Annotated in this window: 44 protein-coding genes, 3 tRNA genes and 3 pseudogenes (1 of these 50 cut by a window edge); 24 read left to right on the top strand and 26 right to left on the bottom strand. The window is 71.2% G+C overall.

The annotated features are described in order from the left end of the window. Positions 1–628: 628 nt before the first annotated feature. From ABD287_RS14645 to ABD287_RS18585, 4 genes are read left to right on the top strand one after another with little or no spacing between them, the layout of a single operon-like run. Positions 629–832: a hypothetical protein gene (locus tag ABD287_RS14645; RefSeq protein WP_344173354.1), complete on the top strand. Its 204-nt coding sequence runs from the start codon at positions 629–631 to the stop codon at positions 830–832. Continuing rightward, entirely contained in the window at positions 829–1359 is a 531-nt protein-coding gene (locus tag ABD287_RS14640) for a DUF6879 family protein (RefSeq protein ID WP_344173352.1), read from the top strand. Before ABD287_RS14645 ends, ABD287_RS14640 begins: the two co-directional genes overlap by 4 nt. Then, positions 1271–1708, top strand: coding sequence for a helix-turn-helix domain-containing protein (locus tag ABD287_RS14635; RefSeq protein ID WP_344173350.1), 438 nt, complete (start codon positions 1271–1273; stop codon positions 1706–1708). The genes ABD287_RS14640 and ABD287_RS14635 overlap by 89 nt, the downstream gene beginning before the upstream one ends. Then, positions 1602–1913 carry a Scr1 family TA system antitoxin-like transcriptional regulator gene (locus tag ABD287_RS18585; RefSeq protein ID WP_425565630.1) on the top strand — a complete coding sequence of 104 codons (312 nt, stop codon included), beginning with the start codon at positions 1602–1604 and terminating at the stop codon, positions 1911–1913. Before ABD287_RS14635 ends, ABD287_RS18585 begins: the two co-directional genes overlap by 107 nt. A 122-nt stretch (positions 1914–2035) precedes the next feature. Here the strand turns inward: ABD287_RS18585 and msrB are convergent, their stop codons facing one another. Continuing rightward, positions 2036–2476 (bottom strand): peptide-methionine (R)-S-oxide reductase MsrB, encoded by a 441-nt coding sequence (gene msrB / locus ABD287_RS14625; protein ID WP_344173346.1) that lies wholly within the window; start codon positions 2474–2476, stop codon positions 2036–2038. A 227-nt stretch (positions 2477–2703) separates the two neighbouring features. On the opposite strand from msrB, the gene ABD287_RS14620 reads away from it, so the two are divergent. From ABD287_RS14620 to ABD287_RS18580, 7 genes and pseudogenes are all read left to right on the top strand, one after another. Further along, positions 2704–3105 (top strand): hypothetical protein, encoded by a 402-nt coding sequence (locus ABD287_RS14620; protein ID WP_344173344.1) that lies wholly within the window; start codon positions 2704–2706, stop codon positions 3103–3105. A gap of 48 nt (positions 3106–3153) precedes the next feature. After that, a complete protein-coding gene (ligD, locus tag ABD287_RS14615; RefSeq protein ID WP_344173342.1) occupies positions 3154–4188 on the top strand; it encodes a non-homologous end-joining DNA ligase in 1035 nt (344 codons plus the stop codon). Between the two features lie 67 nt (positions 4189–4255). After that, a complete protein-coding gene (locus tag ABD287_RS14610; RefSeq protein ID WP_344173340.1) occupies positions 4256–4987 on the top strand; it encodes a hypothetical protein in 732 nt (243 codons plus the stop codon). Positions 4988–5327: 340 nt separating this feature from the next. Further along, positions 5328–5534 (top strand): hypothetical protein, encoded by a 207-nt coding sequence (locus tag ABD287_RS14605; protein WP_344173337.1) that lies wholly within the window; start codon positions 5328–5330, stop codon positions 5532–5534. After that, positions 5513–6934 (top strand): methyl-accepting chemotaxis protein, encoded by a 1422-nt coding sequence (locus tag ABD287_RS14600; protein WP_344173335.1) that lies wholly within the window; start codon positions 5513–5515, stop codon positions 6932–6934. Before ABD287_RS14605 ends, ABD287_RS14600 begins: the two co-directional genes overlap by 22 nt. Before the next feature lie 35 nt (positions 6935–6969). Next, the gene (locus ABD287_RS14595) at positions 6970–7737 is read left to right on the top strand and encodes a TIGR03089 family protein (RefSeq protein ID WP_344173333.1); all 768 of its coding nucleotides are present in this window, start codon (positions 6970–6972) and stop codon (positions 7735–7737) included. A gap of 250 nt (positions 7738–7987) precedes the next feature. Then, positions 7988–8081: pseudogene (locus ABD287_RS18580) on the top strand (ion channel); the annotation flags it as partial. Between the two features lie 126 nt (positions 8082–8207). On the opposite strand, the gene ABD287_RS14585 reads toward ABD287_RS18580, so the two are convergent. The 6 genes from ABD287_RS14585 to ABD287_RS14560 are packed head-to-tail and all read right to left on the bottom strand — an operon-like array spanning position 8208 to position 16653. Beyond that, positions 8208–9320, bottom strand: a complete 1113-nt coding sequence (locus tag ABD287_RS14585) for an ATP-dependent DNA ligase (protein WP_344173331.1) — start codon at positions 9318–9320, stop codon at positions 8208–8210. 26 nt (positions 9321–9346) lie between these two features. Continuing rightward, positions 9347–10249, bottom strand: coding sequence for a DNA-3-methyladenine glycosylase family protein (locus ABD287_RS14580; protein ID WP_344173329.1), 903 nt, complete (start codon positions 10247–10249; stop codon positions 9347–9349). A gap of 11 nt (positions 10250–10260) precedes the next feature. After that, a complete protein-coding gene (locus tag ABD287_RS14575; protein WP_344173327.1) occupies positions 10261–11211 on the bottom strand; it encodes a hypothetical protein in 951 nt (316 codons plus the stop codon). Next, entirely contained in the window at positions 11208–13703 is a 2496-nt protein-coding gene (locus ABD287_RS14570) for an AAA family ATPase (protein WP_344173325.1), read from the bottom strand. The genes ABD287_RS14575 and ABD287_RS14570 overlap by 4 nt, the downstream gene beginning before the upstream one ends. Positions 13704–13728: 25 nt before the next feature. After that, positions 13729–14880 carry an exonuclease SbcCD subunit D gene (locus ABD287_RS14565; protein ID WP_344173323.1) on the bottom strand — a complete coding sequence of 384 codons (1152 nt, stop codon included), beginning with the start codon at positions 14878–14880 and terminating at the stop codon, positions 13729–13731. 9 nt (positions 14881–14889) lie between these two features. Continuing rightward, on the bottom strand, positions 14890–16653 hold the full coding sequence (locus ABD287_RS14560) for an ATP-binding protein (protein WP_344173362.1): 1764 nt from the start codon (positions 16651–16653) through the stop codon (positions 14890–14892). A 212-nt stretch (positions 16654–16865) separates the two neighbouring features. On the opposite strand from ABD287_RS14560, the gene ABD287_RS14555 reads away from it, so the two are divergent. After that, positions 16866–17000 (top strand): hypothetical protein, encoded by a 135-nt coding sequence (locus ABD287_RS14555; RefSeq protein ID WP_344173321.1) that lies wholly within the window; start codon positions 16866–16868, stop codon positions 16998–17000. Here the strand turns inward: ABD287_RS14555 and ABD287_RS14550 are convergent. Next, positions 16977–17738, bottom strand: coding sequence for a pyrimidine reductase family protein (locus ABD287_RS14550; protein WP_425565629.1), 762 nt, complete (start codon positions 17736–17738; stop codon positions 16977–16979). The two genes, ABD287_RS14555 and ABD287_RS14550, sit on opposite strands and share 24 nt — an antisense overlap. Before the next feature lie 348 nt (positions 17739–18086). Between ABD287_RS14550 and ABD287_RS14545 the strand changes: the two genes are divergently transcribed. From ABD287_RS14545 to ABD287_RS14535, 3 genes are all read left to right on the top strand, one after another. Next, entirely contained in the window at positions 18087–18629 is a 543-nt protein-coding gene (locus ABD287_RS14545; RefSeq protein WP_344173319.1) for a plasmid pRiA4b ORF-3 family protein, read from the top strand. Between the two features lie 42 nt (positions 18630–18671). Continuing rightward, on the top strand, positions 18672–20072 hold the full coding sequence (locus tag ABD287_RS14540) for a D-glucuronyl C5-epimerase family protein (RefSeq protein WP_344173317.1): 1401 nt from the start codon (positions 18672–18674) through the stop codon (positions 20070–20072). Positions 20073–20231: 159 nt separating this feature from the next. Beyond that, positions 20232–21605: a D-glucuronyl C5-epimerase family protein gene (locus tag ABD287_RS14535; RefSeq protein ID WP_344173315.1), complete on the top strand. Its 1374-nt coding sequence runs from the start codon at positions 20232–20234 to the stop codon at positions 21603–21605. A 21-nt stretch (positions 21606–21626) separates the two neighbouring features. Here the strand turns inward: ABD287_RS14535 and ABD287_RS14530 are convergent, their stop codons facing one another. Both ABD287_RS14530 and ABD287_RS14525 read right to left on the bottom strand, forming a co-directional pair. Further along, entirely contained in the window at positions 21627–22619 is a 993-nt protein-coding gene (locus tag ABD287_RS14530) for a hypothetical protein (protein WP_344173313.1), read from the bottom strand. Beyond that, a complete protein-coding gene (locus ABD287_RS14525; RefSeq protein WP_344173311.1) occupies positions 22616–23113 on the bottom strand; it encodes a SigE family RNA polymerase sigma factor in 498 nt (165 codons plus the stop codon). Before ABD287_RS14525 ends, ABD287_RS14530 begins: the two co-directional genes overlap by 4 nt. A 183-nt stretch (positions 23114–23296) precedes the next feature. On the opposite strand from ABD287_RS14525, the gene ABD287_RS18575 reads away from it, so the two are divergent. After that, positions 23297–23833: a LacI family DNA-binding transcriptional regulator gene (locus tag ABD287_RS18575; protein ID WP_425565628.1), complete on the top strand. Its 537-nt coding sequence runs from the start codon at positions 23297–23299 to the stop codon at positions 23831–23833. 172 nt (positions 23834–24005) lie between these two features. On the opposite strand, the gene bsaP is transcribed toward ABD287_RS18575, so the two are convergent. Then, positions 24006–24191 carry a biotin synthase auxiliary protein BsaP gene (bsaP, locus tag ABD287_RS14515; protein ID WP_344173309.1) on the bottom strand — a complete coding sequence of 62 codons (186 nt, stop codon included), beginning with the start codon at positions 24189–24191 and terminating at the stop codon, positions 24006–24008. 8 nt (positions 24192–24199) lie between these two features. Beyond that, positions 24200–25195: a biotin synthase BioB gene (bioB, locus tag ABD287_RS14510; RefSeq protein WP_344173307.1), complete on the bottom strand. Its 996-nt coding sequence runs from the start codon at positions 25193–25195 to the stop codon at positions 24200–24202. Positions 25196–25257: 62 nt separating this feature from the next. Between bioB and ABD287_RS14505 the strand changes: the two genes are divergently transcribed. Together ABD287_RS14505 and bioD are read left to right on the top strand one after the other, a co-directional pair. Further along, on the top strand, positions 25258–26409 hold the full coding sequence (locus ABD287_RS14505; RefSeq protein WP_344173305.1) for an 8-amino-7-oxononanoate synthase: 1152 nt from the start codon (positions 25258–25260) through the stop codon (positions 26407–26409). Then, positions 26406–27143 (top strand): dethiobiotin synthase, encoded by a 738-nt coding sequence (gene bioD / locus ABD287_RS14500; protein WP_344173303.1) that lies wholly within the window; start codon positions 26406–26408, stop codon positions 27141–27143. Before ABD287_RS14505 ends, bioD begins: the two co-directional genes overlap by 4 nt. Before the next feature lie 33 nt (positions 27144–27176). On the opposite strand, the gene ABD287_RS14495 is transcribed toward bioD, so the two are convergent. Further along, on the bottom strand, positions 27177–28352 hold the full coding sequence (locus tag ABD287_RS14495) for a cytochrome P450 (protein ID WP_344173301.1): 1176 nt from the start codon (positions 28350–28352) through the stop codon (positions 27177–27179). 312 nt (positions 28353–28664) lie between these two features. Between ABD287_RS14495 and ABD287_RS14490 the strand changes: the two genes are divergently transcribed. The 3 genes from ABD287_RS14490 to ABD287_RS14480 all read left to right on the top strand — a co-directional run bounded on the left by ABD287_RS14490 (position 28665) and on the right by ABD287_RS14480 (position 28933). Then, a tRNA-Gly gene (locus ABD287_RS14490) sits at positions 28665–28737 on the top strand. Positions 28738–28770: 33 nt separating this feature from the next. After that, positions 28771–28841: transfer RNA gene (locus ABD287_RS14485), tRNA-Cys, on the top strand. 17 nt (positions 28842–28858) lie between these two features. Then, positions 28859–28933 (top strand) — tRNA-Val (locus tag ABD287_RS14480). A 73-nt stretch (positions 28934–29006) separates the two neighbouring features. On the opposite strand, the pseudogene ABD287_RS14475 reads toward ABD287_RS14480, so the two are convergent. From ABD287_RS14475 to ABD287_RS14460, 4 genes and pseudogenes are all read right to left on the bottom strand, one after another. After that, positions 29007–29196 (bottom strand): annotated as a pseudogene (locus ABD287_RS14475) (site-specific integrase); the annotation flags it as partial. Positions 29197–29369: 173 nt separating this feature from the next. Beyond that, on the bottom strand, positions 29370–30581 hold the full coding sequence (locus tag ABD287_RS14470; RefSeq protein WP_344173299.1) for a S8 family peptidase: 1212 nt from the start codon (positions 30579–30581) through the stop codon (positions 29370–29372). Positions 30582–30762: 181 nt separating this feature from the next. Further along, complete coding sequence (locus ABD287_RS14465; RefSeq protein ID WP_344173297.1) at positions 30763–31770, bottom strand: peptidoglycan-binding domain-containing protein; 1008 nt, start codon at positions 31768–31770, stop codon at positions 30763–30765. Then, positions 31767–31985, bottom strand: coding sequence for a hypothetical protein (locus ABD287_RS14460; RefSeq protein WP_344173295.1), 219 nt, complete (start codon positions 31983–31985; stop codon positions 31767–31769). The genes ABD287_RS14465 and ABD287_RS14460 overlap by 4 nt, the downstream gene beginning before the upstream one ends. A 393-nt stretch (positions 31986–32378) precedes the next feature. On the opposite strand from ABD287_RS14460, the gene ABD287_RS14455 reads away from it, so the two are divergent. After that, positions 32379–33974 (top strand): alpha/beta hydrolase, encoded by a 1596-nt coding sequence (locus tag ABD287_RS14455; RefSeq protein ID WP_344173293.1) that lies wholly within the window; start codon positions 32379–32381, stop codon positions 33972–33974. Between the two features lie 94 nt (positions 33975–34068). Here the strand turns inward: ABD287_RS14455 and ABD287_RS14450 are convergent, their stop codons facing one another. Next, the gene (locus tag ABD287_RS14450) at positions 34069–35697 is read right to left on the bottom strand and encodes a histidine kinase N-terminal 7TM domain-containing diguanylate cyclase (RefSeq protein WP_344173290.1); all 1629 of its coding nucleotides are present in this window, start codon (positions 35695–35697) and stop codon (positions 34069–34071) included. Positions 35698–35855: 158 nt separating this feature from the next. On the opposite strand from ABD287_RS14450, the gene ABD287_RS14445 reads away from it, so the two are divergent. After that, the gene (locus ABD287_RS14445) at positions 35856–36824 is read left to right on the top strand and encodes an NAD-dependent epimerase/dehydratase family protein (protein ID WP_344173288.1); all 969 of its coding nucleotides are present in this window, start codon (positions 35856–35858) and stop codon (positions 36822–36824) included. Positions 36825–36837: 13 nt separating this feature from the next. Here ABD287_RS14445 and ABD287_RS14440 read toward each other — a convergent pair whose 3' ends face one another. Next, on the bottom strand, positions 36838–38448 hold the full coding sequence (locus tag ABD287_RS14440; protein ID WP_344173285.1) for a GMC oxidoreductase: 1611 nt from the start codon (positions 38446–38448) through the stop codon (positions 36838–36840). Positions 38449–38520: 72 nt separating this feature from the next. After that, entirely contained in the window at positions 38521–40842 is a 2322-nt protein-coding gene (locus ABD287_RS14435) for a putative bifunctional diguanylate cyclase/phosphodiesterase (RefSeq protein WP_344173283.1), read from the bottom strand. Positions 40843–40986: 144 nt separating this feature from the next. Between ABD287_RS14435 and ABD287_RS14430 the strand changes: the two genes are divergently transcribed. Continuing rightward, on the top strand, positions 40987–41628 hold the full coding sequence (locus ABD287_RS14430; protein WP_344173281.1) for a phosphoribosyltransferase: 642 nt from the start codon (positions 40987–40989) through the stop codon (positions 41626–41628). Positions 41629–41643: 15 nt separating this feature from the next. On the opposite strand, the gene ABD287_RS14425 is transcribed toward ABD287_RS14430, so the two are convergent. The 6 genes and pseudogenes from ABD287_RS14425 to ABD287_RS14400 form a co-directional block, all read right to left on the bottom strand. After that, positions 41644–42654, bottom strand: a complete 1011-nt coding sequence (locus ABD287_RS14425; RefSeq protein WP_344173279.1) for an Acg family FMN-binding oxidoreductase — start codon at positions 42652–42654, stop codon at positions 41644–41646. 27 nt (positions 42655–42681) lie between these two features. Beyond that, the gene (locus ABD287_RS14420; protein WP_344173277.1) at positions 42682–43560 is read right to left on the bottom strand and encodes a universal stress protein; all 879 of its coding nucleotides are present in this window, start codon (positions 43558–43560) and stop codon (positions 42682–42684) included. Positions 43561–43650: 90 nt separating this feature from the next. Further along, positions 43651–44079, bottom strand: a pseudogene (locus ABD287_RS14415) (cation transporting ATPase C-terminal domain-containing protein); the annotation flags it as partial. Between the two features lie 27 nt (positions 44080–44106). Further along, entirely contained in the window at positions 44107–46485 is a 2379-nt protein-coding gene (locus ABD287_RS14410) for a phosphoketolase family protein (protein WP_344173274.1), read from the bottom strand. A 28-nt stretch (positions 46486–46513) separates the two neighbouring features. Further along, positions 46514–47596 carry an acetate/propionate family kinase gene (locus ABD287_RS14405; RefSeq protein ID WP_344173272.1) on the bottom strand — a complete coding sequence of 361 codons (1083 nt, stop codon included), beginning with the start codon at positions 47594–47596 and terminating at the stop codon, positions 46514–46516. After that, a protein-coding gene (locus ABD287_RS14400) for an Acg family FMN-binding oxidoreductase (protein WP_344173270.1) crosses the window boundary here: on the bottom strand, positions 47596–47871 show its final stretch. It continues 696 nt past the right edge of the window; only the last 276 of its 972 coding nucleotides appear in the window; the start codon falls outside the window, past its right edge — the gene reads right to left on this strand; the stop codon is at positions 47596–47598. The genes ABD287_RS14405 and ABD287_RS14400 overlap by 1 nt, the downstream gene beginning before the upstream one ends.

Genomic DNA, 47871 nt, shown 5'->3' with positions numbered 1-47871 from the left:
GGCTACAACCAGCGCTGCGAACCGTTCCGCTGGACCAAAACCGCCGCCGACATCCTCACCAAAGCCAACCGTCAAAAGACCTCAGACACGCGATACTAGGTCCGCTCCGAGTCCATTTTGATGCTAGCGGCCCGCGCCTTGAGGAATCAGAGTCTCAAAGGACCTTGCCGAGTCCTGGCCCGTGTAGTACGAGTTCCGGTACGGGCGAGTTTCCTGTCTTGTTTCAGCTGATCCGTAGAAGTCCCGGCTGGCGTCGGCACTCATCTTGATCGGAAGCAAGTATCTCCGTTCCGGCAAGTGCGGCGGTGGGAGGTCCTCCGGTAGAGACGGCAGCCGTGTCCAAGGAGGTGCGGAGCACGAATGCTCCTCCTGATGAGATGTCATGAGATTGGGTGGGCCTCCATGAAGGCCAATTGAAGACCCACCCGTTGCCACGCCTCACCTCAGCCGGCAGCGATTAGCGCAGTAACGGCCTCCGGCATTTCTTGGCGTGACAGGAAGAACGTTGGCGTGGTCCTGACCTGCGGGTCGAGGTTGTTGCACAGAGTTGCCGTTGACTCTCGACGGTGGTGCGTTCACGATGGTGTCGCGGCAATGTCGTCCAACATCCGGGGCATGGAGGAACATCGTGGAGTTAGAGTTTCTGGGCAAGGACCCTGCCTCGACAGGAGGCAACTGTCCGAGCTTGTACCGCACCGACCGTGACAGCTACGTCGTCCAGGGCTGGGCGGTGACAGACCCTGCGGCGCTCGTCGCGCTAGACATTCCGGAGGGGGAGACTGCGGTGGAGATCCCAGCTCGGATGCTGGCGTTGTTCCAGGGTCGCCGATGAGAAAGCTGTCCTACCAGGAGTTCGTCAGTGCCTACAAGTCGATCACATCTTCGTGGGCGCACATGGAGTTACGGGACGGCTACGGGGCACCAGGCGAGAATCCCGCTCTTGACCGCTGGCTGGATACGGGCCACGACGACGGCGAGTGGCTGGCTGACTGGTACCGCACTGTTGAGGATCTGGGCGCCGCGGGCAAGGCGATGCGCCGGCTGAAGGTGGTCTCCGAGCCGCTCAGCGGCTACCACCGGTGGGTGCGCGACAGCGGAAACGCTGACCGCATCGTGGCCTGTGGTGAGTTGACCCGTTGGGTCAGCCGGGAGGTTGTGGCAGAGGCCAACGTTCTGTTGCCCGCTGCTGACTTTTACGTCTTGGACGACCGTCGGGTAATGTTTCTGTACTTCGCTGGCAGTGGTGAGCCAACCTCATACTCAATCACTGATGATCCCATCATTGTCGCCGCGTGCTCAACAGCTTTCGAGCAGGCTTGGAAGCTGTCTATCAACCACGATGTCTACCGATCCCTATAGGCCCGTCGCCCAAGCTCGTCGCGACTTTGGCGCTCGCCTGCGCGCTATTCGTAAAGGAGCGGGCTTGACCGCAAGGTATTTGGCGGATCAGTCGGGGATGCACTACACGCGGGTGTCTAAGCTGGAAAACGGCGTTCTGAACCCTACTGAGCAGAACATCCGTGAGTGGTGTCGCATCTGTGGCGCCGAGGATCAGGCGCAGGATCTGCTGTCTATCCTGCGAGCTGTCGACTCGGCGTACGTTGAGTGGCGAACTCGCGCGATGGAGGGGATGCGCCGTAGCCAAGGGCCAAGTTCTCTGCCTCTGTACGAGCGCACCTCGACCTTCCGAATCCACGAGCCGCTGTAGTGCCTGGCATTCTCCAAACCGCGGCTTACATGTCTGGATCTTCGACTCAGGCTCGGTCTACTTGGAAACCCCGACGGCTGAGCTGAAGGTCACGCGCCTTCAGGAGGTGCAGCAGTACGAGCGTCTGTTTTCACTCCTCCAGGCCCAGGCCGTCTACGGAAGGGACGCCCGCCGGCTGATCACCAAGGCGATGGACGGCCTGTAGCAGCGTGCCCGTCCAGGAATAGCGTCCAGCCACTTCCGAGAGTTGGTCATGCAGGCGTGCGACGTAGGCCAGCATTCTGCGCTTCCCCAACGACTTCGTGTGGCTGGGTCTGAAAGCGGAGCTCAGGTGTCCGTTCCATCGCCATGAGGCTGAAATCTCAGACAAATCGAGTTGATGCAGTACCGGGCATTCTCAGGCGTGTATCCCTCGCCGTAGAACACGTGCCCTAGGTGGCTGTCGCAGGTCGTACACCGGACCTCTGTGCGGACCATCCCCTGGGAAGAATCCTCCAGTAGGCGCACGGCGTCTGGTTGAGAGAACGAGAAGCTCGGCCAGCCGCATCCGGAATGGAACTTGGTGTCGCTGTGGAACAGCGCAGCGCCGCAGGCCCGGCAGCTGTACGTCCCAGCGGCGGAGGTGTCGACGTAGGCGCCGGTGAACGGGGCTTCGGTCCCGCCCTGGCGGAGGACCCGGAACTCCTCGGGGGAGAGGCGCACCTGCCAGTCGGCTTCGGTGGATGGCAACTCGGGGTCGCTCGGTGGCGTTGCGGCGGGACTGCTCATAGGTCCTACGGTACGACGGCTTGTCGGCGTGGCCATGGACGGCTATTCCTCTGACATTTATAAAATGGGCAAAAGGGACATTAAACTCATTAAGGAATAAATAGCGAATCGGCTACACGTATGAGCGAATAGACGCAATTCATACTAAATGGAGATAGCTCCTCTCTAGTGTCGAGCCAGCGGAACTGGCCATATTTCGGCCGCCCATTCGACACAGGAAGTGAGCTATGACGAGAACTCAGCGGGCCGTGCTCGGCTCCGCCATCGTCGCCGGCGTAGCTGGCGTAGGATTCGGCCTGACCGCGTCCGCGGGCACGGCTGTCGGCCGAGCGCAGGTCCAGCCCACGCCGACGCTCGCGCCCGACGACCAAGCCGCGCCGCTGCCGACCTCCGGCGGTCGTGGGAAGCCCGCCGGCTACGGCTACGGCCCCACTCCGACCCCGAGCACACCGCCGGCCACGACGCCGCCGGCGGTGCTCGGCACCCAGGCGCCGTACCCGACCGAGGAGTTGCCAGCGGCCCAGCTACCCGTCACCGGTCTGCCGGCGGCGCTGACCGCGTTAGCCGGCGGACTTCTCACCCTCGGTGGAATCTCGTTGCGGGTCGCGTTCCGCCGCCGGAACGACTGACATCGAACGTGGCCCTCGGCGTCGGTCCGGCGCCGTAGGGTCGCGGGCATGGGGTCGACGGCGTCGTCAGCGGCCGCCGTCGGCGCCACTGTCGAGATCGAGGTGGCGGGACGCGCGGTCCGGTTGAGTAGCCCGAACAAGATCGTGTTCCCGGAGCGCGGCTTCACCAAGCGTGACGTCTTCGACTACTACCTCGCCGCGGGCGACGGCATTCTCCGTGCGCTGTCCCGGCGCCCGACGATGCTGCAACGCTTTCCCGACGGCCTCGGCGGCGAGACGTTCTTCCAGAAGCGGGTGCCCACCAAGGGCGTGCCCGCCTGGATCGAGACGGCCCGCATCGCGTTCCCCAGCGGCCGCACCGCTGACGAACTGTGCCCGGCCGATCTAGCCCACGTCGCCTGGGCCGCGCAGATGGGCACGATCGTTTTCCATCCCTGGCCGGTGCGCGGCGACGACGTCGACCACCCCGACGAGCTGCGGATCGACCTCGACCCCCAGCCGGGCACCGACTTCGCCGACGCTGTCGTCGTTGCCGGGGAGGCCCACGCTCTGCTCGACGAGTTGGGACTCGTCGGCTACCCCAAGACTTCCGGCGGTCGCGGCGTGCACATCTACGTGCGGATCGCGCCACGGTGGACGTTCGTCGAGGTCCGCCGGGCGGCGATCGCCTTCGCCCGCGCTCTGGAGCGCCGCCGGCCCGACCTGGTCACCACCAAGTGGTGGAAGGAGGAGCGGGGCGCGAAGGTTTTCGTGGACTACAACCAGATGGCCCGCGACCGGACCATTGCCTGCGCGTACTCCCTGCGGGCCACCGCTCGGGCGACAGTCTCCACCCCGGTCAGCTGGGCTGAGCTGACCGACATCGAGCCCGACGACTTTGACCTGCGGACCGTTCCCGCCCGGGTCGCCGCCGGCGGCGACCCGCACTCCGCCATCGACGACATCGCCCACGACCTGACGCCGCTGCTGGAGTGGGCCGAGCGGGACGAGCGCGGCGGCGACACCGACCTGCCGTACCCGCCGGACTACCCGAAGATGCCTGGTGAGCCGAAGCGGGTCCAGCCCAGTCGCGCGAAGTCTTAGGTCCGCTGAGGACAGCGGGACGGCCGGTCCCGCTGTTAGCCTTCCTTCACCCTTGGGAGGCGGAGATATGGCGCGGGGCAACAGCCGTGACGGCGGCGAGATCAACCTGGTGTTGCACCGTGCGGTTGGTACCAGAGCGCGGCGATGGCTGCTGGCGGTCACCGTAGGACTGGGCGTGCTGGCGGCAGCGGCCGTGCCGATGGACCCCGCCATGCGAAGTTTCGCCGGCATCGCCGGACCACTCCAGCAGCTCATGTCGGTGACCCTGCCGTTCGTCGGCGTCCTGCTTGTTCACGACCTACGCCGCGCTCCTGCTTCCCTGCGCTCCACCCTCGGGGCGGCTGGTGTGTATGCGACCGGGATCGCCCTGCTGGGCGCGCTGCTCAGCGCGGCGGCGCTCGCGTTGGCGCCGCCCGGCGCCTCGGTTCACCCCTGGCAGGACGCCGTGGTGATCGGGGCGGGCGGCGTGCTCGTCCAAGTGGTGGCGCAGTTGACCGGGACCGCCTGCGGGCTGCTACTGCGTTCGCCAGCAGTCGCGTGCGTTGCGACTCTGCTGCCGATGGCGGTGTGGGGGCTGCTCGGGCTTGCCGAGCCGCTGCACTTCGTGCGCGACTACCTGACGCCGTTCGGCATGGTGGTCCAGCTACTAGGCGGAACGATGACAGCGCTGAGCTGGGCGATGTGGCCGCTGATGTTTCTGATCTGGGGGGTTGGGCTCAATTTTCTCGGCGTGCGCGCCCTGCGCCGGGAGGTTGTCGGCCAGTCGTCGACCCGCACGGAAGTGGCGAACTCGCGTTAAGAGGTGGGTGTATGTATGCGGGGTAATCGCCGGACTACCCGAAGCAGGCCGGGGAGCCGCCGCGGGTCCAGCCGTCCCGGATGAATAGGGCCAACTGGCCGGACGAGGCGCCGCCGGCCTGAGCCGGTCTGACCGCTCCAACAAACAGGTTCGCCACCGTCCACTGCTACGACGCCCTCTGGTGTTTGATCCCGGAGGTGTCTGGCCCAGGTCCGGGTCGACCGCTGGACCTGGTCCGCGTCGTCTTCGGCCTGCTGATGGTTGATCGCAGATGCTCAGTTTGGGCAGCTTGCAGGCGAAGGTGTTGGCTACCGTTACGCCTGTCGCTAAGGACGCCCCCGTGTCGAAGAATGCCATGCAGACCTCCACCAGCCCGGCCAGGCGCTGGCTCGACAACCGCGGCATCCAGCTCAAGGTCGCTCTCGTGGCGGGTGCGGCGCTGGCCGGTACCGCGCTCATCGGTGGCACGAGCCTGCTCGGCATGAGCGAACTGGTCAGACGCGGGCGCACGAGGTCGGTTCGGCCGTGCCGTACATCGTCGGTCTGAACAGCGCCGCGCTGGAGGTCAAGGCCGCCGCGAACGACGAGCGTGGGTACCTCATCGAAGGCAAGATCTCCTTCCGTGATGATGCGATGGGACGCAAGACCAAGGTCGACGCGGCGCTGAACGGCGCCCTCAGCGTTGCGAGCGGCCCTGACGAGCGGGCCGCTGTCGCAGCGATCAACACGGCGACCGACGCGTGGTTCGCCGCCCTCGACCAGGAGTTCACCCAGTACCGCACCGACCGCGCCGGCGCCCTCGCCGCCTCGATGGGCGCCAACCGGGACCTGCGCAAGTCCTACGAGACGTTGCTCAGCGCCGAGATCGACCGGGCGAACCAGGAGTTGACCGCCGGCAAGACCTTCGACCAGACGCTGAGCGCGATCCGTACCGCTGTGTTGGTGATGCTGGTGCTGGTGCTGGCCGGAGCGGGCCTGCTCACCTTCGTGATCGGCAGGGCAGTCGTGCGGCCGATCCGGCGGGTGGCCGCCGTGCTGGAGTCGATCGGCGACGGTGACCTGACCGCCGAATCGGGTATCGACCAGCGCGACGAGGTCGGGCAGATGGCCGCGGCGGCTCGCCGCGCCGCCGGCGCCCTGCGCGAGGCGATCGGGGCCCTGGGCGGTCACGCCAGCGAGCTGGCCACCGCTTCCCAGCAGCTCACCGTGACCAGCGAGCGGAGCACTGTCAGCGCCGAGACCGGCGCTCGCCAGGCTGGAACGGTCGCCAGCACCGCCGCCGAGATGTCGGCCAACGTGCACACCATCTCGGTCGGCGCGGAGGAGATGGGCGCCTCCATTCGTGAGATCGCCCGGAACGCCAGCCAGGCCGCCGGGGTTGCCTCGCACGCGGTGACCATGACCGATGCCACCACCGAGGTGATGTCGCGGTTGGGCGACTCGTCGGCGGAAATCGGCAACGTGATCAAGTTGATCACCAGCATCGCCGAGCAGACCAACCTGCTCGCGCTCAACGCGACGATCGAGGCCGCTCGGGCCGGCGAGACCGGCAAGGGCTTCGCGGTGGTGGCCGGCGAGGTCAAGGAGCTGGCGCAGGAGACGGCGCGGGCGACCGAGGACATCAGTCGTCGGGTGGCCGCGATCCAGAAGGACACCGGCGGCGCCTCGCAGGCGATCGGCGAGGTGAGCGCGATCATCGGGAAGATCAACGAGCTACAGGCGGCGATCGCGTCGGCGGTGGAGGAGCAGACCGTCACCACCAACGAGATGAGCCGGTCGGTGGCCGAGGCCGCCGGCACCGGCGCGCGGGTGTCGGAGACGGTCGACGAGGTGGCCTCCTCGGTGCAGCAAACCACGGTCGGCGTGAACGAGGCGCACCGGGCGGCCAGCGAGCTGGCGACGATGTCGGCACAGCTACGCGCGATCGTCGGCAAGTTCACCCTCTAGCTGCGGTCGCCGTTTCGGTCCCTACGATGGCCGGCATGGAGGGGTCGAAACACGGCGGAACCGCCGATGTCGCCGGCGTGTTTGGCGGCGTCCTCCCACAGGCGCCCGCCACGCCTCTGCTGACCTACCTAGACGACGCCCGGGGCGAGCGGTTCGAGCTGGTGGCCCTCGACCTGGCGGACCGGGCGGCCCGCACCGCTGCGTTACTACATGACGACTGCCGGGTCGGCCCGGGCAGCCGATGCGCGGTGCTGCTGCCCCCGCACTGGCGCAGCGCTGTCATCCTGCTCGGCTGCTGGGCGACGGGCGCCGCCGTCGAGCACCGGCCATGGGCGACCGCCGGTCTGGCGGAGGCGGACCACGTCGACGCGGTGTTCGTCTCCGCGGAGCGGTTGGGTAGCTGGCTGGAGCAGGTGCCGCCAGCGTGGCACCGGTTCGTCGTCGGTCTCGACTGCCCGGTCGGCGACGTGCCCGCCGGCTACCGCGATCTCGCCGTGGCGATGCGGGGCCGGCAGGCGTCACAGGCCCCCCGTCCCGTCTTCGCCGCTGGCTCCGCCGCCACCCCGGACGGGTCGACGCATCAGCAGTGGGGCTCCCTGGCGCGGGCCATCGCCGACCACGCCGGGCTGAGGCCGGGCGACCGGGTGCTCATCGACGCGGACGAGGCGGCGAACGACCACCCGCTACGGTGGCTGCTGGCGCCGCTGTCGGTCGGGGCGACGATCGTGCTCTGCGCGCGTAGCGACCGTGACAAACTGACCCGACACGCCGCCGAGGAACAGGCCACGCACGTCTGGTCGTAGCCGCTGTTTCGCCCCAACGGGCCGTGGCGGCGTGGGGTAATTGACCGCAGCGGGTCCGACCGGCCGGGTCCGTCGAAGGAGGAGCGGCGGCGTGAACAGGCTCGGCGAGATCGTCTGGTACCCGTTCCGGACGGCCTACTACGCGCTGGCCTGGGTGGCCAACCGGCCGCGCGCCCTCATCGGCAGCTACTTCGTGCTCCTGACCATCGGTGGCCTGCTCTACAGCGTCTTCGAGGGCAAGGGTCTCGGCGACTCGGTGTGGTGGGCGGTCGTCACCGCCAGCACCGTCGGCTACGGCGACACGTACCCGGTCACCACGGCTGGCAGGTTCGTCGCCGGCACGCTCATCTCGGTGATGGTGTTGCTGGTCATTCCGTTGATCACCGCCCACTTCGCGAGCAAGCTCATCGTCGACCACGACGCGTTCCAGCACGATGAGCAGGAGGAGATCAAGCAGAACCTGCGCCGGATCAGGGAGCTTCTGGAGAGCCAGCAGAACCCGCCAGCATCGTCGTGACGTCATACCGCAGCGGACGCTCCAGCTGGGCGTAGCCGCACGAGCGCGGGTCGCGGTCCGGCCGCCAGCGGACGAACTGGGCGGTGTGCCGGAATCTGTCGCCCTCCATCGCGTCGTAGCCGACCTCGACCACCAGCTCAGGGCGCAACGGCACGAACTCCATGCTCTTCTTCGCCCCCGACCAGCGGCTCGGGGCGCCCGGTCTCCGGGTCTGCCCGTCGGCGCCGGCATCCGCCCAGGGATGGTCGGTCACCTCCTCGCGCAGCGTGGCCAGCTCGTCGACCAGCTCGGCCCGCCGCCTGGCAGTGAACGAGGCGCAGACGCCAACGTGATGCAGCCGGCCCTCATCGTCGTACAGGCCAAGCAGCAGCGACCCGACGACCGGGCCCGAGGTGTGCCACCGGAACCCGGCAAGCACGCAGTCGGCGGTGCGGGCGTGTTTGACCTTCAGCATCAGCCGCTTGCCCGGCGCGTACGGGATATCGGCGGGCTTCGCGATGAGCCCGTCGAGGCCGGCGCCCTCCAGCTCGGTGAACCACCGCCGGGCCACCGCCGGGTCGTCGGTGCTGGCGGTCAGGTGCACCGGCGACCCGACACCGCGCAGCGCCTCGGCGAGCCGGGCGCGCCGCTGGGCGTACGGGAACGCCATGAGATCGTCGTCGCCGACGGCCAGCAGGTCGAAGGCGACGAAATCCGCGGGCGTGGCCTCGGCCAGCATCCGCACCCGGGACGCCGCCGGGTGGATCCGCTGCCCGAGCAGATCGAAGTCCAACCGTGGCGGGTCGGTGTCCCGCCGGATCACCACCAACTCGCCGTCAACCACGATCCGCGGGGGGAGCCGTTCGCGTAGCCTCTCCACCATCTCCGGGAAGTAGCGGGTCAGCGACTTGCCGCCCCGGCTGGCCAGCTCCACCGCGTCGCCGTCGCGGAACACGATGCAGCGGTAGCCGTCCCATTTGGGCTCGTAGCTCATGCCCGGCGCCTCCGGCAGGCGCACGTCGGCGTCTCCGGTGGCGAAGACCTTCGCGAGCATCGGCTCGATCGGCGGACTGATCGGCAGCGACATGAGCGACAGTGTGCCCGACCAGCGGGTCAGTACGTGTGGAACGAGCGGATCGTCGCCCGTGGGCCGTACCGGGGGGCGTGCAGGCCGGCGGCCTCCAGCAGCAGGCACACCCGGCCCCGATGCCCGGCGAACGGCGCCAGCAGCTCAAGCATCCGCTCGTCAGTGCCGCGCGGCTCGCCCGCCAGCGCCCACGACACGGTGTTCTTGACGTGGTAGTCGCCGACGCTCACGGCGTCCGCGTCGCCATGGACGACCCGGACCACCTCGGCGGCGGTCCACCGACCGATGCCGTCGACAGCCGTCAGGCGGGCGGTGGTCTCCGAGCTGTCGCCGCAGCGCTCCAGCCGGGCCGCCGCTGCCGCCGCCCGGGCGAGCGTGTCAGCCCGGCGCTGCTCCACCCCGAACCGGTGGAACACCCAGTACCCGGCGGATGCCACCGCGTCCGGGTCCGGCGGCAGCAGCAGCGGGACGGGCCCGGGGGCCGGCTCGCCGAAGTGCCGCACCGTCGCCGCGTAGGCACGGTACGCCTCCGTGCCGGTGACCTTCTGCTCCAACACCGACCGCAACAGCCGCTGGAACACCAGCCCGGTCGCCGGCAGCCGGGGCGTCCCGACCGCGCCAGCCAGCCGGGCCAGGGTCGGACGGCTGGCGGCCAGCGCGGCGAACCCGTCGAGCCGGTCCCGCAGCCCCGCGACGGCGTCGGCCCGTTCCACCAGCCAGCTTCCGCCCGGACCGTGCCCGCTCGCCAGCAGCTGCCCCGGCGCGGGGCGCAGCCAGAGCGTGCCGGGGCCCTCAGGGGTCCGGGCGGCCCACCACAGCGACCCGTCGAGGAATCGGGCGCACGGGTCGTGCGCGCTGAACGTCAGCAACCGCGCCAACCACCCCAGCCGGTAACCCGGCGGCGTCCCCATCACCCGATCCACACCCATCGCCGGCACGGTCAGCTCCGTGCGCCGGCCCTGGTCGCGAGCAGGATCGAACGGCGCAGCAGGCGGGAGTCGCCCAGCAACGCCCGTAGCCGCCGCTCCAACCCGGCCACCGGCGCCAGGTTCTGCGGGGCGCGCGGGTCCTTGTAGCTGACCGACGCCAACCCCGGCAGCGTCACCTGCGACAGGTCCGCCAACGCGATCGCCGCGCCCGTCGACCGCTCGCCCGGACACTCGACCCGGATGACGCCCGCCCACGGGCCGCCCCCGCCGCCGGGCAGCCGCAGGTACCACGAGTACGGCTGCCCCGGACCCAGCTGGAACACCGGGGTCCGTTGACCGGCCGCCAGACCGGTGGTCACGGTCCGCTGCTCCGGCGGAAGGTAGTCGCGTTCGTGGGTCTTGGCGAAACCGACCGTGCGGACGTGGTCGCGGCGGCGCAGCGGCCCGTCGAGCACGAGCAGGTCCCCGTCGACCCGCTGCTGATCCGACACCTCGATCTCCAGCCCGGTCAGCGGGGACTGCACCGCCGCCGGGAGCTTGTCGATGGTCACCGCGCCCCTGGCATGGACCACCGGATAGCTGACGTGCCCGGTGACCAACGGCTGCGCGGTGGGGCTGGCGGTGAACAGACCACGCCGGACCGTCGCCCCGACCAGCTCCGCCCGCCCCGCGCCCAGGTCGCAACGCACCACGCCGGCGGCGTAGGAGACCGCGAGCGCCGGGAACGTCGCCCCGTCTGGCTCCTGGCTCCACAGTGTCGCGTCGATCCGGCGTACCCCGTCGACGAGCAGCACCACGTCGGGGCGACGCACGTCCGGGGCGGCGTCGCGGCCGGCCCACGCCCCGGCGGCGATCTCGCAGTCCAAAGCGACTTTCGTCTCGGCTGGGGCGCTGGGTCCCTGGGGCGCGGCGAAACTCGCGCCGTAGCTGGGCTGCCAGCCGTCCACCTGCCACATTGTCACAGCCCGGTCCGTTCCACCCGGGCCGACCGGGCGTCCCGGGTCACCTCGAAGCGAACCGGCGCCCGTTCGGCGAGCGCCGGCACATGGGTGACGACGCCCACCATCCGGTCCCCCCGTGAGGCCAGCGTCTCCAACGTCGCCGCGACGGTGTCCAGGGTGGCCGCGTCGAGGGTGCCGAAACCCTCATCCAGGATGATCGATTCCAGGCTGGCCGAGGTGCTGGACATGCCGGCGAGCTGCTCCGAGAGCGCCAACGCCAACGCCAGCGACGCCTGGAACGTCTCGCCGCCGGACAGTGTCCGTACCGCCCGGCGCAGGCCTGCGTCGTGGTGGTCGAGGACGAAGAACTCGCCCTTGTCGTGGACCAGCTCGTACTGGCCGCCGGACAGCTCCCGCAGGATCCCCGACGCCCCCTCGACCAGCAGGTCCAGGGCCTCGGCGAGCAGCCAACGCTCGAAGTTGTTGGCCCGCAGGTGGGTGGCCAGCGCCTTGGCCACGTGGGCCTGCCGTTCGTGTTCGCCGCGTTGCTCACGCAGCGCCGCCCCCTGCTCACGGCGGTCGACGAGCCGGCGCCAGCGCGCCTGCGTCCGCTCCACGGCCACGGCCGCCGCCCGACCCGGGTCCTGGCCGGGCGCTCCGTCGACGATCTCCTCGTCCAGCCCGGCGCCGGCGAACAACCCGGCGATCTCGGCGTCGACGGCCGCCACCTGCGCGCGCGCCGACTCGACCTGATGGGCGTGCTCCTGCCAGCTCCGGGTCTGCGTCCGTATTGTCTCGACGGACCACGCCGTCAACGCCTGCCAGGCCGTGGCCAGATCCTCCCGCGCCACTGTGGGTGGGCTGAGGTCCGCCAGGGTGTCCCGGCGCAGGTCATAGGCCTGCCATGCAGCGCCGACCCGAGCCTGGGCGGCCTCGATCCGCGCTCGGGCTGCCCGGTCCGCTTCCCGGGCGGCGCGCAGGGCGCCCGTCGCGTCGTCGAGCCGGGCCCGCAGCGCTTCCAGCTCGGCGAGCTGCGCCCGCAGCGTCTGTTGCCCGGGGGAGTCGGCGAGCTTGGCCAGGAGCCGGGCCTGTTGTGCACGCCACTGATCCCGTTCGGCGCTGGCCCGTTCCCATCGGCCGCGCGCGGCCTGGGCTGCGGCGTCGGCCTTTGCCACGGCCTTCTCGGCGGCGTCCGCGGTGGTCCGGGCCGCGTGGCCGGCGGCCTCGGCGGCGGCCACGGTCCCGCCGTCGCCTGGGGCCGGGAGGGCGGCGACCGGCTGGGCGCATACCGGACAGTCCGCCCCGACGACCAGGTGCGCACGCAGGGCCGCCGCCCGGTCGGCGGCCTGCGCCGCCGCGTACGTGGCGCGGGCCCGCTCCAGCTCGCTGCTCGCCTGCGCGGCGCGCTCCCGTCGCTGGGTCAACGCCTGCTCGGCGGCGGTCAGCGCTTCCGCGGCGGTGGCCACGGTGGTCTCGGCCGCGGCGATCCGGGCGGTCAGCTCGTCCTGCTCAGCGTGGGCGTCCAGGGCCAGGCGCAGCGTGCTCGGGTCCTGGCCGGCGGCCAGCTCGCCGCGCAGCTTCTCCTCCCGCTCCTCGGCCGCCTCGACGGCCGCGCCCGCCTCGGCGGCCGCCCGGCGGGCGTCGGCCACCGCGGCGGCCAACTCGGCGACATCGCCCGGGGTCTCGACGGCGCCGAGCCGGGCCAACCGGCCGTCGACGGTGCTCAACTGGCCCTCGGCCTGGGTCACCTGTTCGCGGGCGGCGTGCAGCCGGGGCGTCGCCGCCTCCACCGCCGCCGCCAGGCCCGTCGCGGCCTGGATCTGGCGTTCGGCTGCCGCCAGGTCGTCGTCGGGGACCTCGCCGAGCCCGACGAGAACCTGGTCGACGGCGGCCAGTTGGGCTTCCGCCTGGGCGGCGCGGACCGTCGCCCGTTCCCGTACCCGCTCGTATACGTGCAGGCCCAGCAGATTCACCAGGATCTGCTGCCGGGCGGCCGGCTTGGCGTGCAGGAACTCGGCGAACTCACCCTGCGGCAGCACCACGCACGTGGTGAACTGCTCGTATGGCAGGCCGACGGCGGCCAGCACCGCCGCCTCCATCTGCGCCGGGGTGCCGGCCAGCACCTCGCCAAGGTCGTCCGGGGTCAGCCCGTCGTCGAGTCTGCGAAGGTCGAAGCCGTCCGGTAGCTGTTCCAGGCCGGCGTGCGCGGTGCTGACCCGACCCTTGCCGTCGCGGCGCGCCACCCGGGTGGCCACATACCGGCCGCCGGCCGACTCGAACACCAGCCGCACCCGGGCCTCGGTCGACGAGGGGGCCAGGGCGTTGCCGACGCCGCGCCGGTCGTTCCAGCGTGGGGCGGTGCCGTAGAGGGCGAAGCAGATCCCGTCCAAAATAGTGGACTTGCCGGCCCCGGTGGGGCCGACGAGGGCGAAGAAGTCCGCGTCGGTGAAGTCGATCGTGGTCTCGTCGCGGAAGACGGTGAAGCCGGCCAGGTCCAGCCGCAGCGGCCTCACCGCCGGCGCCCGTGTGGTCGTCCGGTCACTGCGCCGCCTCCTCGTGGAGATGGTCGAACAGTTCGCGGACGCCGTCGTCGTCGGCGTTGCCGCGCACGGTCAGGTAGTCCGCGAACAGCTCGCCGGGGGAGCGTCCGGCCCGCGCCGCCGCCCGGACGGCGGTGTCCGACGTGGGCAGGAAGTCCGGGTCGATGCGGATCTCCACGGCGGCCGGCAGCAGCTCCTGGGCCTGCTCCCGCAGCCCGGCCCGGGGCGCCTCGCGCAGGAACACCCGCAGCCATGCCTCGCCCGCGTCGACGGCGGCCAACTCCCGCAACGTCCCGCGGACGGTCCGCAGCGCCCGCGCCGCCGTGATCGGGATCAGCCGGGTGCGTGCCGCCGTCGCGTTGGTGACCTCGACGATCGTCACCGACGGCGTGTTCTCCTCCTCGCCGAAGTCGATCGCGAGCGGGCTGCCGCTGTACCGGATCGGGCATGGGCCGATGACCTGCTGCGGCCGGTGCAGGTGCCCCAGCGCCACGTAGCGGGCGGAGCTGGGGAAGACGGTGGCCGGGACCGCGTAGCCCAGGACGGTGTGCGCGTCGCGCTCGCCGCCGCCGCTTTTCCCGCCGACGACGGTCAGGTGCGCGGCGACCAGGTCGACGGCGTCGTCGCTGCCGAAGTCTGCGGTGAGCGCCGCGATGACCCGGCGCAGGTGGTCGGCGTACGTCTGGGTGGCCTCGGCGGCGGTCAGCTCGTACATCTCGATGGCCCGGACCGCGTACCGCTGGGACAGGAACGGCAACGCCGCCACCCGCCACCGTTCGCCGCCGGCGGTCGCGCCGGTGACGACGTGCTCGGCGGCGCTATCGCGCACCGCCCCGCGCAGCGTGATGCCGGCGGCGTCCGCCCAGGGGCGCAGCGCGTCCAGGGCCGGCCCGTTGTCGTGGTTGCCGCCGATGGCGACCACGTCGGCGCCAGTGGCGCGCAGGGCGGTCAACGCCCGGGTGACCACCCGCACCGCGTCCGGGACGGGCGCGGCGGTGTCGTACAGGTCGCCGGCGACGATGACCAGGTCGGGGCGCTCCTCCCGGGCCACGGCCACGACCTCGGCGAGCACCGCGATGTGCTCGGCCAGCCTCGGCTTGCCCTTGAGCACCTTGCCGACGTGCCAGTCGGAGGTGTGCAGGATCTTCATCTCACCCTCCTAGAACGGGATGTCGTCGGTCGACGCGGCGCCCACCACGGCGAACGGGTCGGCCGACTGGGTGATCGAGCGCAGCGTCGCCGACGGCGGCGGGCCGGCCTCCGAGTGCCTCGTCGCCCACGCCGGGAACGGGAACTCCAGACACAACGGCACCGGGATGTCCGGCTGGTTGACGAACATGGTGCCGGGCCGGGCCAGCAGCACCCGTTGCCGCTGCGCCGGCGGTAGGAACCCGTACTCGGGCCGGGACGCCTCGGCCGGGTCGAGCCGGCCGACGACCCGCACCGCCGAGTTCGTGACGATCCGCCGCTCCACCTCGGACGCCGTCTGCTGCGCCCCGACCAGGATGACGCCCATCGAACGGCCCCGCTCGGCGATGTCGAGCAGCACCTCCTTGATCGGCGACGTGCCCTCGCGCGGGGCGTACTTGTTCAGCTCGTCGAGGACCACGAACAGCAGCGGCTTGGCGGTGCCGGCCCTCTCCTTGCGTTCGAACTCGGTCTTGAGGGTCACGCCGACGACGAACCGTTGCGCCCGGTCGGGCAGGTTGTGCAGGTCGACGACGGTCACCTGCGCGCTCTCGCTGGTGTTGATCTCGTGGGGCCGCCGTCCGGCGAGGTCGCCGCGGATCAGCCGGGACAGGTCCCGTTTGCTGTTGATGAGCCGCCGGGCGAACGCGTTGACGGTGCCCAGGCTCACGGCGCTGCCGGACCAGATCCCGCGGGTCTCCTCGTCCGAGAGCTGGTCGACCAGGTGGTCCACCAGGGTCCCGTAGTCGCCGATCCGGACACCGTCGAGGCTGATCCCGCCGTCGGCGGGCGTGGCCAACCTGGCCAGCTGCGCGGTGACGGCGTGCACGACCATCGTGTACTGCTGGCGTTCGTCGTCGGAGTCGGCGAACACGTAGGGCAGGAGGCGTTTGGCGCAGAACTCGGCGAGCGTCCAGTAGAAGCTGTCGACGCCGGTGGTCCGGCTGGACACGTCGGGCGTGCCGGTGGAGTCGCCGGCGCGAGGCGGGGCGTGGACCCGCACATCCGGGAACGGCCCGGCAGGCAGGCCGAGCCGGGCGTAGGCGGCGGTGGTGGCGGCGTCGAGCCGGTTGTTGGGATGGTCGAGGAAGAGCAGGTCCTCGCCCTTCACATTGAAGATCAACGCCTTGGCGTTGACGCCGTCGACCCCCAGGACGCCCGACTGGAACACCGAGTACAGCAGGAACGTCGCGAAGCTGGTCTTGGTCGCCACCCCCGAGATGCCGGAGATGGAGACGTGGGCGCCGCGGGTCCCGTCGAGGAAATCGGCGTTGACGTAGGTGGGCTGGCCGTCCCGGCCGGTCCCGATCGGCACCGGCCGGCTCATCCGGTCGAAGTGCAGCGCCGCGTCCCGTAGCGATCCGGTGGCCCGCAGCACCGGCGCCCCCGGCGTCGGCGGCACATACACCTCCGGGTCGACCCGGGTGACGGTGATCTCAGCCGCCTCCTGCACCTGCGCCGGCAGCATCCCGTCGGCGATGGCGAAAACATCCGAGTCGAACTGGGCGCCCTCGTGCCGGGCGCGGACCGCCGTGACCACCCCGGCGATTGTCACCGGCTCCCGTCCCGGCAGCTCACGGCGGGTGACGACGACATCGTCGAGCTGTAGGTAACTACCGGGGGAGACGGCCGTCCAGAACTGCAACGGGGTGGCGTCGGCGGTGCCCAGCACCCGGCCGACCGGCTGGCCGCCGCTCTGGCTGACGTGTTCGCTGTCCGCAGGCACGCCCGCCATCGTGCCGTACCGGTCCGACACCGGTGACGGCGCCGCGCCCGGCACCAGGGCCGCCCCTCGCATAACAGCCGTGTCCGAACAGGTCAGGCGCTGTTCCACCCCACGTCGGCCGCGCACCGTCCGGCGGACACTGATCTGACGTCCTGCGCCTGGCGAGTCCCAGCGGTGACCGGATCGGTCCGGCGTCGGACCGGATCGCGTCTGTCGGGTCGGTGCGCCAGGCGCTGCGATCGGAACGGGCTGAGGCGCTGATCGGCGCGGGGGAGTCGGTCGAGCGCGCCTCCCACGTGGTCGGCTTCGGCGACGCCCGGATGCTGCGGCGGCTACGGGCCCGCGGCGCCGGCTGAGCGTCCGTACCGGGTCAGCAGCAGGTCGCCGGCCGCGAGCAGTTGCCGCAGCGCCAACGTCTGTGGGGCCACCGGCTCGCCGGCGGTGATCCGGCCGGCGCCTGGACCAGCCAGCAGCGGCGCGACGGTCAGGCACAGCTCGTCGACGAGATCCGCCCCCGTCAACGCCCCGAACAGCTGCGGACCGCCTTCGCTGAGCAGCTCGGCGAGGCCCCGCTCACGCAGCTGCTGCACGCCGGCGCCCAGGTCCACGTCCTGTTCGCCGACGGCGATGACGTCGGCGACCCGGGCCAGCGCGGTCCGTCGGTCGGCTGGGGCGTTCGCGCAGGTCAGCACGACCGGCCGGACCGGGGCTTCGGCGAACGGCGCCGAGGTCGGATCCAACGCCAGGGACCGGGAGACCACGACCAGCACCGGGAACGGCGCCCGGCCCTGGGCGGTTCGCCAGGCCCGGCGACGGGCGTCCAGGCGCACTGCCCGGTAGCCCTCGTCGCGCACGGTTCCGGCGCCGACCAGGAGCGCGTCGCAGCGCATCCGCAGCACCCCGAACACCCGTTTGTCGGCCGGACCCGACAGGCCCGCGGACAGCCCGTCGATCGCGACCGCCCCGTCGAGGCTGGTGACGAAGTTGACCCGTAGCTCCGCGGGTTGGTGGGGCGCGTACGCCTCAATGAGCGCCTCGTCGCCCAACGGTGTCGGGTCCGGCCCCGGCCAGAGCCTGACGATCGGCTCATTCACCGGGCGCTCCGGTCGCCGGCGGCGTCGGGGTCGGCGGCCGGTGCTGGCAGTCGCACCAGGACCCGCCGCGGCACTTGTCATGCTGTCGCTTCCGACACGCTCGACAGATCATGCGCGATTTCCTCCTGAACGCGGCCGGCCCCGGCGCGCCGGCCGTAGCCGGTCCCGCTGCGCCGCGACGAGCCGGGCTGACGACACCGCCAGCGTAGGCGCTGCGGCGCGCCGGCGGGGCGGCCACCCCGCCGCGCTGTCCGGGCCAGCCTCCCTGCCGGCGGGCCAGCCCCGGGCGAAAGATCATGCGCGAAAGGCTAGGCGCGGCTGGCGTCGATGGGTGAAGGTTGAGTCACCATGACTCGACACATCTACGCCCTGCGCATCGAACTGTCCGACGTGACCCCGCCAGTGTGGCGCCGGGTCCTCGTCCCCGCCGGCTACACCCTCGACCGGGTGCACCGGGTGATCCAATACGCCGTCGGGTGGCAGGACTGTCACCTGCACTCCTTCGACATCGACGGCGTCACCTACGGCGCGCCCGACCCTGACGGCCTGCTCGACGCGGCCGACGAGCTGGACCACCGCCTCGACGCCGTCGCCGGCAAGGACACCCGCTTCGGCTACACCTACGACTTCGGGGACTGGTGGGAACACGAGATCACCGTCGAGGACGTCGTGGCCGCCGACCCTGCCCAGCGGTACCCGGTGTGCGTGGACGGCGCGGGCCAGTGCCCGCCCGAGGACATCGGTGGGGCGAGCGGCTACGCCGAGTTCGTCGCCGCCGTCGCCGACCCGGCCCACCCGCGTCACGCGGAGCTGCGTGAGTGGGTCGGGGACCACGAGCCGCCGTCGTTCGACCCGTCCCGGGTGACGACCCTGCTGCGCCGGCTCACCTGAGGGGGGCGTGGCGACATCGAGCGAACCCACTGGCGCCAGCGGATGTTCAAGGGCATCGTCGCCGCGCTCGTGTTGATGGCGACAGTCAACGTCGGATCACCGGCGTTCCCCGTCGACGCGGCAGACTACCGGCGTACCGACTACCGCATTCTGACGCTTCCGCCTGACCGGCTCCCGTACAACGCCAGCGCGCCTGGTCCGCTGGACGGCGCCGGAACCTTTGACGAGCACGGCATCGCCATGCGTCTCGTCGGCGGTCGAAAGTTCGACCACCCGGTGTTCCAGGCCCAGTTCATGCTGAGCCGCCTCAGCAGCTACCGACTCAACCGCGACCCGCGGTACCTGGCCCGTGTCGAGGCGCACGCGCAGCGACTGCTGGGCAACGCGGTCAGCGCCAACGGCGCGATCTACTTCCCGTACGCGTTCGACTGGGCTCTTCACCACGACACCGGCGACATGATGACCGCCCCGTGGTTCTCGGCGATGGCGCAGGGCCAGGCGCTCAGCGCGTTCGTGCGCCTCCACGCCATCACCAGAAATCCGCGCTACGCCACAGCCGCGGAGAAGATTTTTGCGAGCTTCACCGTGCTGCGCGGCGGTGGGTCGCCCTGGACGACCGAGATCGATGCCGGGTATCTGTGGTTCGAGGAGTACGCCAAGCACCCGGGGCCCGACCGCACCTACAACGGACACATCTACGCGATCTACGGGCTCTACGACTACTTTCTGAGCACCCGGTCCGCCACCGCCAAGGCGCTGATGCAGGGCGGTATCACCACCGTCGCCGCTCATCTGTCAAACCTGCGTCAACCGGGCTGGCTGAGCCGGTACTGCCGCACCCACCCGCAGCACGGGTATGTCAACTATCACGCCGACCACGTCGGGCAGCTCTACCAGCTCCACCGGATCACCGGTGACGCGACGTTCGCCGTCCAGGCAGACCGCCTGATCGACGACTATCCCGCGGACCAGGCCGGCGGTCACGGCTACCTCGCGGCCGGCAGTCACGAGGCGCTCCATCTCGACCGTGATCGTCGGACGGTCGCCACGCGAACCTTCCTCCTTCCGGCCGCCCAGGCGGTCACGGTGAAGTCTCGACACCGGGTCAGTGGACTGGCCGGCGTGTGGCTACAGATCGGCAGCGGCACGGCCGCCGGTTACTGGGTCCGCGAGCTTCACCCCAGAGCGTTCATCAAACTGTCGGTCGACACGCACGACTTCATTCCGCGCCGGCTCGTGACCTTCAGGGCCGGGCGTTACGTCGGATTCGCATTCGACAGGTATGGCCTACGGACGACGCCGAAGCCGTTCAGGCTGCGGGAGCCCTCGAGCGCTCACGCGACGCGGCGCACCGTCATGAACGGCGCGACCTACTTCCTCATCGCCGACGGAGTATGGGCCGGTCGCTGGGTGCCGGCGCAGCCCGGTCTCACCCTGACCTGAACGCAAACAGCATTCACTATCGTTTGACGTTCAGACGAACAATCCGTTTCATGTGAGTATGTGCAGACTGAGGCGGCCCGACATTCGTCTGCTTCCATTCGCGACAACGGAGTCCTGATGTTCCGGCCGAGGCTGAGAAGTTCGCTGACAATGCTCTTGTTGGCAGTTCTGTTGGGCTCAGGACTGTCGACGGCGGCTGGCGCGTCGGCGGCAGACTTTCGACGGACCAACTACCAGGTGCTGGCGATCACACCTGACAAGCTCCCCTACCACGCCAACGGCGCCGGCCCGCTGGACGGCACATGGACCTACGATCGCCACGGTGTCTCGGTGCGGGTGATCGGCGGTCGCGCGTTCGACCATCCGGTGCTACAGGCCCAGTTCATGCTGACCCGTCTCAGCAGCTACCGCCACAACGGCGACCCGCGCTACCTGGCCCGCGTCGAGGCGCACGCGGAGCGGTTGCTCGCCAACGCCGTTCACTCCACCGGCGCCATCTACTTTCCGTACTCCTTCGACTGGGCCCTCCACGGCGACCGAAGCGACCTGATGGTGGCCCCGTGGTACTCGGCGATGGCCCAGGGCCAGGCGCTCAGCGCCTTCGTGCGCCTGCACGCCGTCACCGGGAAGACGCGGTACGCCGACGCGGTGGAGAAGATTTTCAACAGCTTCACCGTCCGCCGCGGCGCCGGGACGCCCTGGACCACTGACGTCGAACGCGGCTACCTGTGGTTCGAGGAGTACGCGAAGCACCCGCACCCGGACCGCGCCTTCAACGGCCACATCTTCGCCATCTACGGCGTGTACGACTACCTGCGGAGCAGGCGGTCGGAGGTGGCGACGGCGCTGTTCCAGGGCGCCGTGACCACCGTCGCGGCCCATCTGTCAAACCTGCGGCAGCCCGGCTGGCTGAGCCGGTACTGCCTCTCCCACCCTGGGCACGCGTACACCGACTACCACACGGTCCATGTAGCGCAGCTGTATCAGCTCTTCCGGATGACCGGTGACGCGACGTTCGCCGTCCACGCTGACCGTATGTTGGACGACTATCCCGCGGCGCAGCTCGGCGGCCGGGGATATCTCGCGGCCGGAAGTCACCAGGCGCTCCGGCTCGACAGTGGCCGCCGGGTGGTGGAAGTCCGCAGCTTCCGGCTCCCCGCCGCCGAGGCGATCGCTATCGGGTCCCGGCACCGGGTGCGCGGATCGGCGGGCGTGTGGTTGCGGGTCGACAGTGGAACAGCCGCAGGCCACTGGATTCGCGAGCTCCACGCGAAGGCCTTCGTCAAACTGTCAACCGATTCTCACGAGTTCGTTCCCTCGCGGCTCGTCAGGTTCCAGGCGGGAACCTACGTCGGATTCACCTTCAACCGGTACGGCGCGCGCGAGACATCGAAACCCTTCAGGCTGCATGCGGCGTCGCATGCGCGTTCCACCCGCCGGACCGTCATGAACGGCGCGACCTACTTCCTCATCGCCGACGGAGTATGGTCCGGTCGCTGGATGCCGGCGCAACCGGGCGTCAGCCTCACCTGACGCGCCGCGCCTGCCTGGGTCTCAGATCGCCGGTGAGTCGCTGAACGCCAGAGCCCAGTCGCCGGTGACGTCCTGCGGGGTGATCAGGACCTCGACCCGTTCGCCGTTCCTGATGTCCAGTGAGCTTCCGGTCCGCCATTTACCGGCCGGGCCCAGCAGGTCCTTCGCCCACTCGCGCGCCCGGTAGTCCCAGCTGGTCACCGTCGCGATGGTGGTGCCGTTGACGCTGAGGACCAGCCGGCCCGGGGTCTGCGACACCGCAGTCAGGTGGCGTGGGATCGGCCACACGGCGGCGACGGCCACCGGTCGCTGCCACTGACCGGCGACAGCGCGTGCCGTGATCCTCGGGTCCGGCGCCCGCATCCCTTCGATCGGTGTCAGCCGGGTGGGCCGGGGCGGCTTCGGATACCGCTCGTACGGCACGGCGGCGCTCACCGCGAACGCCACCCGTCCGCTGGCAGGCGTCGGCACCCGTTTCCCGTCACGCTCGGCGTGGAGCACGGTCAGCGTTGCGGTGCTGCGCACGCCGGCGTCCACCCGCGTCGCCACGGTCACCCGCCGGCTGTCGTTGGTCCCGCAGGGGGTCGGGGCGCCCGGGTTCTTGTCCAGCGCGACGCGCACCCAGACAGTCACGTCGCCGGTGGAACAGCGGAACGTGACGTCAACCTCCGCCGAGTGTCCGACGAACGAGATCGTGGCGGTGGTGGCCGGCAGCGCCACCGACGACGCGCCGATGAGCTGATATCCGTCCTCATAATCGGCGAAGCCCTCGGTCGTCGACGAGGGGGCCGCGAGTTGATGGGTCGGCGACGGCGGATGGACCCTGCTGGCGGCCATGCCGACCCCGCCCACCGCGACCAGTCCAACGAGCGTCAACGCCGCGCCTGTAGCGAGCTGCCGCCGCCGTCTCGCCCGAACCCGCCTTCTGACCCCGTCGATCCGGGAGAAGGTCGTCAGCTCCGCCGGCCGCTGGGACCGGGCCTCCAGCAGGTCCTTCAAATCAGTGGGGTTCATGCCAGGGCCCTTTCACACATCAGCGACTCGTCGACTCGCAGCTTCGCCAGCGCCCGCGACGCCTGGCTCTTGACCGTGCCCACCGAGCAGTCGAGGGCGGCGGCGACCTCCTGCTCCGACAGGTCCTCGAAGTACCGCAACACCACCACCGCCCGCTGACGCGCCGGCAGGCGCCGTAACGCCTCCCACACCCGTTCGCGTTCGTCGACGGCGGAGTGGGCGTCGACGGCGTCCGGAGCTTCGGGCAGGTGCTCGGTGGGGCGTTCGCCGGTCCACTTGCGCCGCCACCAGGACGTCTGGGTGTTGACCAGGATGCGTCGCACGTAAGGTTCGGGATCGCCGTCGATGCGTGACCACGCCGACCATGCTTTCGTCAGCGCGGTCTGCAGCAGGTCCTCGGCGGCGGCCCAGTCGCTGGTGAGCAGGTACGTCGTGCGTAGCAGTCGCGGTGACCGCGCCGCCACGAACTCCTCGAACCCCTGCGGTGTCCGCAAACCCCCACGCCCTCTCGGTCGGCCTCTTCGTTGCGTACGCGTCGTCGGGAGCGACAGGTTGCCACAGGGATCGAGAATCTTCGCGCCCGCCGACCGGGCAGCTGCGACGGTGGGTAGCCTGGCGGCGGAACCTGACCGCCAGAACGGTCACATGCGACGAGGCGGAGCGGATGGCGGGTCGCGATGACGATTGAGCCCGGAGCCGGGGCGCCGACCATGGAGCAGGTCGCCGCGCGTGCCGGCGTCGGCCGGGGCACCGTCTCCCGGGTGATCAACGGCTCGGCCCGGGTCAGCTCCCGAGCCCGCGCGGCCGTGGAGCGTGCCATCGCCGAGCTCGGTTACCGGCCCAGCCCCGCGGGCCGGCACCTGGCCACCGGGCGCAGCAACCTTGCCGCCCTGGTCCTGCGGGAGAGCGGCACCGCTGCGCTGCCCGACGCCCTGGTCGCAGGCGTCGTCCGCGGCGCAGCGAAGACCTTGAACGGCGCCGGCTGGTCGATGCTGGTCGTGGCCGGCGGATCGGACGAGCCGGGTCCGCCACATGTGGCGGCCACGATCGTCATCGACGCCCGTACCGACGCGACGGACCCGGACGGAACCGGGGCGGCGCTCGCCACCGAGCTGCTGCGCCGCTGGGACGACACGCGCAGCGCCCGCAGCGATGGCGAAGGCCGGGCAGCGGAGGGTGGGCGGGAGGATCAGCGGGACGCGCCGGGTACCTGAATGGTAGGGACCTTGCCGCCCGGCGCGTCCACACCTGACTGGGATCGATCGTAAAGACGGCGCGTCGCCGCCTACAAGACAATCCGGTCAGCTGTGACCGGCCGTCGCGCCGACTCAGACACCCGTCCGCGGTGCCTGCCCGGACGGCCAGCCGGGCCGGGACAGCCGGGCGTCACCGGCTCAGGGCGCCGTGCTCGACGCAGGTGGCCGACCACCCCGCCGGCAGCACCTGCACCTTCATCCGACGCCGGCACCGCTGGCAGTACCGGGGCGGCTCCAGATCCCGCGCCGCCGCACACGCGGCATGCGGGCCGCTGGCGAGATCATCGCCGCAGCGGGAACACCAGGCAGTCGTCATCGGCGTCCTCAGATCGTCGCGTTGAGCGCCTTCACCGGCATCTTCAGCTCGTCCAGCAGGTCCAGGTCGCTGTTCGCCGGACGGCCCAACGTCGTCAGGTAGTTGCCGACGATGACGGCGTTGATCCCGCCGAGCAGACCGTCCTTGGTGCCCAGGTCGCCCAGGGTGATCTCCCGACCGCCCGCGTACCGCAGGATGGTGTGCGGCAAAGCCAACCGGAACGCCGCGATCGCCCGCAGCGCGTCCTTCGGGTCCACCACCGGCTGGTCGCCCAACGGGGTGCCGGGGCGCGGGTTGAGGAAGTTCAGCGGCACCTCGTGCGGCTTCAACTCGCCGAGCTGCGCGGCGAACTCGGCCCGCTGCTCCAGCGTCTCGCCCAGGCCCAGGATGCCGCCGCAGCACACCTCCATGCCCGACTCCCGCACCATGTTCAGGGTCTCCCACCGCTCCTCCCACGAGTGGGTGGTGACCACGTTCGGGAAGTACGACTTCGCCGTCTCCAGGTTGTGGTTGTAGCGGTGGATGCCCATGTCGACCAGATCGTCGACCTGCTCCTGGGTGAGCATCCCCAGACTCGCCGCGACCTGGATCTCGACCTCGGCCCTGATCGCCTCGACGCCCTCGCGCAGCTGCTTCATGAGCTTGTCGTCCGGGCCACGCACGGCGGCCACGATGCAGAACTCCGTCGCGCCGGTCGCCGCCGTCTGCTTCGCGGCCTTCACCAGCGACGGGATGTCCAGCCACACCGCGCGCACCGGCGACGCGAACAGCCCCGACTGGGAGCAGAAGTGGCAGTCCTCGGGACAGCCGCCGGTCTTGAGTGACACGATGCCCTCAACCTCGACCTCCGGGCCGCACCAGCGCATCCGCACCTCGTGGGCGAGCTGAAGCGCGGCGGCGAGGCGATCGTCGGGAAGCTGCAGAACCTCCAGGACGCCGGCCTGGTCCAGACCGACACCGGACTCCAACACCTGCTGACGCGCTCGGTCGAGGATCTCTGGCATGGCACGTACCCTACAAGCGGCCCACGCCCGGGCCGTCACCGGAAGGGGGGCCCGCCATCAGCGTGACCAACCCGGCGCCGGCCGGCTGGCTGGCCACCCTCGAACGCCGCGCCCAGCTCCGCGGCCGCGCCGGACTCACCCGCGTCCTGCGCCCCCGGCCAGCAGACGACAACGTCACCGACCTCGCCGGCAACGACTACCTGGGCCTGGCCCGGCACCCGAAGGTCACCGCTGCCGCCGCCGAAGCGCTCCGCGGGTACGGGCTCGGCGCCACCGGCTCCCGGCTCGTCCGCGGCGCCACCGACGCGCACGAGCGCATCGAGGACGCCCTCGCCGCCCTCGCCGGCGCCGACTTCGCGCTCGTCTACTCCTCGGGCTACCTGGCGAACCTCGGCGTCATCCGGGCGCTTAGCCGGCCCGGCACGCTGCTGGTCAACGACGCCCACAACCACGCCTCGCTCATCGACGGCTGCCGCCTGGCCGGGGCCAGGACCGTCACCGTCGACCACGCCGACCCGGACGCCGTCGCGGCGGCGCTCGCCGAGGCGCCCGGCCGCCCCGCCATCGTCATCACCGAGAGCGTCTTCTCCGTCGACGGCGACCTCGCCCCGCTCGCCGAGCTGCACGCCGTCGCCCGCCGGCACGGCGCCCTGCTGCTAGTCGACGACGCCCACGCGCTGGGTGTGCTCGGCGAGCGCGGCGCCGGGGCGGTGGCCGACGCCGGCCTGGCCGGCGAGCCCGACGTCGTCATCACCGCCACCCTCGCCAAGGCGCTCGGCGGCGCCGGCGGCGTCGTCGCCGGGCCGACAGCCCTGCGCCAACACCTGCTCGATACCGGCCGCACCTTCATCTACGACACCGCGCTGCCGCCCGCGGTGGCCGCCGGCGTCCACGCCGCCCTCGACATCGCCGCCGCCGGCGAACCGTTACGCGCCGAGCTGCGCGACCGCGCGCTGACCGCCACCACCCGGCTGCGTGACGCCGGACTCGCGGTCCCCACCCCCGCCGCCGGGGTGCTGTCAGTCGCCGCCCCGGACGCCGTCGCGGCCGTGGCCTGGGCCGGCGCCTGCCGCGACGACGGCGTGGCCGTCGGATGTTTCCGGCCGCCCTCCACTCCGGACAACCGGTCCCGGTTGCGGTTGACCATCAACGTCGGCGTGCCCCGAGCCGACTTCGAACACGCCCTGGATGTCATCGTGGAACACGCCCCGTGAGCGCCGTCGCACCCGAGTGGCGCGGGATCGTCATCGTCACCGGCACCGATACCGGCGTCGGCAAGACCGTCGCCACGGCGGCGCTCGCCGCCGCCGCGGGCGCCGCCGGGCTCAAGGTCGCCGTCGTCAAACCCGGCCAGACCGGAACCGCCGACGGCGAACCCGACGACGCCAGCACCGTGGCCCGTTTGGCCGCCCCGCACACCGTCCAGACACTGGCCAGCTACCCGGACGCGCTCGCCCCGTTGCCGGCCGCCCGGATCGCCGACCTGCCGCCGCTGGAGCTTTACGCGGTCGTCGACACGATCCGGGACCTGGCCGGCGACCATGACCTGGTCCTCGTCGAGGGCGCCGGTGGTCTGCTCGTGCCGATGGGTCTGCGCCCGTCCGGTCAGCCCTGGACCGTCGCGGACCTGGCTGTCTCGCTGGACGCGCGGGCCCTCGTCGTGGCCCGCGCGGGGCTCGGCACCCTCAACCACACCGCGTTGACCCTGGAGGCTCTGGACCGTCGCGGCGTCCCCGCGGGGGTGCTGCTGGGGGCGTGGCCGGCCGAGCCGCAGCTGGTGCACTGGAGCAACGTCGGCGAGCTGCTGCCGCAGCTGCTCGGCGTGCTCCCCGCCGGGGCCGGCGCGATGGAGCCCGGGGTGTTCGCGCGGTCGGCGCCCGGCTGGCTCGCCCCGGTCCTGTTCGGCACCCTGGACGACTGGCGGGCCTGGGCCGAGGACAGCGGCTGAGCCGCCACCGGCGCTACCCGGCCGCCGGCACGCTCACCGGCCGGGCGCGGCGAGTCGGACGACGAGCCGGTCGGGCATCCGGAACGACAGGTTGTCCGGGCACCACGGGGCGCCGGTCACGGCGACGCGTCCCAGCACAGTGGCGGTCTGCTCGACCACCACGGTGGCCTCCATCCGCGCCAGCTGGGCCCCCACACACCGGTGCGCGCCCGCGCCGAACGCCAGGTGCCGCCGCGACCCCCGCTGGCCGGGCACGAACCCGTGCCGGTCGGCGACGATCTCCCCGTCGCGGCCCGCCGCGGCCAGCCACAGCACGACGCTGGTTCCTTTGGGGACCGGAGTGCCCCCCAGGATCGTGTCGACCCCGGCGACCCGTCGCCAGGTCACGATCGGCGGCGCCAGCCGCAGTCCTTCCTCGACGACGTCCGCCGCGCTGACGAGCCCACCGGCCAACGCCGCCAGTGCGGCCGGCTCGCCCACGAGCCGGTGCAGGAGCAACGTCAGGAACTGCGACGTCGTCTCCTGCCCGGCGACCAGCAGGAAGAACAACGCGCCTACGGCGACATCGACGCTGCCGGCAAGCTCGCGCAGCTGCCCCGCCAACCCCCCGCCAGTGGCGGCGAACTGGCGTAGCGCTGTGTGGTAGCGACCGACCGTATCCGCCAGCTGCTCCTGGCGGGCAGTGTCCAGGGGCGCCCAGAACAGCTCCAGCGCCGACCGGGAGAACTCCTTCACCACCGCCGTGTCCGACTCAGGCAGCGCGATGAGGCGGGCCAGCACCCGCAGCGGCAGATCCGCGGCCAGGTCGGCGTACAGGTCGACCGGCTCGCCGCGCTCGAGTAGCGTCGTCAGCCCGACGACCCGCTCCCGCACGATGTCGGTGAGCCACCCCCGCTGCTGCTCCACCCGCCTGGGGTGCAGCGCCTCAGCGACCAGCGCCCGCAGGCGGGGGTGGCTTTCGTCGCCGTTGTTGGCCAGCGTCGGCGGCAGCCGGAAACCGTGCCGGGCCAGCACCCGCAACGCCGAGATGGGGATCGGGGTGAGCGCGTCGAGGGCGTTGTCCGGCCGGAACCTGACCGGGTCGCCCAGCACCTCGCGGACGAGCGCATGGCTGGACACCAGCAGGTGCCGCCCACCGACAGGGTCGCTGACCTCGGCGACCGGTGGCCAGTCGGCCTCGATCGCCTCACCCCACGTCCGGCAAAGCACCAGGCGACGCTACAAGACCCGCCTGGATCCGGTGACGACGGCGGCCGGTAGCTGATCGTGGGCTGCGGCAGGCGCCCGGGCCCGCGGCTCGCTGCGCGTGCTCGCCTGGGCGGGCGGCTCGTCCGACATGTTGGCATATCGGTGCTGGCCTGCGTGGACGCGCCAGGACGACCCCGGATTTGGCACGTGCCCCCAGACCCGCTAAAGTTCTCATCCGTCACCGGGAAACGCTGGCGACAACCGGAAAGCGACAAGGCAGACTGGCCCGTGCGAGACTGTGCGGGCTCGATCGAAGTAGACCGGTAGCAATGTGCGGACGTAGCGCAGTTGGTAGCGCATCACCTTGCCAAGGTGAGGGTCGCGGGTTCGAGTCCCGTCGTCCGCTCGGAGAGGTTCGATTCATCAGGGCCTCAGCCTCGGTGGGGTGGCCGAGAGGCGAGGCAACGGCCTGCAAAGCCGTGTACGCGGGTTCAAATCCCGTCCCCACCTCGGTACAGCAACAGCACGGGCGATTGGCGCAGTGGGAGCGCGCTTCCCTGACACGGAAGAGGTCACTGGTTCAAACCCAGTATCGCCCACCAGCTCAGAGGCCATGACCCATCGACGGTCGTGGCCTCCTTTGCATCCGGGGGCAAAACGGGGAGCCAACGCATCTCAGTGTCCCTTCCCGAAGATCGAATCCATCCCGTCCGCGCCTTCCAACAGGACCGAGCGCAGTTGGTGGCGGTAGACCGTCTCAGTCACCTTCGTGCTGGCGTGACCGACGAGATCGGCGATGTCCTCGATCGAGATTTCCCGAGTCCGACATCAGCGACACGAAGCTGTGCCGCATCTCGCGCCAGTCTTATCCTGCGCTTGGCCCTGCCGCCGGCGGTGCCTTTACCTACTGTCACAACATCACACGAGCTCTCCGCGCGGCTGGCCAGCTCGAACGGTCTGGGGCCGGTAGGCAACTGCCTACCGGCCCCAGACCGCTTGCGTCACTAATTTGGTGGCCGCTGGCCGCCGTGCTGTCGGCTAGGAACCGACGTACATCAGCTTGTTGACGGTGCCCTTCGGGTTGGTAATCACGCCCGGCGTGGCGGTGGACGCCATCTTCTCGGCGATCTGCGCCGGAGTGGCGCTCGGGTTTGCCTCCAGGTACAGGGCGGCAGCACCGGCGACATGCGGGGACGCCATCGACGTGCCGCTGATCGTCTTGGTCGCGGTGTCGCTGTCCTTCCACGCGCTCGGGATGTCCACACCCGGGCCCCAGATGTCCACGCACCGGCCGAAGTTGGTGAACGACGCGGGCCCGTCGTTCTTCTGACTGGCGGCGACGGTGATCGCCTCTGGAGTACGGGCTGGCGAGGTGTTGCAGGCGTCCTTGTTGTCGTTGCCTGCGGCGACCACGAACACGACACCCGCTGCGATGCCCCGCTTCACGGCATCGTCGGTGGACTGGTTGGCGCCACCGCCGAGGCTCATGTTCGCCACGGCCGGCTTGATGCCGTTCTTGGCGACCCAGTCGATGCCGGCGACGACGCCGCTGTTGGAGCCGCTGCCGTTGCAGTCGAGGACACGCACGGCGTAGATCTTCGCCTTCGGAGCGATCCCGTACGTCGTGCCGGCGGTTGAGCCGGCGACGTGAGTGCCGTGGCCGTGGCAGTCGTCGGCCTTGCCGCCGCTGGTGACCGCGTCGAAGCCGGTCAGGGCGCGCCCGCCGAAGTCCTTGTGGGTCAGGCGGACGCCGGTGTCGACGACGTAGGTGTTGACGCCCTCGCCGCCGTTGCCCATGGGCTTGTAGGCGCCGTCCAGGGGCAGCTTGCGCTGGTCACTGCGGTCGACGCCCCACGGGGCGGCGAGGCGCTTCTTGCTCGAGCGGTCGTCGAGCCGGACCACCTGGTCCTGCTCCACGTAGGCCACCGAGGGGTCGGCCGCCAGGCGTGCGGCGTCGGCGCTGGTGCCGGTGAACTGGAATCCGCCGACGGCGGAGTATGTGCGGACGACGGTGCCGTCGTACGCGTTGGCAAGCCGGCTGGCGGTCGAGTCGACCGCAGCTCTCGCAACGGCGTCGTCCTTGAACTTGACGATGAAGCTGCCGGCGATTGCGGTGGAGCTGTCTGCTGCGAGGATGTGGCCGACCGGTTGCTGGCCAGCCGACGCTGCGCCAGCGCCTAGGACGGTCGCGACGCCGAGGCCGGCGACCGCGAACAGGGAGCCGACGATGCGGCTGGGGGTGGTTGCCATGGTGATTGGCCTCCTGATGGGCGGGGGAACCCCGGAGCGCCGGGCGTGGGCCGGTTCGCGCATCCGGGAGCTGCCATCGATGGGGATCGATTGCGCCATCGTATGATGCGAAGGTGATCGAAGAGTAGTATTGAGTTTCTCGCTAAACTCTGCTAATGGGTTCCCGGTGCGCAGCTCCAGATCAGAGCGTCAGCAGCGACAGCCAGGTCTTCGCTCCGCCGATGCCGTCGCCGCGTCCGTTCACGACGCTGTCAGGCACCCGGCGGGCAACCTGATACCGCTTGAGCGCTGTGATCATCTGTTCGTCGGCGGTCCGGTCGATCGGGACCGGGTAGCCCCACGCGGTCAGCAGGCCAGCCATCACAGCCACGTCGTCGGCGACCATGCCGCGGACCACTGTCGCCGGCCGGGTCGGCATCAGCCGGCCCCAGGTCGTGGGACCGACGATGCCATCAACCGGCACCCGTTCGACGCGCTGGAACGCCCGCACTGCGGCTTCGGTCATGGCGCCGAACCGGCCGTCCACGAAAAGCCGTTGCCCGTTGGCGGCGAGCATGCCCTGAGCGATCCGGACCACCCGTCCGGTGGCCCCTCGCCGCGTGACGGGCAGCCTGCGGGCGGCGGCGTGGGCCGGCGAGGCAGCCGGGTTCGATCGGGGGCGCGGGACCGGCGCCGGCCTGACGATGTTGCGCCCATGGGCGCGGTAGTAACCCCAGTCCGCGAGGATCGTCGATCGGGCGTACTCGTACCCGGGGCGCACCGACAGGTGGAGATGGTCGTCCCGGGAGTACGCCGACGTGGCGAAGGTCCTGCCAGCGCGCACTGACGTCCGCGACCAGTGTCGGTTGTTGACGTTGATGTACTTGATGTGCTGGTAGAAGCCGGCGCGGAGGCGTCCCAGCAGCCAGGGCTCGAACTTGCGTTGGTCGGGCACTCGGCCGTCGATGGCGTACACCCAGCCGCGCAGCGGGCAGCGCCCGTCGACGCAGCTGCGGGAGAACGGGGTGTGGTCCTCGGGCGGTTGGGCGAGCAGGTGGGCCCGGTTGCCGATGACGCCCAGGCAGGTCCAGCCCACGGTGCGGTGCAGGTGGTAGAAGAGCCATTCGTCGGCGATGGGGCCGGCCGGGCGCCAGGCAATCCGGTCGCCGGTACGCGGGTCGACGATCTGCCCGCCGGTGAGGCTGGTCATCCGGACACCCCCAGCGCGGCGCAGGGGTCGACGCCGTCGGCGCCGATGTCGTAGGGGCAGGGCTGGTGGTCAGGTCCGGCCGCGCCACCGCTCGCGCCCTCGCCGGTGGGCGAGGGCGCGTCGTCCGGCAGCGCCGGCATGAGCGCTGCGATCTCGAACAGTCCGTCGTCGGTCATCTCGATGCTCTGGGGTGTCCGCTGTTTCGGGGTACTCATCGTCTTTGCCCCCATCCGTACGGCTGTGCTCCTGAGATTAGGCATCGTGAGCTGCGAAGAGACAGATCCCCACCCGTAGGAGGGCGACCACTGCGGACATCGCGCGCGGCTTCGGGGTGACACGCGTCGCCCGTCCGATGGGGGCCTTCTTGCGTGGCGCCACGCGGCCGCACGGTGAACCCACGCGGCGATTGAAATCCACCGACTTTCGGTGTGACGCAGCTTGTCCGCATTATGTTGAGTCGTCGCTTGTGGCGGTCCGAATACGAAGATCGATGCGATGAACTTGTACGTCCGGTGTGGTTTGATGGCGGCGCGCAACCGTGTGCCGCGTTCTTCGTGGGCGACGCGTGCTGCCTATCCCTCCGCCAAAGACATCGATGTGGGGACATTGTGACCAAGTCTGTTCTGGCGTCCTGCGCCGCTATCGCGGTCGCGGGGAGCCTGTTGGCGTTGTCGTCGGGCTCAGCCTCCGCGACCACGTCGGCTACCCCGGGCGCCGCGACCTCGGCGGCTGCCGAGACCATCGTCTGGACCGCCTGCACGAACGAGACCCTGGCCAAGCGTGGCGCCCAGTGCGGGTACGTCACCGCGCCACTCGACTACGCCAAGCCCGACGGCGAGAAGATTCAGCTGGCCGTCTCGCGGATCAAGCACAAGACCGCCGACGCGGCCGCGCAGGGCCCGATGCTGGTCAACCCCGGCGGACCGGGAGGCTCCGGCCTGACCCTGTCGGTCCTGGGCGAGCGCGTGCCCGGCGGCGCCGGCGACGCGTACGACTGGGTCGGCTTCGACCCCCGCGGCGTCGGCGAGAGCAAGCCGGCGATCAGCTGCGACCCCCAGGTCTTCGCCTACAACCGTCCTGAGTACGTGCCGAGCACCAAGGCGATCGAGGTGGCGAACCTCAAGCGCGCCAAGGCGTACGCCGAGGCCTGCCGCCGGTCCGGCGGCGCTCTGCTCAACAACATCGAGACCGTGGACACGATCCGCGACATGGAGACGATCCGGGTCGCCCTCGGCGCTGACCGGATCAGCTTCTACGGCTTCTCCTACGGCAGCTACCTGGGCCAGGTCTACGCCACGATGTTCCCGAAGCGGATCCACCGCATGGTCATCGACGGCGTCGTCGACCACCGCAACGTCTGGTACAAGGCGAACCTCAACCAGAACATCGCCTTCGACGCCAACGTGAAGACGTTCTTCCAGTGGATCGCCCAGAACGACACCGTCTACAAGCTCGGACCGACCGGCCGTGAGGTGGAGAAGCGCTACTACGCCACCAGCGTCCAGCTCGGCAGGAAGCCGGCCGGCGGCCTTATCGGCTCCAGCGAGTTTGCTGACATGTTCCTGCCCGCCGGCTACAGCCAGGGCCGGTGGAAAGCGATCGCCGCAGCGTTCTCCGGGTGGGTCAACAACCAGGACGAGGCCGCGGCGGCGGCGCTCAAGGCCGCCTACGATTACGCCAACGGTCCCGGCGATGACAACTCCTACGCGGTCTATCTCAGCGTGCAGTGCACCGACATCCAGTGGCCGAAGTGGTCGCGGCAGAAGAAGGACAACGCCAAGGTCCACGCCAAGGCGCCGTTCTACACATGGGCGAACAACTGGTTCAACGCGCCGTGCATGTACTGGCCGGCGAAGGCCGGCAAGCCGGTGAAGGTCGATCCGCGCAAGGCCCCGCCGGTGCTCATCATCAACGAGGAGCGGGACGCCGCCACCCCTTACGGCGGTGCGCTACAGGCCCGGAAGATCTTCCCGAAGTCGGCGCTGATCAGCACTCCGGGCGGCACCCAGCACTCGGTATCGCTGCGCGGCAACGCGTGCGTCGACAACCCGATCGCCGAGTACCTGCGCACCGGCGCCCTCCCCAAGCGCCAGCCAGGCGCCGGCTCGGACGTGGAGTGCGCCCCGGCCCCGCGCCCGGTCGCCACGCCCGGATTCGCGCCAGCCGCCGAGCACCCGCTCGACGCCGCGCTCTGGCGGCGCTGATCCGCGCCGATCCGCAGCGACGAACGACGGCCCGTACCGTGTTGGCGCGGGCCGTCGTTCGTGCGCCTGCGGCGGCCTGACGCCGCAGACAGCCTCAGGCCGCCACCTCGCCCGGAGCACAGTCGGCGTCGGCGGCCGCGACGCGGTTGCGGCCGCCGGTCTTGGCGCGGTACAGGGCCACGTCGGCGCAGTGGAACAACTCGGCGCGGGTGTGTTCGCCGTAGGTCGTCGCCACCCCCACGCTGACGGTGACCGACAACGAGCGCCCGTCGGCGTCGAGCGGCAGATCCGACACGGCACGCCGGACGTCCTCCAGTCGTTGCCAGGCCAGGTCAGCGTCGGCGCCCGGCATCACGAGCACGAACTCCTCGCCGCCGTGTCGCGCCAGCAGGTCGCTGCCGCCGGCGGCCCCGCTGAGCCGGGCGGCGAGCTGAACCAGCACGGCGTCCCCGACGCCGTGGCCGAAATCGTCGTTCACCTGCTTGAAGTGGTCCACGTCGATGATGGCCAGGCTCAGCGGTAGGCCGGCGGCGGTCAGCTCCGCGGCGCTGTGGTCAAGCCGCTCCATGAGGTGGCGGCGGTTGTGCAGGCCGGTCAGCGGGTCGCGGATCGCCTGCTCGGCCAGGTCGGCGCGTAGCGCCTCGATGGTCCGGACCTGGTCGTTGAGCTGACGGTTCGCCTCCGCCAGCGCCCGGGCCTGACGGTTCAGATCCGTGATGTCGCGGGCGACGATGGTCCAGCCGAGAAGCCGGGCGCCGTGGCCGTGCACCGGGCTGATCCGCACATGCAGGTCCACCCCGGCGCCGCGGGCGTTCGTGATGGTGTGTTCCTGCTCGGAGGTGAGCTGCTCGCCCGGGGCCAGCCGCCCCAGGACCAGCCGGATCGATTGACCGGACAGCTCGCCGTCCAGATCCGGCGCCAGCAGCCGCGCCAGACGCCGGGCGGCCGGGTTCCCGTTGATGATCCGTCCGTCCCGGTCGATCGCCACGACGGCGTCGCTGACGGCGTCCAGAATGCGCTGGTTGGCGATCGGTACCCGCTCGACCAGCCACTGTCCGCTGACCGCCCGGTAGCCGACGACGACGGTGACCGCGAAGCCGAGAACCGTGAGATCGATCTGCGGCAGCAGATCACTGATGGCGAGCATGTTCGCGGCCAGGGGCGGGATCGTCCCGATGAGGATGAGCATCTGCATCGTGCGGGTCGCCCCGGCCGACCGCCACGCAGCCCGGACGAGCCGGACCAACCCGGCAGCCAGAATGAGATCGCTGTAGGCGGTATGGGCCCAGAACAGCGGGCCGTACACCTCACGCAGCGGCGTCAGCGAACCTGGCGGCATCGGTTCCCACCTGGCGATGAACGCCTCGTGCCAGCGGTTGGTGGCCAGCAGCCCGAACACGATCACGGGCTCGATCATCAGCAACGCCGCGGTGCGCCGGCTCAGCCGCCAGCCACGGTCCACCACCGCCCGCGACAGACAGTGGAACCCCGCCACCACCCCGGTGACGCCGACGAACAACGCGAAGCCATTGGCAACGACCACGGCCGGCCGGGGGAACGCCATCGCGATCAGCTCCGCCGCCGACCACTGGGCGATGCCGGCAGCGACCAGCGCCATCGCGGCCAGAGCAGTGGACTCCCGCCGCCGGCGCCAGCTCCGCCACGTGACCCCGACGGCGGCCAGCGTCGCAGGCAGGAAGATCAGCACAACGGCGAGCCGCATCGCCACTCCCGCCCGTCCGCCCGTTCCCGGCCCGGCGTCCACGGCACGGGCTTCGTGTTCCCATCGGTCGACCGGCGATCCAGGTGAGCCGAACCCAGCGATCGGATACGTTTCATTCCCGGACGCGCCGGATGGGCGGTTGCGGGCAGGAGGCGACGGTGCGGGTATTCATTGTGGGCGGGACGGGGCTGCTCGGTCAGCACGCAGCCGCTGAGCTGGTCAGGCGTGGCCACGAGGTCAGCGTCAGCGGCCGGCGACGGCCGCCGTCGACCCTGGAGGACCGGGCCCGGTTCGTGCCCGTCGACCTGGAGACCCTCGACGAGGACGGCTGGGCCGCGCTGCTCTTCGGGCAGGAAGCCGTGGTCTTCGCCGCCGGGGTCGACGACCGGGCGGCGCCGAAGGCGCCGGCGGTGCCGTACTTCCACGCCGGCAACGTGGTTCCGGTTCAGGACATGCTCGCGGCGGCCAAGCGGACCGGGGTGCGCCGGGCCGTCGTCATCGGGTCCTACTTCACCGCCATCGACCGCCAACGCCCCGCGATGCGGTTGGCCGCCCGACATCCCTACATCGCCAGCCGGGTGGCCCAGGCCCACGCGTGCCGCCGGGCCGCCGGGCCCGACCTGAGCGTGGCGCTGCTGGAGACGCCCTTCGTCTTCGGCGCCGTCCCCGGCCGTGATCCGCTGTGGGCGCCTCTGGTGGGATGGCTGCGGGCGGGCCGTCCGTGCCCGGTCCCGCCCGGAGGGACGGCGGTCATCACCGCGGCCGCGATGGGACAGGCCGTCGGCGGCGCGCTGGAACGCGGCGCCGACGGCGCGTTCCCGGTGGCCCAGGAGAACCTCGCCTGGGACGCGCTGGTGGCACGGATCGGCGCGGCGCTCGGCCGTCCGCCGCGCGTCCGGCGGCTGCCGGCAGCCCTGCTGCGCGCCGCTCTCGGCGGCGCCGGCCTGGGATACCGGGCGAGAGGCAGGGAGCCGGGGTTGACCCCCGGGCGCCTCACCGAGCTGCTCACCGCCGAACTGTTCCTCGACCCGGCGGTGGCCGCCGGGCAGCTCGGCGTGAGCGGCCACCATCTCGACGACGGTCTGCGCGAGATGATCGCCGCCTGCCCGCAGCCGGGGCAGCCCTGAGCGGTGTGGCGGGTCAGGAGCGCAGGTCCTCGGCGAGGACGGTCTCCATGATCTGCTCAGCCAGGGCGGTGATCGTCAGGAACGGGTTCACCCCGAGGCTGCCGGGCGCCAGCGAGCCGTCCACGATGTAGAGACCGCCCTGACCACGGACCCGGCCGGCCCTGTCGGTCACCGTCCCGAGGACGCACCCGCCCAACGGGTGGTAGGTGAAGTGGTCGGAGAATGTCCGGTCGCTGCCGAACAGGTCCACCCGGTATGTGGAGCCCTGCTTGGCGTTGATCGCGTCGAAGGTGCGCCTGACGGCCGTCACCGAGGCCGCCGCGTGCGCGCGGGTCCAGTCCAGGATCATTCGGCCGGCGGTGGCGTCCCAGCTCAACCGGGCCCGGCTGGCGCTCGCCGTGATCGCCAGGTACAGGCTCAGGTAGGTGTCGATGCCGGCCGGGAACGGGGCGATCTCGGCGAAGACCCGGTCCTGGCCGGTGGCGTAAGCCCAGTTGTCGATGCCCAGCACCGGGATCGTGGACTGCCTGGCGCCGGTCGGTTGCCAGACGTGGTTAGCCCGGCCCAGCATCGTGTTGCCGTTGGGCCCCCAGCCGAAGCCCAGCTCCTCCGAGAGCCCGGTCAGGCCCCCGGCGGCCCGCGAGCGCAGCAGCAGCTCGGTTGTGCCCAGACTGCCGGCAGCCAGGAACACCCGCGGGGCCCGGTAGACGACCGTCCCGGACACGGTTCCGTCGGCGGTCAGCATCTCGGCTCGCACGACGAAGGCGTCGCCGGCCCGTTCGATTCCGCTGGCCCGGGTGGCCGCCTGGACGGTGACGAGGCCGGTGGCCCGGGCCCGGGCCAGGTACGTCTTGGTCAGGTCACGCTTGCCGTGGTTGTTGCCGAAGATGACCTCGTTCGCGGTCGCCGATCCGGGCGCCTGGCCGGCGGCCTCCTGTTCCAGGTAGGCGAAGTCGTAGACGTTGGGCACCGGGACCACCCGGCGCCCGGACGCCTGCGCGGTGTCCCGGCCCAGCCGCGCGTACTGGTAGTACGGGCTGGCTTCCAGGAGCGCTTCGGTGACGTGGTTGACGCCCAGCTCACGTTCGGCCAGCGGCAGGTGGCGGGCGAAGAAGTCGTCCAGCGGTAGGCCCGGCATGACCTCGGCCAGGTAGTCCCGGCGTGGCCGCACGGCCATGCCGCCGTTGACCAGCGACCCGCCACCGACGCCGACGCCGCAGTAGACGCCCATCGCCGCGAAGTCGACCCGGTCCAGGACGCCGGCGCCGAGCTTGATGGGCCGGTCCAGCGGGACGCCCGTGAGGTGGCTGATCGGCATCGCGGTACGGCGTCTGAGCCACATTGACCGTTCGTCGGGCTCGGTCATCCGGGCGAACACCCGACCGTCGTGGCCGGGACGGTTCCATTCCTGGCCCATCTCCAACATGGTGACCCGGTGGCCGGCCAGGGCGAGCCGGAGGGCGGCGACGCTGCCGCCGTAGCCGGTGCCGATGACCAGCGCCGGGACGTCGACCGGCGCGCCTGGCGCGGCCTGGACGGCGTGCCCTGGCCCGACCACGGCGCCGGCCGCGGCCGTTGCCGTTCCGATGAGGACATGACGACGGGTGGCGGTGTGTGGACGCATCAACACACTCTGTCATCGCCGGACGTTCGTGACCAGAGCTTGTGGACGGTCGTCAGGGCGAGGGCGGCGGGCTCAGACTGCGAGCGGGGCGCGTTTGGTCTCGGCGACGAGCAGGTCCCGCACCTCCTCGGCCGGCAGCGGCCGGGCGAAGTGGAAGCCCTGCGACAGCCGGTACCCGATGAGGTGGAGCTGGCGGGCCTGCGCGGCGCTCTCCACGCCCTCGGCGACCACACCCAGGTCCAGGCCGTTGGCCAGGCTGACCATGGCGGTCGCGATCGTCGCCTCGGCGGTGCTGCCGGTAATGTTGTCGATGAATGACTTGTCGACCTTGAGCACGTTGACCGGGATCTTGCGCAGCAGACCCAGCGACGAGTGCCCGGTGCCGAAGTCGTCGAGCGCGATGGCCACGCCCAGGGCGGAGATCTCCCTGAGGGCGTTCGCCGCGGCGTGGCTGTCGAACACTGCGGTCTCGGTGACCTCGATCATGAGCCGCTCGGCGGGCAGGCCGGCGGCCGACAGCGCGGCGGAGACCCGCCGGGAGAACCCGGCCTCCCGCAGCTGGCGGGCGGAGATGTTGACGCTGACCGTCCACGGGTTCGTCGCGTGGTCGTCGTTGAGCCAGCCGGCCGCGGTCCGGCACGCTTCATTGAGCACCCAGGCGCCCAACGGCACGATGAGCCCGGTGCGCTCGGCCGCCGGTATGAACTCGTCCGGCGGAATCACCCCACGCTGCGGGTGGTGCCAGCGGATGAGCGCCTCAGCGCCAACCGGGGCGCCGTCGGGCAGGCGGACCACCGGCTGGAACAGCAGCCGGAAGTCGCCCCGGTCCATCGCCAGCCGAAGCTCGGCGCCGAGCTGGGCGTCGTAGTTGGCGCGCTCGTCCAGCTCCGGCTCGTAGCTGGCGTACTGGCCCTTGCCGGCTTCCTTGGCCGCGTACATGGCCAGGTCGGCGCGGCGTAGCACCTCGGTGGTGTCCAGCCCGGACTCCACGTCGGCGATGCCGGTGCTGCAACGCACCAGCAGGTCGTGGCCGGCGACCCGGATCGGGGCGGACAGCACGATGTTGATCCGGTCGAGGACGCTGGTCCCGGCGTCAGCGGTGAGGCTGGCGAGCAGCATGGCGAACTCGTCGCCGCCCAGCCTGGCCACGGTGTCGTCGGGCCGCACGCAGCCGCGCAGCCGCTCCGAGACCGCCACCAGCAGCTCGTCGCCGATGACGTGGCCGAGCCGGTCGTTGACGGTCTTGAAGTCGTCCAGGTCGATGAGGACGACACTGGCCTGTGCGTCGGCGTCCAGCGCCTGGCGCATCCGGTGCTCGAACAGCCGGCGGTTGGCCAGTCCGGTGAGCGCGTCGTGGTCGGCCTGGTGGCTCAGCTGCTCCTGGGCGTCCTGGAGTTGTCGCACGGTCGCGTCGACCCGGTTGAGCAGCCGGCCGTTGTCCTTGAGCGCGCTGATCTGCCGGTAGACGACCAGCGCGGTGAGCGCGACGGCCGCGCCGGCGACCAGAGCGTCGTTCACCGGGTGGTTACGGGCGACCCACAGCAGCAGGCCGTCGAGTCCGACGACCGCGACGTACGGCAGGTAGCTGAACGGCCGACGCCGCTTCGCCTGCGGCTGGGCGGCCGGGGTGGCCCGGGCCTGGCGGCGGGCTGCCAGGACGTATCCGAGCGCCACCGGCGGGATGCAGATGGCGGCCGCCTCGATCTGCGCCTTGGTCGCCATGATCGGGGCGAGCGCGCCGAGCCCGGCGCCGACGCCGGTGGCCGCCGACAGCATGTGCAGGGCGCCCCGGTTGACGACGCTGACGCCCACGAGCGCGAGCTTGATGAACGTGAAGATCGCGACGCACGCCAGCAGGATCACGGAGAGCACAGAGAGGGTGCCCCCCAGGTCCCGCCACTCGTCGAACTGGCTGAACGACAGCCGCCACGCGAACATGCCGACGGTGAGGACCACGATGGTGGCGTCGAGGAAGAAGCGACGGCGTTCGGTGACCGAGAGCTGGGACCGGCCGGGGAGGCGCAGCAGCCCCCACAGCATCACCACGACGCCGGACATGTAGACGACGACCGTGCTGCTGGCGACCGGCGTCACGCCGGCGGCGGAATGGGTGAGGTCGTCGCGTAAGTTTAGCGTCGCGCCCACGCCGATGAGCGTGATGGCGGTCGCCGCCAGGCGCCAGAACCGGCGGGCGGCCGGCTCCTGCCCTGCGCCGCGCGCCACCCACCAGCAGTAGCCGCCGGCCAGCCAGGCGGACGGGGCGGTGACCGACCAGCCGATGAGGCTGGGCGGGCGGAAACCGAGGCTCAGCACGATGATCCATACGATGCTGAAGGCCGTCGCCGCCGCTGACAGGGCCACCGGCGCGGAGATCCGGGCGGCTGCTGAGCGCACGCGGGGGACCATGGACAACACTGCCTCCCTCCGCTGGTCCGTCAGGAATCTGTATCGACCTGACATCGGGGCAGTTAAGCCAATTGTGTTGGTCTGGTGACGTTCCGTGGTTTCGCGGCTGGGGGCGTGGGGTAGACGTCACCGGTGGAGCTGTTCGAGGATCGCGTCGACGCCGGGAACCAACTCGCCGGTGAGCTATTGGCCCGCCACGTCTCCGCCGACCTCGTATTGGGCCTTCCCCGTGGCGGGGTCCCGGTGGCGGCCCGGGTGGCGGCCGCGTTGGGCGCCGATCTCGACATCGCCGTCATCCGTAAGATCGGCGCTCCGGGACGCCCCGAGCTGGGTGTCGGGGCGATGGCCGAGGACGAGCACCCATGCTTCGACCAGAGCAATCTGAGCTGGCTGGGATTACGGCCGAGCGACCTGGCGGAGACTGCGGCCGCCGAGGTCGTCGAGCTACGGCGGCGGGTCGCGCTCTACCGGGGCTCCCGGCCACGTCTTCCGCTGGACGGCCGGCGGGTGCTGGTCGTCGACGACGGTCTGGCCACCGGCGTCACCGCGCGGGCGGCGCTGCGGTGGGCCCGCCGTAAGGAGCCGGCCTGGCTCGGGTTCGCCGCGCCGGTGTCCGCGCCCGACGGGGCCACCCTGTTGGCCAGCTACGCCGACCGGGTCTTCCTGCTGCGGCGTCCACCGTCGTTCGCCGCCGTCGGCGCCTGGTACCGGGACTTCTCCGCCACCACCGATGCCGAGGTCATCGACCTGCTACGAGTGGCCGTCCGCCACTGAGACGAGGCCCCACCGCTACGGCCCCGCGACCACCTCGATGAGCTGCTCCGCCGGGATCCGCCTGACGGGCGCCGGGCCCGCCTCCGGGTCCACCGCCGGTGGACGGCCGACGCCGAGCCGCAACGCCAGGTACGGCATGCCGGCCTCGGCGATGAGGCGCCGCAGCGACTCCCGGGTTCCGGGGACCTCGGCCACCCAACTCATCGGCAGCAGCGAGAGCCCTTCGGTCTCGGCGGTCAACCAGCCGGCCGACAGCCCCTCGCCGGCCCGCAACCAGTCGAGTGGCTCGTCGCCGGGTCCGTAGAGGATGCCGTACCCGGCCCACCGGTCGTGGCCGCCCTCGGATGGCAGCGTGCCGCCGGCCCCGAAGTCGCGTAGCGGCACCGTGGTCTGCGCGGCCCGGTCCGGCAACATGCTCGGGTCGATGCCCGTGCCGGCGACCGCGCCTCCGCCCGCCCAGCGGGTCAACTCGTCGTGGGCGTCGCGGTCCTGCTCCTGGATCTGCGCGGCCCGGGACGCCTCGGCTGCCAGGTCGAGGGTCTGGTCGGCGTTGAGGATCTGGAGCAGGGCTCCCTCGTCGCCGACGGCCCGGCGCACCGCCTCGACGGCCGAGGGTGGAACCCGCTGTTCGGCGACCGGCCGCCGGTCGGTGTGCCGCACCTCTATCGCCGCCCGTAGGACGATCGCGGCCTCGTCCGGCTCGCCCTGCTTGAGATCGCCGATGACGGCCAGCAGGTCCGGGTCGGTGAGGTCCGGCAGCCGCCGGACCTGGAATGACCAGCCCAGGGCGGCCAGCGCCACCCGCGCGTGGTGCAGCGCCGCCCCGCAGCTGATCGTCAGCATCCGGCCGTCCGGATCGCCGACCGACAGCTGCCGGTCGCGGACCGCCCGCAGCTCCAGCCGGTCGGGCTGCGCCCGCCACCGCCATGGCTGCGTGTTGTGCATGGACGGGGCGTGCCCGCCGACGCCGGCAGCCTTGGTGAGGGCCATGACCAGCGGGCTCGCGGTGGTCGGCTCGTCAGACATTCCAGGCGGCTCCCTTGTTTGAGGTGGTCAGGCGCGCGAGCGGGTGGGCACCACCAGGACCGGGCAGGCGGCGTGGTGGGCCAGCGCCTGGCTGACCGATCCGAGCAGCAGTCCGGTGAACCCGCCCCGGCCGTGCGAGCCGGTCACCACGATCGCGGCCGCACGACTCGCCTCGACCATCGTGTACTCCGGGTTGAGGCTGTGCTCGGCGATTCCCTCGACCACCAGATCCGGTCTGACCTCGGTGGCCGCGGCCACGGCCGCGTCGACGACCTCCTGGGCCTTCTGCCGGCCGGCGGACTCGCGTTCGACGTCGCTGGTCGGCGAGACCAGGACCGGGTCCCCCCACCACGCGTGGATGATCCGTAGCGGGACGTCCCGGCCGGCGGCCTCGACGGCCGCGGCCCGCACCGCGACGAGCGCGTCCTCGGAGCCGTCCGTGCCGACCACGACAGGACCGGGAGCGTCGACTGGACAGTCTGGCGGACGTACCACCAGCGTCGGACAGTGCGCGTGGGCGATGATCTGGGCGCTCACCGAACCGAGGTTGAGACCGGCGAAGCCGCCGTGGCCGCGGTTGCCGACTACCACGACGCTGGCGTCGCGGGACTGCTCAACGAGAACCCCGGCGCCGCCGCCAGGCTCCTCGACCGCCTCGATGGACAGGTCGGGGAAGTCGCGGCGGAGGTTCTCGGCAAAGGCGGCGAGCATGTCCCCCGCGGCCTTGCTCACCTCGGGCAGGCCCATCGCGTACGGGTCGAGCGGAAGCGCGTAGGTGAACGGGTTGGGGTACCCGTGGACCAGCCGCAGCGGCGCCCCGAGCCGCCGTGCTGCCATGGCGGCGTGCCGGGCGGCGACCTCGCTGGACGGCGAGCCGTCGACGCCTGCGATGACGGGTGCGGTCATTGCTCCTCCTGTGCTTGACGGAACACCTGGGCCGTTCCACCCTTTCCGAAAGCGCATCGGCCGGGGCAGAGTCGAAGGTCCCGCCGCGGGCTAGCTACCCGGGTGGGCGCGGTTCACGCGTATGCGGGTCATATATAACGCGAAACCGGGCGCGGTGGCCAATGCGGCGCACCAGAGCAGATCCGTCGAGGACAGCGGCTCGGTGCCCAGCAGCTCCCGCAGCGGCGCAACCAGCACCCCCGCCACCTGGAGGGCCGCCGAGACCGCCACGGCCACCAGCCACGGATTGCGATCGGTCGATCCGGGAGCCCGGGTGGCCCGCACCGCCAACGCGACGCCCAGCTGCGCCAGCCCGAGCACCACGAACAGCGCCGACTGCCAGGGCCGGTCCAGCCGCTGCGCCACCAGGGCGGCCACCAACGCGGTGACGGTGATGAGGGATGCCGCCGACACGATGCCGCGGACCAGACCGTCGCCGAGCACCGACTCCTGGGGCGAGCGGGGCGGGCGGCACGCGGTGTCCGGCTCCGCCGACGTCGGCGGTGGTCAACTGTCGCCGCCGGACCACCGCCACTGGGTGATCGTCGGGTGGTCCTCGCCGTGTTCACGGGTGTGGGCCCGGCACTGCTGCCGGGCGTCGATCATGGCCTGGCGCAGGTGCGCGGCGGTGGCGCCGAGCCCCGGCACCCGGTCGATGACGTCGATGACCAGGTGGAACCGGTCCAGGTCGTTGAGCATGACCATGTCGAACGGCGTCGTGGTCGTGCCCTCCTCCTTGTAGCCGCGAACGTGCAGGTTCGGGTGGTTGGTCCGCCGGTACGTCAACCGGTGGATGACCCCGGGGTAACCGTGGTACGCGAAGATGATCGGCCGGTCGGTCGTGAAGACCGTGTCGAACTGCTTGTCCTTGAGCCCGTTCGGGTGCTCGCTGTCCGGTTGCAGCCGCATGAGGTCGACGACGTTCACCACCCGCACCCGCAGCTGCGGCAGGTGCTCACGCAGCAGCCCCACCGCCGCCAGGGTCTCCATCGTGGGCACGTCGCCGGCGCAGGCGAGCACGACGTCCGGCTCGACGCCGGCGTCGTTGGAAGCCCAGGCCCAGATACCCAGGCCGCGTTCGCAGTGCGACTGGGCCTCGGCCATGTCCAGCCACAGCGGCTCGACCTGCTTGCCGGCGACCACCACGTTGATGAGGTTCCGACTGCGTAGACAGCGGTCCATGGTGACCAGCAGCGTGTTGGCGTCCGGCGGCAGGTACACCCGGACGATCTCCGCCTTCTTGTTGATGACGTGGTCGATGAAGCCGGGGTCCTGGTGGGAGAACCCGTTGTGGTCCTGACGCCAGACGTGGCTCGACAGCAGGTAGTTGAGCGAGGCGATCGGCCGCCGCCAGGCGATGTCCCGGGTCACCTTCAACCACTTGGCGTGCTGGTTGACCATCGAGTCCACGACGTGGATGAACGCCTCGTAGCTGGTGAACACCCCGTGCCGGCCAGTCAGCAGGTACCCCTCCAGCCAGCCCTGACACAGGTGCTCCGACAGCACCTCCATCACCCGTCCGTCGGGGGAGAGGTGGTCGTCGCCGGGCACGGTGTCGGCGAGGAAGACCCGGTCGGTCACCGTGAACGCGTCGCCGAGCCGGTTGGAGGCGACCTCGTCCGGGCCGAAGAGTCGGAACCGGTCCCGGTTCGCGTCGATGACGTCGCGCAGCCAGGCGCCGAGCGCCCGGGTAGGCTCCACATCGGCCAACCCGGGCCCGGGGCTCGGGACCGCGTACTCGCGGAAGTCGGGCAGGGCCAGGTCCCGCAGCATCACCCCGCCGTTGGCGGCCGGGTTGGCGCTCATCCTGGCGTTGCCGCGCGGCGGCGCCAGGAGGACATCGTCGCGGGGGACCCCGTCGGCGTCGAAAAGCTCCTGCGGCCGGTACGAGCGCAGCCAGCTCTCCAACGCGGCGAGCTGGCGCGGGTCCTCGCGCGGGTGCGGCAGCGGCACCTGGTGGGCGCGGAACGTGCCGGCGACCGGCAGACCGTCGACAATGGCCGGCCCGGTCCAGCCCTTGGGGGTGCGCATGACGATCATCGGCCACCGGGGCCGCCGTGCCGGCCCGCCCCGTCGGGCGAGCCGTTGGATCTGGGCGATGTCGTCCAGCGCGCTGCCGAGCGCCGCCGCCATGAGCTGGTGGGCCTCGCGTGGGTCCTCGGAGGTCACCTCGTACGGCTCGTGGCCGTAGCCGCGCAGCAGCGACCGCAGGTCCTCGGCCGGGATCCGGGCCAGCACCGTCGGGTTGGCGATCTTGTAGCCGTTGAGGTGCAGGATCGGCAGCACGGCCCCGTCCCGGGCCGGGTTGAGGAAAACGTTGGACAGCCAGCTCGCCGCCAACGGCCCGGTCTCGGCCTCGCCGTCGCCGACGACGCAGGCCACCAGCAGGTCCGGGTTGTCGAAGGCCGCCCCGTAGGCGTGCATGAGCGAGTACCCCAGCTCGCCGCCCTCGTGGATCGAGCCGGGCACCTCGGGGGCGACGTGGCTGGGGATTCCGCCCGGGGTCGAGAACTGCCGGAACAGCCGGGTCATGCCCGTCGCGTCTCGGCTGACGGTCGGGTACAGCTCGCTGTACGTGCCCTCAAGCCAGGTGTTGGCGACCAGCGCCGGACCCCCGTGGCCGGGTCCGGTGACATACAGGACGCTCAGGTCCCGCAGCGTGATCATGCGGGAGAGGTGGGCGTAGACCAGGTTCAGCCCCGGGCTGGTGCCCCAGTGTCCGAGCAGCCGCGGCTTGATGTGCCCGGCCGTCAGCGGCTCGCTCAGCAGCGGGTTCTCCCGCAGGTAGATCTGCCCGACGGTGAGGTAGTTCGCGGCCCGCCAGTAGGCGTCGATCCGGTCCAGTTCGACGCCGGTCAACGGCGATTCAGTCACGGCGGCGGTCATGGGTGATCGTCCTTTCGTCGGACTCTGCTTACCGTGCCTGGCCGCTGCCGCGCAGCAACTCGCGAGCCTCGTCGGCGATCGCCTGCTGTTCGTCGGTGGCGATGACACACACCGCGATCCTGGCCCCCGGTGGCGAGATCACCCGCTCCGCCGCGCCGGCGCCGTTGCGCGCCGGGTCGACCGCGATGCCCATCGGCGTCAACCCGGACAGCGCCTGGGACCGCACCGCCGCGCTGTTCTCGCCCACCCCGGCGGTGAAGACGATCGCGTCGAGGCGACCCAGAACCGCGTGGTACGCGCCCACGTACTTGCGCAGCCGGTGGCAGTAGACGTCGAGAGCCAGGGCGGCGGCCGGGTCGCCGGCGTCGCGGCGGGCCAGCGCCGCCCGCATGTCGGCGTCGCCGCACATCCCGAGCAGGCCGCCCTCGGTGCGCACCGCGGCGTCGAGCTGCGCGTCGGACAGCCCGGCCTGACGCAGCCACAGCAGCGCGCCTGGGTCGAGGTCGCCGGCGCGGGTGGCCATCACCAACCCTTCCAACGGCGTCAGCCCCATCGACGTGTCGACGCTGCGGCCCCCGGCGACCGCGGTGGCGCTCGCCCCGGACCCGAGGTGCAGCACGATGGTATTGAGGTCGGCCACCGGCCGACCGAGCAGCGCGGCGGCCCGCTCGGTGACGTACCGGCAGGAGATGCCGTGGAACCCGTAGCGGCGGATCCCGTGCCGGGCCGCCAGCGCCGCGTCCAGGGCGTAGGTCGCCGCCGCTGGTGGCAGGTCGGCGTGGAAAGCCGTGTCGAAGACCGCCACCTGGACGGCGCTCGGCCAGCGCTGACGGGCCATCGCGATGCCGGCCAGGGCGGCGGGCTGGTGGGTGGGCGCCAACGGCGTCAGCGTGGCGATCGTGGCCAGCACCGCGTCGTCGATGACGGTGGCCGCACGCAGACCGGCGCCGCCGTGGACGACCCGGTGCGCCACCACCGTGGGCGTCAGACCGTCGGGCAGCTCCTCGACGGCCCCGGCGGCCAGCCAGCCGCCGACGTCGGTCGCCGCTCCCTCAGCGTCGTAGAGCTGGAACTTCACCGACGACGAACCGCAGTTCAGCGCCAGCAGCATCACTCGACAGCCGCGTCGACCGTCTCGGCCGGGTCGCGTCGTGGCGTCGGCCAGCCGGGCGGGCCGTAGCCGACCCGCATCACCATCTGCGCCACGCCGAAGCGCCGTAGGGCCAGTCGTAACTGTTCGCGGGCCGAGGGCACCTCGATCGGCTGGGACACCATCGACACCGCGAGTCGCGCGTCGGTCGCGGTCAGCAGCACCCGCTGCAACGCGATCCCGGCCCGCACCTGCTCGGCGGGGCTGTCGGTGGCGCTGCCGAGCACCGCGATGAG

It is taken from the genome of Pilimelia columellifera subsp. columellifera (genome assembly GCF_039532605.1).
In the GTDB taxonomy this organism is placed as follows: domain Bacteria; phylum Actinomycetota; class Actinomycetes; order Mycobacteriales; family Micromonosporaceae; genus Pilimelia; species Pilimelia columellifera.
The sequence above is the reverse complement of the archived record's forward strand: the minus strand, read 5'-3'. Positions and strand labels throughout refer to the sequence as shown.

What these genes read in the sequence shown, in the direction of transcription:
- ABD287_RS14640 (WP_344173352.1), top strand. Translation starts at nt 829, where the DNA reads ATGAGAAAGCTGTCCTACCAGGAGTTCGTCAGTGCCTACAAGTCGATC.
- ABD287_RS14635 (WP_344173350.1), top strand. Translation starts at nt 1,271, where the DNA reads ATGATCCCATCATTGTCGCCGCGTGCTCAACAGCTTTCGAGCAGGCTT.
- msrB (WP_344173346.1), bottom strand. Translation starts at nt 2,476, where the DNA reads ATGAGCAGTCCCGCCGCAACGCCACCGAGCGACCCCGAGTTGCCATCC.
- ABD287_RS14620 (WP_344173344.1), top strand. Translation starts at nt 2,704, where the DNA reads ATGACGAGAACTCAGCGGGCCGTGCTCGGCTCCGCCATCGTCGCCGGC.
- ligD (WP_344173342.1), top strand. Translation starts at nt 3,154, where the DNA reads ATGGGGTCGACGGCGTCGTCAGCGGCCGCCGTCGGCGCCACTGTCGAG.
- ABD287_RS14610 (WP_344173340.1), top strand. Translation starts at nt 4,256, where the DNA reads ATGGCGCGGGGCAACAGCCGTGACGGCGGCGAGATCAACCTGGTGTTG.
- ABD287_RS14595 (WP_344173333.1), top strand. Translation starts at nt 6,970, where the DNA reads ATGGAGGGGTCGAAACACGGCGGAACCGCCGATGTCGCCGGCGTGTTT.
- ABD287_RS14585 (WP_344173331.1), bottom strand. Translation starts at nt 9,320, where the DNA reads ATGTCGCTGCCGATCAGTCCGCCGATCGAGCCGATGCTCGCGAAGGTC.
- ABD287_RS14580 (WP_344173329.1), bottom strand. Translation starts at nt 10,249, where the DNA reads ATGGGTGTGGATCGGGTGATGGGGACGCCGCCGGGTTACCGGCTGGGG.
- ABD287_RS14565 (WP_344173323.1), bottom strand. Translation starts at nt 14,880, where the DNA reads ATGAAGATCCTGCACACCTCCGACTGGCACGTCGGCAAGGTGCTCAAG.
- ABD287_RS14560 (WP_344173362.1), bottom strand. Translation starts at nt 16,653, where the DNA reads ATGGCGGGCGTGCCTGCGGACAGCGAACACGTCAGCCAGAGCGGCGGC.
- ABD287_RS14545 (WP_344173319.1), top strand. Translation starts at nt 18,087, where the DNA reads ATGACTCGACACATCTACGCCCTGCGCATCGAACTGTCCGACGTGACC.
- ABD287_RS14540 (WP_344173317.1), top strand. Translation starts at nt 18,672, where the DNA reads ATGTTCAAGGGCATCGTCGCCGCGCTCGTGTTGATGGCGACAGTCAAC.
- ABD287_RS14530 (WP_344173313.1), bottom strand. Translation starts at nt 22,619, where the DNA reads ATGAACCCCACTGATTTGAAGGACCTGCTGGAGGCCCGGTCCCAGCGG.
- ABD287_RS18575 (WP_425565628.1), top strand. Translation starts at nt 23,297, where the DNA reads ATGACGATTGAGCCCGGAGCCGGGGCGCCGACCATGGAGCAGGTCGCC.
- bsaP (WP_344173309.1), bottom strand. Translation starts at nt 24,191, where the DNA reads ATGACGACTGCCTGGTGTTCCCGCTGCGGCGATGATCTCGCCAGCGGC.
- bioB (WP_344173307.1), bottom strand. Translation starts at nt 25,195, where the DNA reads ATGCCAGAGATCCTCGACCGAGCGCGTCAGCAGGTGTTGGAGTCCGGT.
- ABD287_RS14470 (WP_344173299.1), bottom strand. Translation starts at nt 30,581, where the DNA reads ATGGCAACCACCCCCAGCCGCATCGTCGGCTCCCTGTTCGCGGTCGCC.
- ABD287_RS14465 (WP_344173297.1), bottom strand. Translation starts at nt 31,770, where the DNA reads ATGACCAGCCTCACCGGCGGGCAGATCGTCGACCCGCGTACCGGCGAC.
- ABD287_RS14460 (WP_344173295.1), bottom strand. Translation starts at nt 31,985, where the DNA reads ATGAGTACCCCGAAACAGCGGACACCCCAGAGCATCGAGATGACCGAC.
- ABD287_RS14450 (WP_344173290.1), bottom strand. Translation starts at nt 35,697, where the DNA reads ATGCGGCTCGCCGTTGTGCTGATCTTCCTGCCTGCGACGCTGGCCGCC.
- ABD287_RS14440 (WP_344173285.1), bottom strand. Translation starts at nt 38,448, where the DNA reads ATGCGTCCACACACCGCCACCCGTCGTCATGTCCTCATCGGAACGGCA.
- ABD287_RS14425 (WP_344173279.1), bottom strand. Translation starts at nt 42,654, where the DNA reads ATGTCTGACGAGCCGACCACCGCGAGCCCGCTGGTCATGGCCCTCACC.
- ABD287_RS14420 (WP_344173277.1), bottom strand. Translation starts at nt 43,560, where the DNA reads ATGACCGCACCCGTCATCGCAGGCGTCGACGGCTCGCCGTCCAGCGAG.
- ABD287_RS14410 (WP_344173274.1), bottom strand. Translation starts at nt 46,485, where the DNA reads ATGACCGCCGCCGTGACTGAATCGCCGTTGACCGGCGTCGAACTGGAC.
- ABD287_RS14405 (WP_344173272.1), bottom strand. Translation starts at nt 47,596, where the DNA reads ATGCTGCTGGCGCTGAACTGCGGTTCGTCGTCGGTGAAGTTCCAGCTC.